The organism is Streptomyces sp. NPDC088197 (assembly GCF_044741185.1).
Lineage (GTDB): Bacteria > Actinomycetota > Actinomycetes > Streptomycetales > Streptomycetaceae > Actinacidiphila.
Genome location: NZ_JBIUSD010000026.1, coordinates 1 through 57,243, shown reverse-complemented (window position 1 = coordinate 57,243; position 57,243 = coordinate 1). Strand labels below are relative to the sequence as shown.

Annotated in this window: 48 protein-coding genes; 22 read left to right on the top strand and 26 right to left on the bottom strand. The window is 72.7% G+C overall.

All coding sequences use genetic code 11. From position 1 onward, the window contains the following. Positions 1–37 precede the first annotated feature (37 nt). Complete coding sequence (locus tag ACIOC1_RS34615) at positions 38–745, bottom strand: helix-turn-helix domain-containing protein (RefSeq protein WP_355348507.1); 708 nt, start codon at positions 743–745, stop codon at positions 38–40. 142 nt (positions 746–887) lie between these two features. On the opposite strand from ACIOC1_RS34615, the gene ACIOC1_RS34610 reads away from it, so the two are divergent. The 3 genes from ACIOC1_RS34610 to ACIOC1_RS34600 all read left to right on the top strand — a co-directional run bounded on the left by ACIOC1_RS34610 (position 888) and on the right by ACIOC1_RS34600 (position 4,984). Then, on the top strand, positions 888–2,153 hold the full coding sequence (locus tag ACIOC1_RS34610; RefSeq protein ID WP_391050014.1) for a saccharopine dehydrogenase C-terminal domain-containing protein: 1,266 nt from the start codon (positions 888–890) through the stop codon (positions 2,151–2,153). Between the two features lie 150 nt (positions 2,154–2,303). Then, on the top strand, positions 2,304–2,975 hold the full coding sequence (locus ACIOC1_RS34605) for a DUF4232 domain-containing protein (protein WP_391050013.1): 672 nt from the start codon (positions 2,304–2,306) through the stop codon (positions 2,973–2,975). Positions 2,976–3,175: 200 nt separating this feature from the next. Continuing rightward, positions 3,176–4,984, top strand: coding sequence for a gamma-glutamyltransferase family protein (locus ACIOC1_RS34600; RefSeq protein ID WP_401858450.1), 1,809 nt, complete (start codon positions 3,176–3,178; stop codon positions 4,982–4,984). A 36-nt stretch (positions 4,985–5,020) separates the two neighbouring features. Here the strand turns inward: ACIOC1_RS34600 and ACIOC1_RS34595 are convergent, their stop codons facing one another. The 3 genes from ACIOC1_RS34595 to ACIOC1_RS34585 all read right to left on the bottom strand — a co-directional run bounded on the left by ACIOC1_RS34595 (position 5,021) and on the right by ACIOC1_RS34585 (position 8,297). Continuing rightward, complete coding sequence (locus ACIOC1_RS34595; RefSeq protein WP_355348495.1) at positions 5,021–5,404, bottom strand: PPOX class F420-dependent oxidoreductase; 384 nt, start codon at positions 5,402–5,404, stop codon at positions 5,021–5,023. 306 nt (positions 5,405–5,710) lie between these two features. Then, a complete protein-coding gene (locus ACIOC1_RS34590) occupies positions 5,711–6,592 on the bottom strand; it encodes an alpha/beta fold hydrolase (protein ID WP_391050008.1) in 882 nt (293 codons plus the stop codon). A 148-nt stretch (positions 6,593–6,740) separates the two neighbouring features. Beyond that, positions 6,741–8,297 carry an alkaline phosphatase family protein gene (locus ACIOC1_RS34585; protein WP_401858445.1) on the bottom strand — a complete coding sequence of 519 codons (1,557 nt, stop codon included), beginning with the start codon at positions 8,295–8,297 and terminating at the stop codon, positions 6,741–6,743. 249 nt (positions 8,298–8,546) lie between these two features. Between ACIOC1_RS34585 and ACIOC1_RS34580 the strand changes: the two genes are divergently transcribed. Further along, positions 8,547–9,722 (top strand): epoxide hydrolase family protein, encoded by a 1,176-nt coding sequence (locus ACIOC1_RS34580; RefSeq protein WP_401858442.1) that lies wholly within the window; start codon positions 8,547–8,549, stop codon positions 9,720–9,722. Between the two features lie 33 nt (positions 9,723–9,755). Here ACIOC1_RS34580 and ACIOC1_RS34575 read toward each other — a convergent pair whose 3' ends face one another. Both ACIOC1_RS34575 and ACIOC1_RS34570 read right to left on the bottom strand, forming a co-directional pair. Continuing rightward, positions 9,756–11,474 (bottom strand): mucoidy inhibitor MuiA family protein, encoded by a 1,719-nt coding sequence (locus ACIOC1_RS34575; protein WP_401858439.1) that lies wholly within the window; start codon positions 11,472–11,474, stop codon positions 9,756–9,758. 3 nt (positions 11,475–11,477) lie between these two features. Beyond that, positions 11,478–13,757: a DUF4139 domain-containing protein gene (locus ACIOC1_RS34570; protein ID WP_401858436.1), complete on the bottom strand. Its 2,280-nt coding sequence runs from the start codon at positions 13,755–13,757 to the stop codon at positions 11,478–11,480. A gap of 422 nt (positions 13,758–14,179) precedes the next feature. Between ACIOC1_RS34570 and ACIOC1_RS34565 the strand changes: the two genes are divergently transcribed. Then, positions 14,180–15,493, top strand: coding sequence for a ricin-type beta-trefoil lectin domain protein (locus tag ACIOC1_RS34565; protein ID WP_401858433.1), 1,314 nt, complete (start codon positions 14,180–14,182; stop codon positions 15,491–15,493). 455 nt (positions 15,494–15,948) lie between these two features. After that, complete coding sequence (locus ACIOC1_RS34560) at positions 15,949–17,103, top strand: cytochrome P450 (RefSeq protein ID WP_401858430.1); 1,155 nt, start codon at positions 15,949–15,951, stop codon at positions 17,101–17,103. Positions 17,104–17,162: 59 nt separating this feature from the next. On the opposite strand, the gene ACIOC1_RS34555 is transcribed toward ACIOC1_RS34560, so the two are convergent. Together ACIOC1_RS34555 and ACIOC1_RS34550 are read right to left on the bottom strand one after the other, a co-directional pair. Further along, the gene (locus ACIOC1_RS34555) at positions 17,163–18,530 is read right to left on the bottom strand and encodes a HAMP domain-containing sensor histidine kinase (protein ID WP_355348472.1); all 1,368 of its coding nucleotides are present in this window, start codon (positions 18,528–18,530) and stop codon (positions 17,163–17,165) included. After that, positions 18,527–19,225 carry a response regulator transcription factor gene (locus ACIOC1_RS34550; RefSeq protein WP_355348469.1) on the bottom strand — a complete coding sequence of 233 codons (699 nt, stop codon included), beginning with the start codon at positions 19,223–19,225 and terminating at the stop codon, positions 18,527–18,529. The genes ACIOC1_RS34555 and ACIOC1_RS34550 overlap by 4 nt, the downstream gene beginning before the upstream one ends. A 35-nt stretch (positions 19,226–19,260) precedes the next feature. Between ACIOC1_RS34550 and ACIOC1_RS34545 the strand changes: the two genes are divergently transcribed. Next, on the top strand, positions 19,261–19,824 hold the full coding sequence (locus ACIOC1_RS34545; RefSeq protein WP_401858425.1) for a hypothetical protein: 564 nt from the start codon (positions 19,261–19,263) through the stop codon (positions 19,822–19,824). A 287-nt stretch (positions 19,825–20,111) separates the two neighbouring features. Then, positions 20,112–20,978 (top strand): CAP domain-containing protein, encoded by an 867-nt coding sequence (locus ACIOC1_RS34540; RefSeq protein ID WP_401858422.1) that lies wholly within the window; start codon positions 20,112–20,114, stop codon positions 20,976–20,978. A 159-nt stretch (positions 20,979–21,137) separates the two neighbouring features. Here ACIOC1_RS34540 and ACIOC1_RS34535 read toward each other — a convergent pair whose 3' ends face one another. The 4 genes from ACIOC1_RS34535 to ACIOC1_RS34520 all read right to left on the bottom strand — a co-directional run bounded on the left by ACIOC1_RS34535 (position 21,138) and on the right by ACIOC1_RS34520 (position 26,103). Further along, the gene (locus ACIOC1_RS34535) at positions 21,138–23,294 is read right to left on the bottom strand and encodes an ATP-binding protein (RefSeq protein ID WP_401858419.1); all 2,157 of its coding nucleotides are present in this window, start codon (positions 23,292–23,294) and stop codon (positions 21,138–21,140) included. A 154-nt stretch (positions 23,295–23,448) separates the two neighbouring features. After that, positions 23,449–24,588, bottom strand: a complete 1,140-nt coding sequence (locus tag ACIOC1_RS34530; RefSeq protein WP_401858416.1) for a glycosyl hydrolase family 18 protein — start codon at positions 24,586–24,588, stop codon at positions 23,449–23,451. A gap of 95 nt (positions 24,589–24,683) precedes the next feature. After that, positions 24,684–25,517, bottom strand: coding sequence for a GntR family transcriptional regulator (locus ACIOC1_RS34525; RefSeq protein ID WP_401858413.1), 834 nt, complete (start codon positions 25,515–25,517; stop codon positions 24,684–24,686). Between the two features lie 193 nt (positions 25,518–25,710). Beyond that, on the bottom strand, positions 25,711–26,103 hold the full coding sequence (locus tag ACIOC1_RS34520; protein ID WP_391161785.1) for a DUF5997 family protein: 393 nt from the start codon (positions 26,101–26,103) through the stop codon (positions 25,711–25,713). 59 nt (positions 26,104–26,162) lie between these two features. On the opposite strand from ACIOC1_RS34520, the gene ACIOC1_RS34515 reads away from it, so the two are divergent. Continuing rightward, entirely contained in the window at positions 26,163–26,969 is an 807-nt protein-coding gene (locus ACIOC1_RS34515) for a LysR substrate-binding domain-containing protein (protein WP_401858410.1), read from the top strand. A gap of 112 nt (positions 26,970–27,081) precedes the next feature. Here the strand turns inward: ACIOC1_RS34515 and ACIOC1_RS34510 are convergent, their stop codons facing one another. Continuing rightward, entirely contained in the window at positions 27,082–27,597 is a 516-nt protein-coding gene (locus ACIOC1_RS34510; RefSeq protein ID WP_401858407.1) for a malectin domain-containing carbohydrate-binding protein, read from the bottom strand. 132 nt (positions 27,598–27,729) lie between these two features. Here ACIOC1_RS34510 and ACIOC1_RS34505 point away from each other — a divergent pair, with 132 nt between their 5' ends. Then, on the top strand, positions 27,730–28,050 hold the full coding sequence (locus ACIOC1_RS34505; RefSeq protein ID WP_401858404.1) for a DUF6191 domain-containing protein: 321 nt from the start codon (positions 27,730–27,732) through the stop codon (positions 28,048–28,050). 28 nt (positions 28,051–28,078) lie between these two features. Here ACIOC1_RS34505 and ACIOC1_RS34500 read toward each other — a convergent pair whose 3' ends face one another. The 10 genes from ACIOC1_RS34500 to ACIOC1_RS34455 all read right to left on the bottom strand — a co-directional run bounded on the left by ACIOC1_RS34500 (position 28,079) and on the right by ACIOC1_RS34455 (position 40,824). Further along, positions 28,079–28,978: an aldo/keto reductase gene (locus ACIOC1_RS34500; protein WP_401858401.1), complete on the bottom strand. Its 900-nt coding sequence runs from the start codon at positions 28,976–28,978 to the stop codon at positions 28,079–28,081. 59 nt (positions 28,979–29,037) lie between these two features. Beyond that, the gene (locus ACIOC1_RS34495; protein ID WP_401858398.1) at positions 29,038–30,252 is read right to left on the bottom strand and encodes an amidohydrolase family protein; all 1,215 of its coding nucleotides are present in this window, start codon (positions 30,250–30,252) and stop codon (positions 29,038–29,040) included. Between the two features lie 60 nt (positions 30,253–30,312). Next, positions 30,313–31,299 carry a M14 family metallopeptidase gene (locus tag ACIOC1_RS34490; protein ID WP_355348433.1) on the bottom strand — a complete coding sequence of 329 codons (987 nt, stop codon included), beginning with the start codon at positions 31,297–31,299 and terminating at the stop codon, positions 30,313–30,315. A 101-nt stretch (positions 31,300–31,400) separates the two neighbouring features. Next, the gene (locus tag ACIOC1_RS34485) at positions 31,401–32,180 is read right to left on the bottom strand and encodes an IclR family transcriptional regulator (RefSeq protein ID WP_355348430.1); all 780 of its coding nucleotides are present in this window, start codon (positions 32,178–32,180) and stop codon (positions 31,401–31,403) included. 62 nt (positions 32,181–32,242) lie between these two features. Continuing rightward, complete coding sequence (locus ACIOC1_RS34480) at positions 32,243–33,892, bottom strand: gamma-glutamyltransferase family protein (protein WP_401858393.1); 1,650 nt, start codon at positions 33,890–33,892, stop codon at positions 32,243–32,245. After that, positions 33,889–35,484, bottom strand: a complete 1,596-nt coding sequence (locus ACIOC1_RS34475) for a DUF885 family protein (protein WP_401858390.1) — start codon at positions 35,482–35,484, stop codon at positions 33,889–33,891. The genes ACIOC1_RS34480 and ACIOC1_RS34475 overlap by 4 nt, the downstream gene beginning before the upstream one ends. Before the next feature lie 88 nt (positions 35,485–35,572). Continuing rightward, entirely contained in the window at positions 35,573–37,366 is a 1,794-nt protein-coding gene (locus ACIOC1_RS34470) for an iron ABC transporter permease (RefSeq protein WP_355348421.1), read from the bottom strand. A 133-nt stretch (positions 37,367–37,499) separates the two neighbouring features. Further along, positions 37,500–38,681, bottom strand: a complete 1,182-nt coding sequence (locus ACIOC1_RS34465; RefSeq protein ID WP_355348418.1) for a substrate-binding domain-containing protein — start codon at positions 38,679–38,681, stop codon at positions 37,500–37,502. 99 nt (positions 38,682–38,780) lie between these two features. Next, entirely contained in the window at positions 38,781–39,857 is a 1,077-nt protein-coding gene (locus ACIOC1_RS34460; RefSeq protein ID WP_355348415.1) for an ABC transporter ATP-binding protein, read from the bottom strand. A 313-nt stretch (positions 39,858–40,170) separates the two neighbouring features. Beyond that, positions 40,171–40,824, bottom strand: coding sequence for an FCD domain-containing protein (locus ACIOC1_RS34455; RefSeq protein WP_391161793.1), 654 nt, complete (start codon positions 40,822–40,824; stop codon positions 40,171–40,173). Positions 40,825–41,265: 441 nt separating this feature from the next. Between ACIOC1_RS34455 and ACIOC1_RS34450 the strand changes: the two genes are divergently transcribed. The 5 genes from ACIOC1_RS34450 (at position 41,266) to ACIOC1_RS34430 (ending at position 46,264) form a co-directional block, all read left to right on the top strand. Then, complete coding sequence (locus tag ACIOC1_RS34450) at positions 41,266–42,174, top strand: dihydrodipicolinate synthase family protein (protein WP_391161794.1); 909 nt, start codon at positions 41,266–41,268, stop codon at positions 42,172–42,174. Then, positions 42,171–43,172 carry a proline racemase family protein gene (locus ACIOC1_RS34445; RefSeq protein WP_391049962.1) on the top strand — a complete coding sequence of 334 codons (1,002 nt, stop codon included), beginning with the start codon at positions 42,171–42,173 and terminating at the stop codon, positions 43,170–43,172. Before ACIOC1_RS34450 ends, ACIOC1_RS34445 begins: the two co-directional genes overlap by 4 nt. 104 nt (positions 43,173–43,276) lie before the next feature. Next, positions 43,277–44,518, top strand: a complete 1,242-nt coding sequence (locus ACIOC1_RS34440) for an NAD(P)/FAD-dependent oxidoreductase (protein ID WP_401858383.1) — start codon at positions 43,277–43,279, stop codon at positions 44,516–44,518. Then, positions 44,502–44,798: a (2Fe-2S)-binding protein gene (locus ACIOC1_RS34435; RefSeq protein WP_401858380.1), complete on the top strand. Its 297-nt coding sequence runs from the start codon at positions 44,502–44,504 to the stop codon at positions 44,796–44,798. Before ACIOC1_RS34440 ends, ACIOC1_RS34435 begins: the two co-directional genes overlap by 17 nt. Continuing rightward, positions 44,795–46,264, top strand: coding sequence for an FAD-dependent oxidoreductase (locus tag ACIOC1_RS34430; protein ID WP_401858377.1), 1,470 nt, complete (start codon positions 44,795–44,797; stop codon positions 46,262–46,264). Before ACIOC1_RS34435 ends, ACIOC1_RS34430 begins: the two co-directional genes overlap by 4 nt. A 95-nt stretch (positions 46,265–46,359) precedes the next feature. Here ACIOC1_RS34430 and ACIOC1_RS34425 read toward each other — a convergent pair whose 3' ends face one another. Then, positions 46,360–47,322, bottom strand: a complete 963-nt coding sequence (locus ACIOC1_RS34425; protein WP_401858374.1) for a helix-turn-helix domain-containing protein — start codon at positions 47,320–47,322, stop codon at positions 46,360–46,362. A 136-nt stretch (positions 47,323–47,458) separates the two neighbouring features. Next, on the bottom strand, positions 47,459–48,970 hold the full coding sequence (locus tag ACIOC1_RS34420) for a glycoside hydrolase family 3 protein (protein WP_355348391.1): 1,512 nt from the start codon (positions 48,968–48,970) through the stop codon (positions 47,459–47,461). 569 nt (positions 48,971–49,539) lie between these two features. Here ACIOC1_RS34420 and ACIOC1_RS34415 point away from each other — a divergent pair. The 6 genes from ACIOC1_RS34415 (at position 49,540) to ACIOC1_RS34390 (ending at position 55,440) form a co-directional block, all read left to right on the top strand. Beyond that, positions 49,540–50,601 (top strand): phytanoyl-CoA dioxygenase family protein, encoded by a 1,062-nt coding sequence (locus ACIOC1_RS34415; RefSeq protein ID WP_401858371.1) that lies wholly within the window; start codon positions 49,540–49,542, stop codon positions 50,599–50,601. Then, a complete protein-coding gene (locus tag ACIOC1_RS34410) occupies positions 50,583–51,902 on the top strand; it encodes a DUF6271 family protein (RefSeq protein WP_401858368.1) in 1,320 nt (439 codons plus the stop codon). Before ACIOC1_RS34415 ends, ACIOC1_RS34410 begins: the two co-directional genes overlap by 19 nt. 8 nt (positions 51,903–51,910) lie before the next feature. Continuing rightward, positions 51,911–53,122, top strand: a complete 1,212-nt coding sequence (locus ACIOC1_RS34405) for a type III PLP-dependent enzyme (RefSeq protein WP_401858365.1) — start codon at positions 51,911–51,913, stop codon at positions 53,120–53,122. Further along, on the top strand, positions 53,119–53,721 hold the full coding sequence (locus ACIOC1_RS34400) for a GNAT family N-acetyltransferase (protein WP_355348379.1): 603 nt from the start codon (positions 53,119–53,121) through the stop codon (positions 53,719–53,721). The genes ACIOC1_RS34405 and ACIOC1_RS34400 overlap by 4 nt, the downstream gene beginning before the upstream one ends. Before the next feature lie 5 nt (positions 53,722–53,726). Further along, complete coding sequence (locus tag ACIOC1_RS34395; RefSeq protein WP_401858362.1) at positions 53,727–54,938, top strand: MFS transporter; 1,212 nt, start codon at positions 53,727–53,729, stop codon at positions 54,936–54,938. A gap of 61 nt (positions 54,939–54,999) precedes the next feature. Beyond that, positions 55,000–55,440, top strand: a complete 441-nt coding sequence (locus ACIOC1_RS34390) for a GNAT family N-acetyltransferase (RefSeq protein ID WP_401716017.1) — start codon at positions 55,000–55,002, stop codon at positions 55,438–55,440. Here the strand turns inward: ACIOC1_RS34390 and ACIOC1_RS34385 are convergent. Further along, entirely contained in the window at positions 55,416–56,012 is a 597-nt protein-coding gene (locus ACIOC1_RS34385; RefSeq protein WP_391049938.1) for a GNAT family N-acetyltransferase, read from the bottom strand. The genes ACIOC1_RS34390 and ACIOC1_RS34385 overlap by 25 nt on opposite strands. 161 nt (positions 56,013–56,173) lie before the next feature. On the opposite strand from ACIOC1_RS34385, the gene ACIOC1_RS34380 reads away from it, so the two are divergent. After that, positions 56,174–57,076, top strand: a complete 903-nt coding sequence (locus ACIOC1_RS34380; protein WP_401858357.1) for an oxygenase MpaB family protein — start codon at positions 56,174–56,176, stop codon at positions 57,074–57,076. The last annotated feature ends 167 nt before the right edge of the window (positions 57,077–57,243 follow it).

Genomic DNA, 57,243 nt, shown 5'->3' with positions numbered 1-57,243 from the left:
GGTAAGGGACCGGATCCGGGGAAGGACGCCGGGTCGGTCAGCGCGTGGCCGGGGGCAGTTCGCGGGCGGCCTGCGCGATGAGCATGTCCAGGGCGTCGGGATAGGCGCTGCGGGTCATCCGGGCGGCGAGCAGGGGCGCGGTCGCGGCGATGTGCGGGTGGGTGCGGGGCGACAGGGCCGCGTACGTGTCCTGCCAGATCTCCTCGTCGGCCGCGCGGGCGGCGGCGGGCAGCGCCAGCGAGGCCGCGTCCAGGGCGGCGAAGGCCAGGCAGCCGTCGATGAAGACGTGGTAGACGCGTACGAGGCCGGGGCCGGTGAATCCGGCGCGGTGCAGGATGCCCAGGATGGCCTCGTCCGCGGCCAGTTCGCGCTTCCCCCCGCTCACCCGGCTGGCGGTCAGCACCGCCGCCTGCGGGTGGGCGAGATACGCGCGGTGGATCCGCAGGCCCAGGTCGCGCAGATCGCGCCGCCACTGGCCGGTCGGCGTCCAGCCCGCCAGGGCCCGGCCCATCAGTTCGTCGGCGATGGCCAGGACGAGGGCGTCCATGCCCCGGAAGTAGCGGTAGAGGGAGCTGGGGTCGGCGCCGAGTGCAAGGCCGAGCCGCCGCGCGGTCAGCCCCTGCGCGCCGTGTTCCGCCAGCATGCGCAGGGCGGTCTCCACGATCAGTTCGTGGCTGAGCACCTCGCCCTGCCGCGTCGGCCGACGTCGTTGCCGCGCGGCTCCGTCCACCACCTTCTTGGCCACGGCCGGGAGCTTACGCCAACGGCATTGACCTTACGGCGCCGCCGGCGGTTCCATCACTCCACGGCGCGAGCACCCCGCGTGCGAGGGCCCCGGCCGCACCGCTCACCCGCTCATCCACTCGACCAGCGGAAGGAACCCCGCCATGCGCGTACTGCTCATCGGAGCCGGAGGCGTCGGAAGCGCCATCACCCGGATCGCCGCCCGACGCGGTTTCTTCGAGCACATGGTCGTCGCCGACTACGACCCGGGCCGGGCCGAGGCGGCCGTCGCGGCACTGGGCGAGGCGGCGGACCGGTTCAGCACGGCCAGGATCGACGCCTCCGACCAGCTCTCCGTGGAGGATCTGCTGCGGGAGCGGCGGTGCGACGTGCTGCTCAACGCGACCGACCCGCGTTTCGTCATGCCGTTGTTCCAGGCCGCGCACCGGGCCGGGGCGACGTATATGGACATGGCGATGTCGCTGTCGGTGCCGCACGCGCGGCGGCCCCACGAGGAGTGCGGCACGAAGCTCGGCGACGACCAGTTCGCGCAGGCGAAGGCGTGGGAGGAGGACGGGCTGCTGGCTCTGGTCGGCATGGGCGTGGAGCCGGGCATGTCCGATGTCTTCGCCCGCTACGCCGCCGACCACCTCTTCGACGGCATCGACGAGATCGGGGTGCGCGACGGCGCGAATCTCACGGTGGACGGCTACGACTTCGCGCCGTCGTTCAGTATCTGGACCACCATCGAGGAGTGCCTGAACCCGCCGGTGGTGTGGGAGAAGGACCGCGGCTGGTACACCACGGCGCCGTTCAGCCAGCCCGAGATCTTCGACTTCCCCGAGGGCATCGGACCGGTGGAGTGCGTGAACGTCGAGCACGAGGAGGTGCTGCTGATCCCGCGCTGGGTCGACGCCCGCCGGGTGACGTTCAAGTACGGTCTCGGCCAGGACTTCATCGACAAGCTCCAGACCCTCCACGACCTGGGCCTGGACCGTACGGACCCGGTCACGGTCGCCACCGACCGGGGTCCGGCCCGGGTCTCCCCCAGGGACGTCGTCGCCGCCGTGCTGCCGGACCCGGCCGCGCTCGGCGACCGGATGCACGGCAAGACCTGCGCGGGCACCTGGGTGAAGGGCACCAAGGACGGCCGCCCGCGCGAGGTCTACCTCTACCACGTGGTCGACAACCAGTGGTCGATGCGGGAGTACGGTTCCCAGGCCGTCGTCTGGCAGACGGCGATCAATCCGGTGATCGCCCTCGAACTCCTCGCCGACGGCACCTGGAGCGGCAGTGGTGTCCTCGGCCCCGAGGCGTTCGACGCGCGGCCCTTCCTCGACCTGCTCGTCGCGTACGGGTCCCCGTGGGCGATGCGCGAACAGGCCGGGAACGCGCAGGATCGGGACGCGGCCCCGGCGCCGAACGCGTAGCCACCGCCGCCCTCGGGGCGGATGCCCCGAGGTGCCCCCGGACCTGGGGCGCCTGTGTAGCCAGGGAGGACAGGGGCAGGCGTGGCATCACACGGTGATTGAGTACGACGGGGTCGGTCTTCCGGCCCCAGGACGCACGGAGGTCCCACGATGCGCAGCCTGTCCGTACGCGTGATGGTGCCCGCCGCGGCTCTGGCCACGGCGGCCCTGACCTTGACGGCTTGTTCGGACGACGGCGGGTCCGCCGCTCCGGCGGGCTCGTCCGTCTCGGTCAGCGCGGCGCCGTCCGACTCCCCGTCCGCCGGTGCGCCGTCCACGACGGACGACGGTACGCAGAGCGCGCCGGGCGGTACGCCCACGTCGTCGGCGGACGGCTCCGGCGGCGCGTCGGCCGAGGCGGCGGGGCCGAGCGCGTGCGCCAGCGACCACCTCAGCGTGGCGCTGAAGGACGCCGAGGTCGGCGCCGGGCAGTACCACGCGAAGGTCGTCTTCACCAACACCGGCAGCACGGCGTGCACGCTGACGGGCTATCCGGGCGTCTCGTACGTCAAAACGGCCGGGGCGCAGGCCGGTCCCGCGGCCGACCGTGACGGCGGTTCGCACGGCACCGTCTCGCTGGCGCCGAAGGCGACCGCGTACGCGGAGCTGCACGACAGCAACGGTCAGGGCGGCTACAGCGCCGACCAGTGCAAGCTGACGAAGGTCGAGGGGCTGCGGATCTATCCGCCGAACCAGAAGGCGGCGCTGTTCCTCGCCGACAAGACCGAGCACTGCGCCGGTACGGGCATCCACCCGCTGACCATAGGCGCCGTGCGGCGCTGACGGCCGGTCGCCTGACGCACCGTCAAGGGCCCGCGCGGGCCCGGATGGTGGACCGCCGCGGACCCGCCGCTTCCCGGTCGCTAGCCTGCGTGCAAGGACGCGGCACCGTGATGTGCCAGGTCATGGCGGCGGACGGCCCTCTAAGCGGGCAACGGGACGCGCCTTGACGGGAGTTGCCCGACCCGAGAGAGGCGCAGCGCATGTTCACGACCAGGCCGACCCTCCAAGGCACCTTCGGCATGGTGGCCTCCACCCACTGGCTCGCCTCCCAGAGCGCGATGGCCGTACTGGAGGGCGGCGGCAACGCGTACGACGCCGCCGTGGCCGGTGCTTTCGTGCTGCACGTCGTGGAGCCGCACCTCAACGGTCCCGGCGGCGAGGTGCCGATCATCGTCGGGCCCGCCGAGGGGGAGGTACGGGTGCTGTGCGGGCAGGGGGTGGCGCCCGCGGGCGCGACCGTCGCCCACTACCGCTCGCTCGGCCTGGACCTGGTGCCCGGTACCGGGCCGCTGGCCGCCGCCGTGCCCGGCGCGTTCGACGCCTGGATGACGTTGCTGCGCGACTACGGCACCGCGTCCCTCGCCGAGGTGCTGCGTTACGCGATCGGGTACGCGGCGGACGGTCATCCGCCGGTCGAGCGCGTCACGGCGACCGTCGAGACGGTGCGTGAGCTGTTCGAGACGGAGTGGACGACGTCCGCGGAGCTGTATCTGCCGGGCGGCGAGGCGCCGCGTCCCGGCGAGCTGTGGCGCAATCCGGCGCTCGCCGCGACCTGGCGGCGGCTGATCGCCGAGGCGGAGGCGGACGGCGGCGGGGACCGGGTCGCGCAGATCGAGGCCGCGCGCCGGATCTGGCGGGAGGGCTTCGTCGCCGAGGCGATCGTCGCCCAGGCCGCCCGTCCGACCATGGACACCAGCGGCGAGCGGCACACCGGGACGCTCACGGCCGCCGATCTGGCGGGCTGGTCCGCGTCGTACGAGGAGCCCGCCACGTATGAGTGGGACGGCTGGACGGTCTGCAAGGCGGGTCCGTGGAGTCAGGGCCCGGCCTTCCTCCAGCAGCTCGCCCTGCTGCCGTCGCGCGCCGCCGACCTGCCCGCGTACGGGTCCGCCGCGTATGTCCACCGGCTGGTCGAGGGCACGAAGCTCGCCATGGCCGACCGCGAGGCGTGGTACGGCGACGTGTCGGACGTCCCGCTCGACGCGCTGCTGTCCACCGCGTACAACACCGGCCGCCGCCAACTCATCGGTGACCGGGCCTCGTACGAACTGCGGCCCGGCGGCCCCGAGGGTCGGACGCCGAAGCTGAGCGCGTACGCGACCGCCGCGGGGCAGGGCGCGGGTGCGCGGGTGGCGCCGACCGGGGCCGGGGCGGGCGAGCCGACGGTCGCGGTGGACGGCGGCACGCGCGGCGACACCTGTCATATCGATGTCGTGGACCGCTGGGGCAACATGATCTCGGCGACGCCCAGCGGGGGGTGGCTCCAGTCGAATCCGGTGATACCGGAGCTGGGCTTCCCGCTCGGCACGCGGCTCCAGATGACCTGGGTCGAGGAGGGTCTGCCCAACTCCCTGTCCCCCGGCCGCAGGCCGCGCACGACGCTCAGTCCGTCGCTGGCGCTGCGCGACGGGGTGCCCGTCCTCGCCTTCGGCACCCCCGGCGGCGACCAGCAGGACCAGTGGCAGGTGCACTTCTTCCTCGCCGTGGCGCTCCGCGACCGGGTGCGCGGCGGCTACGACCTGCAAGGCGCCGTCGACGCGCCGAACTGGCACACCGACAGCTTCACCGGCTCCTTCTACCCGCGGGCCATGGCGCCGGGCAGCCTCACCGTCGAGGAGCGGACGGGTCCCGATGTCGTGGCCGAACTGCGCCGCCGGGGGCACGCGGTGAGCGTCGGCGGCGCCTGGTCGGAGGGGCGGATCTCCGCCGTCGCGCGCGATCCGGAGACGGGCGTGCTGTCGGCCGCCGCGAATCCGCGCGGCATGCAGGGCTACGCCGTGGGACGTTGACGCGTCCGGACGGCGGCGCGCGGCCCTGCGGAATCCTCAGCCCATGCCCACGCTCTGGTGCTCGGGCTCGATGAGCGCGACGACGAGCTCGTTGTCGCGCGAGTAGGGGCCGCCGGTGTACTTCGTCGCCATCCGGTCGATGATCTCCCAGACGGCGTCGCCCTCCAGCCATTCGACGACCTTGCCGCGGATGACGACCGGCTGGAAGGGGTTGTCGGCCGGGGTGAGGGAGAGCGCCACGCGCGGGTCGCGGCGCAGATTGCGGGCTTTGCGGGACCGCGGGCCGGTGAAGATCGTGACGCGGTCGCCGTGGGTGCCGATCCAGACGGGGACGGTGTGCGGGGCGCCGTCGGGCAGGACGGTCGCGATGTGGGCGAGTGAGGTGCCGTCGAGGACGCGGCGGACGTCGGGGTCGAGCATCGTGGTCAGCTCCTGATGGCTGGTGCGGGTGCGCCGGTGAACGGGTCGGCGGCTCTGGTGATGTACGCGGACGGCCGCCCAGGGCCGCGTCCGGGGACGTATCCGTGGACCGACACGCGTGCACACTGAGAACCCTGCCAGGTCCTCGCGACCTCGGCATCCCGCGCGAGGCGCCGGCCGAGCGGCTGAACCGCCTCGTCGACGAGGGCGTCCTGGAGCGGCGCCCGTACGGCCGCCGGGGGCGAGGCCGGTCCGCCGGGGCTCCGCGACCTGACGGACGCTGCGCGACCGCGGCGCGGTCATCGCTCAGGCGGTGTGCTCCGCCACGAGGCCGATGATCTCGGGCCACAGCTCACGGGGGCGGTCGTGGCCCATATCGGGGATCAGGACGAGTTCGGCCCCTGGCACCAACTCCGCGGTGCGCTCCCCGCCGCTGGGGCCGATCAGGGTGTCGTCCAGGCCGTGGATGACGAGGGTCGGCACCTCGAGCTTCCGGAGTGCGTCCGCGCGTGAGCCGCCGAGGATCATCGCGCCGAGCTGCCGACCGACGCCGGAGGGGTGATAGGCGCGGTCATAGCTGCGGGCGGCCAGGTCGCGCAGGGCGTCGGCGTCGCCGTAGCGCCGGGAGGCCCACACCAACTCCCTGTCCGCCGCGGCGACGTAGCCTTCGCGGTCGGCCGGTTTCGGGGCGAAGAGCACCGCCTGCGCCTCGGGGGTCGGCCGGCCGTATTCGGACTCGCCGGTCGAGGACATCATCGAGGTCAGGGTCAGCACCCGCGACGGCCGGTGGATGGCCATCGTCTGGGCGATCATGCCGCCCATCGAGGAGCCGAAGACGTGGGCCCGGTCGATGCCGAGCGCGGTGAGCAGGCCGAGGCCGTCGTCGGCCATGTCCTGGAGCGTGTAGGGGACCATGGCCAGGGCGGAGGCGATGTCCCCCGAGCCGACCGCGGCGATGAACCGGCCCATGTCGACGGGGTGGGCGTCGAAGGAGGTGGACAGCCCGCAGTCGCGGTTGTCGTACCGGATGACGTGGCGGCCACGGTCCGCGAGCGCGCGGCAGAAGTCCTCGTGCCAGGAGATCATCTGGGCGCCGAAGCCCATCACGAGCAGGACGGCGGGATCGGCGGGGTCGCCGAAGGTCTCGTAGGCGAGGGACACTCCGGGCGCGACGTCTGCATGGGGCATGTGCGGAGTCTGCCATTCGGCCGATCGCCTCGCATCCGGCTTTCGGCCAGGGCTGACCTGCGTCTTCTCCCGCACTTTCAGGTGCCGGGTCGGGCGGGCAGGGGGCGCGGATGCCGGTGGCGGCGCCCCCTGCCCGGACATCGGGCGGCTAGGCGGTGATCTTGACCGCGTCGATCACCCAGTACCAGTTGTTGGAACCGGTGTAGTGGAAGCGGAAGCTGACGCTGGAGGCGCCCGCGGGCGCGGTCAGGGTGAGGGACTCCACCTTGGCGACCGTGTCGGTGGTGTAGGTCTTGACGACCGTCGGGGTGCCGCCGTTCCAGGAGGCGAGGATCTCGGCCTTCTGGCTGCCTTCCTGGAGGTAGTGCGTGACGTAGTCGAGGGTCACCTTGGAGCCCGCGGTGACCGCGTGGGCGGGGGTGACGAGCGTCGAGTCGAACGTGCCGGAGAAGGACTTGTCGGCCCACTCGTCGGAGTCGGCGACCGCGAAGACCCCGCGCGAGCGGACGTTGAGTTCACGCGACTGGTCGGCCTGGGCGCGGGACCAGAACTCGTCGGTGGCGAAGGACCAGCCGCGCCACTCGGTGACACCGCCGGTGCCCATCGCGGAGTTGATGATCGACCAGCCGCTGGGCGTGGTGTGCGTGTAGCCCAGAACCCCGGCGGGGATGCCGGTCTCGTCGGTGCGCGGTGAGAGCGTCAACGCGTCGAAGGGATCGGTCGAGCGCTCCTGAATGGGCTTGCCGTCCAGGCCCCAGGAGGCGGCGGGAACGATGCCGAGCTGCTTGAAGACCGTGGCGGCCACGTCGACCAGGCGGGTGTCGATGGGCCGCAGGCCCGCCGCGATGCCGGGCCCCTGGGCCAGCACGAAGGTGCGCCGCTCCTCGATGGTGGAGCCGCCGTGGCCGCCCGCGTCCAGGTGTCCGTGGTCGGTGGCGACGATGACCGTCCAGCGCTCGCTCGCGTAGGTGGGACGGGCCTTGACCGCGGCGAGCAGGCGGCCGAGGTAGCCGTCCTGGGTGGCGATGGCCTTGAGGTACGCCTGGCTGGCGGCGCCCGAGGCGTGTCCGACCTCGTCGGTGTTGCCGAAGTAGACGAAGGCGACATCCGGGTTCTGATCGCGCAGGACGGATTCGGAGTCGGCGACGATCTGGGCGTCGGTGACGGTGTAGTCGGCTGTGTCGCCGTCGTAGACGACCTTGCCGTCCGCGCCGTCGGTGAAGGTGCCCTGCGCGTCGAGCGGCTTCCAGTCGACGGCCACGTAGGTGGACAGGGCCGGTTTCACGGACGCGATGCGCTTGATGAAGCCCGGGTAGGCGCCGTAGTTCTTGCCCGCGAAGGTGTTGTCCTTCACGCCGTGCTTGTCGGGCCACACGCCGGTGGCGATGGTCGACCAGCCGGCGCCGGAGACGGTGGCCGCCATCGGGTTCGCGTAGAGCAGGCTGGTGCCGTAGGTGCCGTTCGCCATCAGGGACTTGAGGTGAGGGGCGGTGGCCGCGTCGATCCTGTCGTGGCGCAGGCCGTCCATGCCCACGACGAGGACCTTATCCTTGCTGGTGCCGTTCGGCAGCGTGGGGGCCGCGGCGGCGGCCGGGGTCGCGGCGGCGGCCGGGGTCGCGGCGGTGACGCCGCTGACGGCGACGGTCGCGCCGACGGCGGCGGTGGCCGCGAGGACGCTGCGGCGGGAGATCCCGTGGTCGGACATCTGTTGCTCCGTTCGACATGGCGGAGGTGGCGGAGACGGGCGGTGCGGGAGAGCACCAGTGGGACCGAACACCCCGGAACATCGAGGCTGTTCGGTCCATACCTGTTATCTTTCCGTGACGCATGGGCGGAGGCCAGACCCCTGCGGGAGACGACCTGTTGAACGGTCGGCTACCAGTGGCCGACGTCCGGATTCGCCACGCTCCCCCGTTCCGGGGCCGCCGGGGTACGCGGCGTTAGCATGCGTCCCATGCCCGATGCCCCGTCCCGCCCCGAACCCTTCGCCCCGCGGGCCGACGCCGCCGCGCTCGACGACCTGCGGACCCGGCTGCGCGCGACGCGCTGGCCGGACGCGCCCGAGGACGCGGGATGGTCGCTCGGAACCGACCTGGACTACCTCCGCGAACTGGTCGCCTACTGGGCGGACGGCTTCGACTGGCGGGCGCAGGAGGCGGCGCTGGCCCGGCTCCCCCGGTTCCGGGCCCCGATCGGCGGGCTCGGCATCCACTTCGTCCACGCCCGCGCCGTCGCGCCCACGGGGCCCGTCCTGCCGCTGGTCCTCAGCCACGGCTGGCCGGACTCCTTCTGGCGGTACGCGAAGGTCGTCCCGCTCCTCACCGATCCGGCCGCGCACGGCGCCGACCCGGCCGACGCCTTCGACGTGGTCGTGCCCGACATGCCGGGCTACGGGTACTCCGACCGCCCCGCCGCGGGACGGCCGCTCGACTCCGTCGCCGTCAGCGGCCTGTGGGCGGAGCTGATGGACGTCCTCGGCTACGCGCGGTTCGGCGCGGCGGGCGGGGACATCGGCAGCCATGTGAGCCGCTACCTCGGGCTCGACCACCCCGACCGGGTGGTGGCCGTCCACCGCACCGACGGCGGCCTGCCCGTCTTCGCGGGCGATCCGGCGGAGCTCACACCCGAGGAGAGCGCCTGGTTCCAGCAGACCGCCGCCTGGGGCGCGGCCGAGGGCGGATACGCCGCCATGCACCGTACGAAGCCGCAGACCGCGGCCGTCGGGCTCCAGGACTCGCCCGCGGGGCTGGCCGCGTGGATCGTGGAGAAGCTGCGGGCGTGGAGCGACTGCGGCGGCGACATCGAGCGGAGCTTCACCAAGGACGAGATCCTCACCAACGTGACGATCTACTGGCTCACCGGGACGATCGCCTCGTCGATGCGGATGTACCACGCGAATTCCGCGATCCCGTCGGCCCAGCTCACCCGCCGCGTCGAAGTGCCCTCCGGCTTCTCGCTCTTCCCCGGCGACATCGCCCGCCCGCCGCGGGCCTGGCTCGAGCGGACGGCCAACGCCGTACGCGTCACCGAGCCCGCGCGCGGCGGCCACTTCGCGGCGTTCGAGGAACCCGAGCTGTACGCGCGGGAGTTGCGCGAATTCTTCCGCCCCTACCGGGCGGCAGCGGGCTGAACGGCGGTCCTGCGTAAGGGCGTCAGGGTCGCGTCACAGACCGGTCACCGCGCTCGACGCGCTGACCTCGTAGACGAGGGTGATCTCGCGGCGCTCGCCGGGAGCCAGGCGCTGGACGTAGCGGACGATGCCGTCGTCGTCGGTCTCGTCGGGCGCCGGGCGGCAGCGGTCGGGCAGGGTGCGGACCTCGACGGCCGAGACCTCGGAGACGGGGACGCGTTCGCGGATCACGACCTCGCGGGTGAGGTCGGCGCCCGGCCGGTCGGCGTCGCCGGGGTGCTCGGCGCTCGGCTGGTCCAAGCGGGAGACGAAGAGCCGCACCTGACGGGTGATCACGGTGCGCTGGTTGATCCCGGCGAGACCGGTGGTGTCGCGCTGCTCCTCGGTGTGGCGGACGACCCGGAAGGTGTCCTGGCTGCCGAAGGACAGGCGTACGTCCTCGCCCGTACCGGCGAAGGGCATCGTGGCCCGGCCGGTGTAGCCGCTGTCGCGCACCAGGTCGACGGGGCCGGCCAGCAGGACGTGGCCCGCGGCGTTGGGGAACCGCGCGGTGGTCACGACCAGCGGCGACAGTTCGGGGGCGCAGGTGTCCTCGGTGCGGCAGGCGGCGGTGAAGGCCGACAGGTGGACGCGGTGCGGGCGCCGGTCGGAGGGGACGGTGACGGGGCGGGGCGCGTGCAGGACGCGGACCGCGCCGCCGTCGTGCAGGCCGGGCAGCGGTCCCGCGCCGTCCGCGGTGTCGGCGGCCGAGTCGCCGCCCACGGTCGTGACGTCCTCCTCGCGCAGGTCCACCTCGACGGTCCGGCGCTCCTCGACGGTGCGTTCCCTGAGGGTCAGGACGTCCTCGGTCAGCTCCGGCGGGGCCGCGGCGAGCGTCGGGCGCGCGGTGGACAGGGACAGCCGTACGCCGTTCCAGTCCTCGCCGGTGTCCTGCCACACGAAGGCGTCGGTCTCCAGGGTGACGCTGTCGCGGTCGGCGGCGAGCGTCGCGCGGTAGGCGGGGCGCCACAGCGCGCACGGGACGAGGCTCACGACGCGGATCCGCGCGGAACCGGCCTCGGGCGCCTCCACGACGAGTTCCACGAAGGCCGTGAGCACCGGGGGTTCGGTCTCGGTGGCCGCCAACGCCGTACGCGCCGTGCGCAGTTCCTCGTTCAGGTCGTGCTCGCGGCGGCGCAGCCGGTGGAGTTCGCCGATCCGGGTCTCGGCGTCCTCGTCCACGCGCTCCAGGCGGTCGGCCCAGCGCTCGGGGTCGGCGGCGCCCGCTCCCGCGCCCTGCACGATGTCGCGGTGCAGATCGGCCTTGGCCTGGTGGGCCACGGCCAGCGCGCTCTCCAGGCGCTGCCGCAGCTGTCCGACCTCGCGCATCTCCCGTTCCAGGGAGTCGACTTCGCGGCGCAGCTCGGACGCGTCGGGGCCCGGCCCGCCGGGAGGCGCGGGGGTGTAGGTGCGGATGACGCGGGCGTCGAACACGCGCGGACCGTCCGCGCCGAGGTCCGTGTCGTCGTCCCCCTCGGTGTGCGCGGAGATCTCGGCGCGCAGGGAGCGGTCGACGGTCAGCGGGGTGACCGGGCCGATCCGCAGGCGCTGGACGCCCGCGGTGAGCCGCGCGGTGCCGGTGCGTTCGACCTGGGCGCGGTCCTCCAGGCAGGTCACGGTGGTGACCGGGAGGAAGAGCGCGTCCGGCTCGGCGGGCGTGTCATCGGCGCCGGGCGCGCCGGTCCCGTCGGTCAGGGTCTCCGGGGTGGTCACGGTTCACTTCCTCCGGTTTCCGCCGACGACCGACTTGCCCGCGGGGAGGCGGACCTCGAACCCTCCGGTGAGCGTCGTGGTCCGGCCGGGTGCCAACTCCACGCGCCACACGCGCGCTCCGCGGACGTACGAGCCGTCCTGGCCCGTGAGCGGTTCCTCGGGTTCCGTCCAGGCCGGTCGCGCCCGGTGCTCCTCGATACGGACGTCCTTGTCGGTCGACACCGGTACGCGCTCGCGGACCTCGACGACGACGGGGTACGGCAGGCGGTTGGCGACCTCGATCTCCACGGTGTGGTCGAGGACGGTCGTGCCGCCGCGCAGTCCCGCGGTGGACTCGCGCATGTGGGTGCGGCGGGCCACCTGGACGCTCTCGGCCACGCCGACGCCGACCGCCTGCCGCTGTCCGGGGGCGAGGGTCGGCAGGGCCGCGGTGAGGACGAAGTCGCCGTCCACCATGACGTCGGCCGGACCGGCGAGCAGCGCGTGCGGGGAGGTGTTGGTGACCAGGACGGTGCCGAAGACGGCCGTGTCCACCGCGGGGACGCACACGTGCAGCGACTCCGTGACGACCGGCACCTCGCTGACCGGCACGATGTGCCACGCGCCGTCGGACACCACGTCCGCGGGCGCGGCGGTGTCGAAGCGGTAGTCGAAGGAGCCGGCCGAGGTCCGTACGTCGACCGCGTGCGCGGGCCGCGGGAGGCGGCCGACGGTCTCGGCCCTGCGCCGGTACTCGGTGACCACGGTGGCGATCGGGGCGGCTTCCGGTCGCAGCGTGCCGCGCTCGGCGCCCGCGTCGGGCCCCGCGACGGTCAGGCGGCCGTAGTCGAGCATGTCCACGGACGGCGCGGTGGACGGCGGCGGCACGGGCGGCGCGACTTTGCACCGGGCGCTGCGGGCGACGGGCGCCGACCTGCCGCGTGGGCGGTCCGTCGCGGGCTCGGCGTGCGCCTGGGACATGGGCGCCGCGGCGGCAAGCGGAGCCGGGGGCGGCGCCGCTCCCGGTGCGGGCACCGGGCCGCCGAACGAACCGCCGTAGCCGACGGCCTCGGCCGCACCGCCGGGCTCCGCGGGTCCGTACGCGCCGCCCGCCGCCAGGTCCGGCGAGAGGTCGGCCTCTTCCAGGTCGTCCTCGACGCCGCCGAGCCACGCGTTCATGGACCTGGGGGCGCCCGGGCCCGACTGCCGGGCCGGACCGCGCGACGCGGCGGGGTGGGCCGCGGCGGCGCCGTCGTAGCCGGTGAACAACTCGGCGAGCCCTGGCGGCGGTTCGCGCCATCCGGGGGTCTGCGGTTCCTGCTGGGCGCGGCCGATCCGCAGCGACCGCAGTTCGGGCAGGTCGGAGCGGCGCAGCAGGTCCGCGGTGGACAGCGCGAGACGTACGCCCGACCAGTCCTCGCCGGTGCGCTGGGCGACGCAGGCGCGCAGGACGAGCGTGCCCGCGCCGCTGGTACCGTCCAGGCGGAGTTGGTAGGTGGGGACCCAGGTGGCGCCGGGGACGTGGTACTCGACCTCGACGTCGATCTCGGCCGGGGCGTCGGCGGGTGTCCCGGCCTCGCCGGTCGGGGAGGTGTCCTCGCGGGTTTCGGGCGCGTCCGGTTCGTCGGCCGACGCGTCCGGTACGTCGGTCGCGTCGGTCACCTCGGAGGCCAGCGTCACGACCGCGCCGACGGCCGGGTCGGTGCGCTCGGCGCTCAGGGCGGTGGACGACTGGTGCAGTCGCGCCCGCAGGACGTCCACGTCGTGGTCGGCGCGCGCCAGTTGGTCCTCGGTGGCCCGCAACCGCTCGTGCAGGACGCCGAGTCGGGTGTCGACGAATCCGGCCAGGGCGAGGAAGGACTCGACGGGCGCCCAGCGGGGCGGGTCGCCCCTGCGCGGCTGCGGCGGCTCGGCGCGCAGCGCCGCCACCTCCTCGATCTCGCTCTCCAGCCGGTACTTGCGGTCCTGGAGCCGGGACTGCTGGTCCTCGGCGTCCTCCAGGTCCAGCCGCAGCGAGGGCAGTTGCTCGCCCCGGTGCACGGTGGCGCCGACGTCCAGCCGTACGTCGGTCACACGCAGCCCGTGCGGGCCGTTCACCACCCGGCCGCGCAGCGACTGTTCGTAGAGCGTGGGCGGCAGGCCCTCGACGCGGACGGTGGTCTCGGCGGTTCCGGTCGGCACCGTGACGCGCGCGCGGCGGGTGACGACCGCTCCGGAGGCGTGCACGACGACCGAGGTCACCTCGGACTCAGCGGCGGACGGCTCGTTCGGCTCATCCGTGCCGCTCGGAACGGCTGCGCCCACCTTGTCTCCCCCACGCTCGGCCCGCGGCCGGTCTGCCCGAAACGTCTCGGGGCCCGGACTCGTCCGTACCCTAGCCGAGTCCTCCTGGGCACGCCGAGGGTCGGTGCCGGTCCGGCGGCGCGGGAGGTCCGGCCGGTGACGGACGATCACGAACGCCGTGTCTTAAGGGCCGGTTAAGAGCGGCTTATCAGCGCCTCGGGCCGATCGGCGTCCTCGCAGTTCGGGCACGTCACGGGCGTGCGGGCGGCTGTCCGGGCGGGTTGGCGGGCAGGGTGACCGTGCGTAGCATCGGGGCCGTCGGCGGCGGTCGTCGCTCCCGTGAGAGCGCTCCCCCGGCCACGGCCCCCGCCTCCCCCGACGCCGTACGCCCGGCCACCGCCGACGCGAACCCTGATCTCCCCCACAGACAAGGTACGTAACCCATGGCTGCACACCGCGCACGCAGATGGTCGCTCGGCGGACTGGTCGTCCTGGTCGCCGCCGCTCTGGTGGCCGCCGTCCTGGTGGCGACGACCGGTCCCGGCACGTCGAGGGCGGACGCCGCCGAGGGCCGGCAGACCTGGTCCGACGAGTTCGACGGCCCCGCGGGCAGCGCGCCCGACCCCGCCAAGTGGACGCATGAGAAGGGTGGTTCGGGCAACGGCAACAACGAGTTGCAGTACTACACCGACAGCACCTCCAACGCCGCTCTCGACGGCGACGGGCACCTGGTGATCACCGCACGGCCCAACTCCGACACCGGACTGTCCTGTTGGTACGGACCCTGCAAGTACACCTCGGCGCGGCTGAACACGGCCTCGACCTTCACGCAGGCGTACGGTCACTTCGAGGCCCGCATCAAGATCCCGCGCGGCCAGGGCATCTGGCCGGCGTTCTGGATGCTGGGCAGCGACATCGGCAGCGTCGGCTGGCCCCACAGCGGTGAGCTGGACATCATGGAGAACATCGGACGGGAGCCCGGCACCGTCCACGGCACGATCCACGGCCCCGGCTACTCGGGCGCGGCCGGTATCGGGTCCCCGTACACGCTGCCCGGCGGCGCGGCCTTCGCGGACGACTTCCACACCTTCGGTGTGGACTGGAGCCCGAGCGCGATCACCTGGACGGTGGACGGCACGGTCTACCAGACGCGTACGCCGTCGGACGCGGGCGGCAACACGTGGGTGTTCGACCACCCGTTCTTCCTGATCCTCAACCTGGCGGTCGGCGGTGACTGGCCGGGCTCGCCCGACGGTTCGACGTCCTTCCCGCAGACGATGACGGTCGACTACGTACGGGCGTCGCAGTGGGACAGCGGCTCCGGCACGACGGCGGGCGGCGGCACCGGCGGGTCCGGCGGGTCTGGCGGCTCCGACCGGGTCGGCTCGATCAAGGGCATCGGCGGCATGTGCGTGGACGTGGCGGGCGGCTCGTCGGCCGACCGTACGCCGGTCCAGCTCCACGACTGCACCGGCAATGTGGCCCAGCAGTGGACGCTCGGCGCCGACGGGACGGTACGGGCGCTGGGCAAGTGCCTCGACGTGGACGGCGGTTCGACGGCGGACGGCGCGGCCGTGCAGCTCTACACGTGCAACGGCACCCAGGCGCAGCAGTGGAAGTACACCGACGCCCACGACCTGACGAACACGGGCGCGGACAAGTGCCTTGACGCGAAGGACAATGCGTCGGCGGACGGGACGCGGTTGCAGACCTGGACGTGCGGCGGGGCCGCCAACCAGAAGTGGATCTTCGGCTGACCCCTGGTCCGACGGCGTGGGGCGTGCCCGGTGGACCGGGCACGCCCCGCGCCGTCTTTGGCCGGTTTCGGCGGTTCGCCCGGTTCGCTCGTGGGAGTACCGTCACCTTCCGGGAGCACCGACCGACAAGGAGTACGCCATGTCATGGGTGACCAGCGGCCTTCGGGCGCTCAGCGGCGAGATGCGCGCACGGTGGCACGGGTACTTCGTCGGCTACGGGCAGCAGGACTGACGCCCGCAGCAGGACCGGGCACCACTCGGACCGACAAGGAGGACGGCCACGATGTCATGGATCGTCAGGAGCCTTCGCGCGCTCAGCGGTGAGGCACGTGCGCGGCGCAACCAGTACGGCGACAGGTACGGGCACAACGCCTGACGTCTTCTCCGCGCGGGGACGGGACGGGCGGCCGTACGCGGCGCGCGTTCCGTCCCGTATCCGACAAGGCGGGCGACCCGTGTTCCTCGACAGGAAGAGTCTGTGGCCGGACCTGCGGCGGTGGGAGGAGCAGGCGGCGGGCCGTGACGGGCCGTTCCGGCTGCGCTTCGGCACCCTGTTCGTGGCCGACGCCGACGCGGCCCGTGACGTGCTGGTCGAGCAGGCGGGCGACTATCTGTCCCAGTCCGGGTTCTTCCGTCTCGGGCCGGAGTCCCTGCCCCCGGCGGTCAGGGGCGAAGCCTCGCGTGAACTGCTCAGGGTCCTGGCCCGGCACGATCCCGCGTCGTCCTTCGACCTCGGCGCGGCTCTCGGCGAGGTGTGTGACGGTCGCGGCCGTCTGCGGCACCAGCGCTGGGGCGTCGAGGTGGTCCGGCGGTACTTCGCCCCCGTCATCGCGGACCGGAGCCACACCGCGATCAACGCGCTCGTCGACACGTATGTGACGTCGAGTGTGGTCGCCGACGACGTCGTCGGCCATGTGCTGAGACGCTCGCACCGTACGGTGCCCGCCGTCCGGGCCGGGCTCGCCGAACAGCTCGGGCGGCTGTCCGCTCAGGAGGACGGAGCGCGGGATCTGGTCGACCTCGTGCTGGGGCTGCCCGGCGAGCTGTCGACGGCCGATCGCGCGCAGGTGCTGCAACGCCTCGTGCTGTCCACGGTCGGCTTCACCGGCGTGACGCTCGAATGGGTGGTGCTGCTCGGGGTCCGGCACGGCTACGACACCCCGACGGTGCGGCGGGAGCAGGTCCACCGCCTGGTCAGGGAAGCGCTGCGCCTGTATCCGACCGCCTGGCGGCTGATGAGAGTGGCCGCCGCCGACCACGAGATCGCCGGGGCCGAGGTCCGCGAGGGCGAGCACGTCCTCATCGGCACGCACGCGATCCACCGGTCGGCGGCCGTCTGGGAGGCGCCGCTGGACTTCCGCCCCTCGCGCTGGGAGCGGCCGACCGACGAACAGCGGCGGTCCTACCTGCCGTTCGGCAAGGGCGAGGGCATGTGTCCGGCGAGCGGCTTCGCCGTCAGGGCGCTCGAACACCTCGGCCACCTCATCCTGAGCGGCTACCGGGGCGAGGTGCGGCTGCGCACGCGCAGGCCGCATGTGCGTACGCTTCTGGCGCCGCCCGCCGGCTGGACCCGGCTCACCGCGCGAGCGGTACCGGCTCCCGAGCGCTGAATCGGCCACCGCGGCCCACGCCCTCGGCCGCGGGGCAGGACTCCTTCGTGGCCGCCGCGTCAGACCGGCGACTTGCGCAGGCGGGCCCGCCTGCGGTGCAGCGGTCCGCGCTTGGGCGGCGGTGAGGCGAGGCCGAAGCGGACGGCGACGCGGGTGCCGCCCATCGGGCCGCGGTCGATGTCCAGCGCGCCGCGGGTCGCGGCGGCGGCGCGGCGGGCGATGTCGAGGCCGAGGCCGGTGGACGCGGTGCTGGCGCCGCGGACGAGGGCGTCGTCGGGGTCCGGGATGCCGGGGCCCGCGTCCTCGACGGTGAGGGTGACGGACTGGGCGGCGCGCACCAGGCGCAGCGCGAAGGCGGTGCCGGGCGCGGTGTGCCGGAAGACGTTGCCGACGAGCGCGTCGATGACGGCGGCGAGGTCGTCCTCCGGCAGGTCGATCAGGGCGTCCTCGCCGGTCACTTCCACCAGGCAGGGGCGGCCCTGCTGTTCCGCGAGCGTCGTCCAGAATCCGGCGCGGCGGCGGACGATCACCGTGGCGGCGCACAACACCTGTTCGGGCCGGTCGAGTTGGGGCGCGCCCATGTGTCCGACGGCCAGCGGTGTGCGGGCCGCGGTGATGACGGCGTGCAGTTGTGTTTCGAGCTGGGCGACCGCGGCGGCCACGGGGGCGGCGTCCGGTCCCGTACCCATGCGTTCGGTGGCCAACTGGAGGGCGGTCAGGGGTGTCCTGAGACGGTGGGACAGGTCGGCCACCAATTCCCGCTCGACGGCGAGGAGTTCCAGCATGCGTGCGGCCATGGCGTTGAACGCCTGCCCGGCCTCACGCAGTTCCGGCGGCCCCATGGGGTCGACGCGGGACTCCAGGTCGCCGCGGCCGAGCGCGTTGGCGGCGCAGGAGAGGTTGCGGGAGGACCGTACGACGCGGGAGGCGAGGCGGTCGGCGACCAGGACGGAGCCGACGACCAGGCCGACGGCGAGCAGCGCCATCACGGTCAGCGACGCGTTCACCCCGCGGTTCAGCTCGGCTTCGGGGACGAATTCCTCGACGACGGCGACCCGGCCCTGCGGCAGCACGACCGGCTGGAGGTAGACCCAGCCGCCGCCCGGCAGGTCCTGCGCCAGTGACTCGCCGTCGTGCTGTGCGCGCACCAGCAGGGAGTGGGGTGCGTGGCCCGCGCCGATGGAGCGGCCGTCGGGCTGGTGGACCGCCAGGTTTCCCGACGGGTCGAGGCCCGAGACGGCCTGCCGTACGGCGGCCGGGTCGTCGGTGAGCGTGAGGACCGGCGCCAGGGCGGCGGCGCGCTGCTCGGCGGCGGTGATCGCCTGGTTGCGGGCCTCCGAGCGGACCAGCAGGCCCAGCGGGATGAGGAAGGACAGGGCCACCATCGAGGTGACGGCCAGGGCGACCCTGGCCAGGGTCCCTCTCACCGGGGGGTCACCAGTTTGATGCCGACGCCGCGCACCGTACGCAGCAGGCTCGGCGCCGCCGCGCTCTCGCCGAGTTTGCGGCGCAGGGAGGACAGGTGGACGTCGATGGTCTGGTCCTCGACGTAGGGGTCGCGCCAGACCTCGGTGAGGATGTGCCGTTTGGACACGACGGTGTCGGCGTTGGCGGCGAGGAAGGACAGCAGGTCGAACTCGCGGCGGGTCAGCGGGACTTCGTGTCCGTGCAGGTGGACGGTGCGGGGTCCGGGGTCGATGCGCAGCGGTCCGAGGGTGACGGGCTCGCGCAGATTGGGGGCGCCGGTCCTGCCGTCGGGGCCCGCGGAGCGGCGCAGGACGGCGCCGAGGCGGGCGGTGAGCTGTCCGCCGGAGAAGGGTTTGACGAGGTAGTCGTCGGCGCCCGCGTTGAGGAGCCGGATGATCTCGGCCTCGTCGTCCCTGGCGGTGACGATCAGGACCGGTACGCGGGAGATGCCGCGGATCATGCGCAGCGCGTCGCCGCCGTCGAGGTCGGGCAGGCCGAGGTCGAGGATCACCGCGTCCAACGGGGTTCTGGTCGCCTCGCGCAATCCGCTGAATCCGTCGGCGGCGCTGCGGACTTCGTGCCCGTCGCGGGTGAGTATCCCGATCAGTTCGGCACGTATGCCGGGATCGTCTTCTACGACAAGGACGCTCGCCATGCGGCACACCGTAACGGATCGGCCATGATGGCCCGGTGCCCCGGTCCTTGCGCCATTTCCTGATCTGGCTGTCGTGCACGGTCCTCACCGTCACGGCGGTGTCGTTGACCGTGCGCTTCGTGGTGGGTTCGACGGCGCCGCTGCCGCCGTCCGCGCGGGATGTGGCGGCCGGGATCGCCACCAACTCGCCCAGTTCCGTGGTGATCGGCTCGCCGACGGCCACGCCCCGGCAGTCGCCGACGCGGACCCGCAAGCCCACGGTGTCGCCGTCCCCCTCGACCCGTCGCCCGACGGCGACCGCGACCAGCCCGTCCTCCGCGCCGGCCGCGCCGCCGTCGACCGCCTCCCGGCCGCCGGACTGCGAAGGGGGCGCCGGGACGCACAGTTTCGAGTCGACGGGCGGTCAGGCGTCGATACGGTTCGGCGCGGACGCGGTGTGCCTGGTCTCGGCGGTGCCCGCGATCGGCTTCACCACGAGCACCCGGCAGAGCGCGCCGGACACGCTCACCATCACCTTCACCGGGGCGCGCCACCGCTCGGAGCTGACGGCGACGTTGCGTCCGCAGGCGAAGGAGGTCACCAGCGAGGTGTCCTGGTGAGGCGCGGTGTCCGCGGTCCTGCGGACGCCCGGCCGGGGGCGGGGCTCAGTGTTGTCCGCGGTTCTTCGCCCGCCCGGCCGGGGGCGGGGCTCAGCGGTGTCCGCGGTCCTGCGGACGCCCGGCCGGGGGCGGGGCTCAGCGGAATCTGCGGCTTTCCTTAGGGGAACGTGAAGTTGGGCTCGGGTGGCGGATCGGACGGCTCCGGCGGCCTAGGGTCGTGCCCGCCGGACCGTTCCTGTGAGCGGGTCCCCCTCACGACACGTCTCCCCCACCACGAGGTGCCAGCGATGAGTTCGTCCCGCCGTGCCCACTCCCGTAACTCCGCCCACGGCCAGCACAGGGCGAGGCGCAAGCCGCGGATACGCATGGCGGTGACCGGAGCCGCGGCCCTGGCCGTACTCGGTGGCGGCACCGCCTTCGCCTGCCTCGGGGCGCCGCATCAGGGGTCGCCCACCGCCGGGCACAGCGACTCCGGCTCCGGCTCCGGCTCCGGCTCCGGCGACACGAGCGCGTCGGCCGGGCACAGGCCCGGCGGCAAGCCGGCCGGTTTCCGGCCCACCGCCCCCGCCGCGACCATCTCCACCACGCACCGCCCGCGCCCCGGACGGCCGAGCCCCAAGCCGACGGCCACGCCGACCGGCACCCCGGTGACCACCGCGCCCACGACGGCGGCGCCCAGCCCCTCGGCGACGACTCCCGCACCGCCCGCCGCGACGAACCCGCCGAGCGCCGGCGACGCCGTGCGGCAGGTGCTCGACCTGATCAACCGCAATCGCGCCGCCGAGGGCCTCGCCCCGTACACGCTGCTCGAAGGGCTCAACAAGAGTGCCGCCGCGCACAATCAGGTGATGGCGTCCGGCTGCGGCCTGTCCCACCAGTGCCCGGGCGAACCGGCCTTCGGTGACCGCGAGACGGCCGCCGGGGTGCACTGGACGTCGGCGGGCGAGAACATCGGCGAGGGCGGCGGTGTGGGCTCCTCCGCCTCCGCGATCGCCGCGAGCGCCGTCGGTCTGACGCAGATGATGCTCGACGAGAAGGCCCCCGACGACGGCCACCGCCGCAACATCCTCAGCAGCGGCTACACGCACATCGGCATCGACGTCTACCGCGACAGTTCCGGCACGGTCTGGATGACGCAGGACTTCTCCAACTGACCTTCGCCGCCTCCTACTTCCTTCCCGCCCGGTGCCGCGAACCCCACAGCGCGGCACGTTCCCGTCGGCCGGGGCCGACCTCCCCCCGGCCCCGGCCGACGGATGTCCGACCGGCCGCGCCGTTCCCTCGCGGGTCTCCGGCAGGGGTGAACGGGCCGCTCACGCGGTGTGGTTGTCCGGCTGGAGGGCGGCGGCCAAGGCGGTCGGGCCGTGGGCGGTGGACCCTTGGGCGTACGCGGCGGCGTACGCCTGGTCGCCGAGCGCCGCGCGGGCCGTCTCCTCGCAGCGCTCGCGCACCAGTTGGAGTTCCGGCGCGCCGCGCTGCGGGTGGCCGACGCTGCGCCAATAGGCGCCGCCGGTGCCGTAGACCGACGCGGCCTGCTCGGCCCGGCCCTCGGCGGCCAGGGCCGCGGCGAGCAGGTCGAGGCCGAGCGCGATGCCGAAGGCGTCCCCGATGAGGCGTTTGCTCTCCAGCATGGTGCGGGCGTAGCCGATGGCCTCGGTGGGGGCGCCGGAGAAGAGGGCGACGACGGAGAGCTGGTAGTCCAGGTAGGAGCGGGTCCAGACCTCGCCGGTGCGTACGCAGTGCTCGCGCAGTTCGAGGGCCCGCTCGCGGCCTTCGGCGAAGTCCCCGAGGGCGGTGAGGGAGAGCACTTCGACGAGGTTGCAGCGCAGCCGGTCCGGGGAGTCGAAGGCGAAGCCGGGCGCGCCGCCGAGCGCCGCGCGTACCGCGTCCAGTGCCTTGCGCGGCTGGCCCATGAGCAGGCCCAGCAGGCCGGTGAGGCAGGCGGCGGCGATCCGCTCCTCCTGGTCGCCGCCCGCTTCGGCCGCGGCCTCCACCTCGGCGCTGATCTCGGTGGCCAGGGCGTAGTCCCCTTGGAGGGTGACGGTGGCTCCGAGGCCGGTGAGCGCGCGGGCGCGGGCCCGGTCCTGCGCGGTGTGCAGTTCCAGGGCGCGCTCCAGATAGGAGCGGGCTTCCTTGAGGTGGCCGCAGCAGGTCCAGAAGTAGACCAGCAGCCCGGCCAGTTCGGCGGCCTGCGCCGGGTCGTGGACGAGCCAGTGGTCGAGGGCGGAGCGCAGGTCGGGGTGGGTGTCCTCGATCACCCGGTAGCCGAGGAGCTGGTCGGGGCTCGACCAGCTCCCGTCCGCCCAGCGGGCGAGGCCGGTGAAGTAGTCGGCGTGACGGCGGGCGGTCGCGGCGGACTCGCCCAGCTCGCGCAGCCACTCACCGCCGTACTCGCGGATCGTGTCGAGCATGCGGTAGCGCTCGCGGTGTCCTGCGCCGCTCGACGCGTCGTCGGCGGGGGCCGTCCTGATGATCACCGACTGGGTGACCAGCCGTTCCAGGGTCGGCGCGACGTCAGCGGCGCGCAGCGGGCCGCCGGTGGCGACCGCTTCCGCGGCGGCCAGGTCGAAGGCGCCGCGAAAGACGCTGAGCCGGGCCCAGAGCAGCCGTTCCTGCGGGGTGCACAGCTCGTGGCTCCAGCCGATCGCGGTGCGCAGCGTCTGGTGGCGCCGGGGCCAGACGAAGCCGGTGCGGGACAGGACGTCGAAGCGTGAGCCGAGGCGGTCGGCGACGTCGGCGACGGTGGCGGGGCCGACCTGGGCCGCGGCCAGTTCGATGGCCAGCGGTATCCCTTCGAGGCGGCGGCAGATGGTCGCGGCGGCCTCCGCCGCGCCGGGTTCCGCGAGCGGGGTGTGGCCGAGGCGGCCGGTGACGCGCTGGTTGAAGAGGGCGAGCGCGTCCTGTCCTTCTGCCGACAGCGGTGCGACGTCGATCAGTTCCTCCACGGCGGAGGCCAACGGGCGGCGGCTGGTGGCCAGTACGGTCAGGCCGGGCGCGGCCGTCAGCAGTTCTCCGACGAGGTGGGCGCACGCCTCGATCAGGTGCTCGCAGGAGTCGAGCACGAGTAACAGGCGCTTGTCGGCGAGCCATTCGCACAGTGCCTCGACGGGCATCCGCGGTGAGTGGTCGGCGAGGTCGACGGCGTCGCTGACGGTGGCGAGCAGCAGGTGCGGGCTGTCGAGGGTGGCGAGGTCGGCCCACCAGGTGCCGTCGGGGAAGCGGGAGGAGTCGGTGTCTTCCGCAGAACCGATTCGCCGGTCCGCGCCCGGCTCCTGTTCCGCGGCGACTTCCACGGCGACGCGGCCGACCGACGCGCGCGCCGCCGCCCGCAGCGCGAGCCGTGTCTTGCCGACTCCGCCGGGCCCGGTGAGGGTGATCAGCCGGCGGTGTGCCAACGCCATGTCCAGCCGCGCGAGTTCCGCCGTACGGCCGACGAAACTCGTTGTCTCCTGCGGAATGTGCCCCTTCATGGCCACAGCCTGACACCGACCGACCGCGGAGGGAAACGGGCCGTCGTGGTGAAGCTCGGCGCGAGTGCCCTATGAGGGCGCGTCAGGCGGCGTACGCGGAACCGGACTCGGGCCGGTCCCGCGGGTCGCGCGCTTCACCCGCACTGACGGAGAGTCACCCGGTGAACCAGGGGTTCCCGCCGCCGAGGGACCAGACGGAGACTTTGGTGACGCCCAGTGAGGTCAGCACCGCCAGCTTGGAGTTGAGCGCGGTGCTGTCCACGTAGTCGTAGAGCTTTCCTCCGGAGACCCAGCGGATCTCTCCGGAAGAGGCGTCGCGACGGGCGGCGATCGTGCTCGGGTCGGCCGAGAAGCCGGGGCTGTGCTTCATGTCGCTGAACTGGATGTTGCCGGTGACCGCGTCCAGGTCGCACGGGTCGGGCGCGCTGATGCCGTACGAGGGCAGGGCGATGACCAGCCGCGACGGGTCCGGGATCTTGCTCTGCGCGTACCGCGTGACCTGCTTGAGCCAGGCGAGCGGGGTGATCGGCAGGCAGCGGCTGCCGGGCGCGGTGTCGAACTCCTCGTCGTACGCCATGATGTCCAGTTCGTCGACGCCCTTGGCGCTGACGGCGGCGTAGTCGTAGAAGGCGGCGTCCTCGGTCATCGCGGGCGCGTCGACCACGAGTTTCTTGCCCTGCGCGTGCAGGGAGGTCGCGAGCTGGCCGAGGAAGGTCTTGTAGTTGGTGAAGTCGGCGGCGCTCCAGGACCAGTAGTCCTCCATGTCGACGTCCACGCCGGTGAGTTGGTTGGTGACCACGAAGGAGGTGAGCTGCGAGACGGCGTCGCTCCGGTTGGCACTGCTGCTGACCAGGGCGTGGACGTCGGCGGTGGTCATGCCGGAGACGGTCGGGTACTGGTAGGCGGAGTGCGCCTTGAGGTCGGCGACGTTGGAGGCGCTGTAGGTGTTGCAGAGCCCGGCGGCCGTGGTCTCCAGGCTGACCTTGCCCTTGCCGGTGACGCTCCAGTACTCGGGTTTGAGCGCGCCGTTCTTGACCCGGTTGTCGGCGTATTCGCTCGGCGCGGTACAGGTGGAGTCGCCTGCGGAGCCGGGGTAGAGCCAGGTCTGTAGCTGTACGGCGGAGGCGGCGGTACGGGCGGCGGGCGGCCGGTGGGCGGCGCCGCTCGACGCGGCGGCCGACGTACCGGGTCCGGACGTACCGCTGTCGGTCGTCATGGCGCCCGCGGCCATGGCACCGGCGAGGGCGGCCGAACAGGCGGCGGCCGTGGCGAGGATGAGCCTGCGACGAAGCATGATCCGTCCCTTCGGGGCGTGGGGGTGCGCCGCGTCGGCCGGGGGCGGCGGCGCGGGGTGGGGGGTGACGGAGGAGTCGTGGGTGGGCGCGGGGGCTACCCGTTGTCGTTCCAGTAGGGGTCGAGGACCAGGGTGTCGGCGCCCGGTACGCGCGAGGCCGCCGACCAGGAGCCGCCCAGGACGCGTCCGCTGTCGGGCTCGGGGGCGAGCGACAGTTCGGTGAGGATGCGGTACCGGTCGCCCCGGTAGACGGAGCGGGTGAACTCCACGACGCGCCCGTCCGCGTCCCTGGCGGCGCGTTCGAAGAGCAGGGCCGGGGTGTGGACGGGCACGCCGAGCAGTTCGGCCTCGGCCTCGTCCACCACGGTCGGTTCGATGAGCTGTGAGGCGCGGGTGAGCAGGATGCCGTACCGGCTGCCGAGCAGGCGGTAGAAGGAGTCGGTCTCCAGGTCGTGGGCGGTGAGGCCGGGGACCAGCGCCGTCGGTACGTGCAGCGTCTCGACGCACATCGGGTCGCCGTCGACCAGCCGCAGCCGGGCGATCCGCAGGATCCGGTCGGCCGGGGCGGCGCCGAGGCGGCGGCCGATCCTGGGTCCGGCGGCCATGGCGGTGAACTCCACGGTGCGGCTGGTCCACGCGCCGTCCACACCGCCGACGCCCAGGCTCGGTCCCGGCCCCGCGGCCGGCCCCAGGCGCTGGGCGACCTTGTCCTCGGCGACGAAGACGCCGCGCCCGTGGGCCCGGATCAGCAGTCCGTCGCGCACCAGGTCGTCCATCACCGAGCGCAGCGTCGGGCGGGAGACCTCCAGGGTCTCGCAGAGCTGGCGCTCACCGGGCAGCGGTCGTCCGGTCGCGGTCTCCTCGACGAGGTCGAGGAGGTGCGTACGGATCCGCTGCCGCTTCTCCCAGCGGCTCTCGCTGCTGACCATGGGCCCACCAGTCTTGTCCGCGCGGGGCGGGTGCCGGTGTCTCGGCGTCCGGACGCCGAGGTGTTCGGCGACGCACCGATGATGGACCCCGTTCTTACCACTGGTCAATATGTGGTCAACGAATCCGCGCCGGAGTCAGCGGACAAAGGTCGGGGGACAAAGGTCAGCGGGTACGGGTCAGCGGGAAAAAAGATCAGCGGGTACGGGCGGCGCGCTCCGCGTTCTTCTCCTTGATCCGCACCGCTTCCTTGCGGACCTCCGCCTGCACGGCACGCTCCTCGACCAGCCACTGCGGCTGGTCCCGCTTCAGCGCCTCGATCTCCTCGGTGGTGAGCGCCTCGGTCACGCCGCCGCGCGCGAGACCCGCGATGGACACGCCGAGTTTGGACGCGACGACAGGGCGGGGGTGCGGTCCGTTGTGCCGCAGTTCCACCAGCCACTCGGGGGGATCGGCCTGGAGCGCGTTGAGCTCGGTGCGCGAGACGACACCCTCCTGGAACTCGGCGGGTGTGGCCTGGAGGTACACACCCAGCTTCTTCGCCGCTGTCGCGGGCTTCATGGTCTGGGCGGTCTGCTGCGACGTCATGCCGTCAAGGGTAACGAGCGCGTGCGCCACCTCCGACCACCAGCGGATAACCTGCTGGGGTGACAGGTTCGGAAGTACCTCCTTCGTTCCGGCTCGCATACGTTCCGGGCGTGATGCCGACCAAGTGGGTGCGGATCTGGAACGAGCGACTGCCGGAGGTCCCGCTCACCCTGGTCCCGGTGCCCGCCGCCGAGGCGTTCGGCGCGCTGCGGGACGGCGGCGGGTCCGGCGCGGACGCCGGATTCGTACGGCTGCCGGTCGACGGCGCGGACCTCAGCGCGATCCCGCTCTACACGGAGACGACGGTGGTCGTCGTCCCCAAGGACCACGCGGTCGCGGCGGTCGACGAGGTGTCGCTGGCCGACCTCGCGGACGACATCGTGCTGCGTCCCCTGGACGACACCCTCACCTGGCAGACGCCGCCGGGGCGGCCCGCGAAGGAGCGGCCCGCCACCACGGCGGACGCCGTGGAACTGGTCGCGGCGGGTGTGGGCCTGCTGATCGTCCCCCAGTCGCTCGCGCGGCTGCACCACCGCAGGGACCTCACCTACCGGCCGGTCCCGGACGCGCCCGAGTCCCGCGTCGCCCTGTCCTGGCCGCAGGAGGAGACCACGGATCTGGTGGAACACCTCATCGGCATCGTGCGCGGTCGCACCGTCAACAGCACGCGCGGCCGGCCGCTCCCGGAGCGGTCCGCACCGGGGGCGAAGGCCGCGAAGGCCAAGGACAAGGCGAAGGACAAACGCCCGGACAAGGTGTCGCAGGCGCGCCGCAAGCCCGCGCCGGGCCGGGGTGCCGGAGGCAAGGGCGGCAAGAGCGGCGGTACGGGCGGCGCGAAGCGCGGCAAGCCCCGCCGCCGCCCGTAGCCGGACCGGGGTCCCGGTCCCCCGTACGGCAGCGCGGTCGGGCCGGACCCGCCATCGAGGCACCACCCGGCCGACCGCGATCACGTGGACGATGCGTGCCGGAGGCGGGTCGTCAGCTCGCGGGCGTCACGACGATGGCGTTGACCTGGGCCTGGTTGGCGGAGCCGCGGGTGAAGTCGAGGGAGAGGATGCCGGAGGCGTCCACGGTGACGGGGAAGTCCTTCTCGACGCCGAAGGCTTCCTGGCCGTCCGCGCCCGCCGCCACGGCCGCGCCGATGATGTCGAAGTCGGTCAGGACCTTGGCGCCGTCGATCGTGACGTCGAACTCACGCTGACCGGAGTGGGTGTAGTACCAGTCCATGAAGTAGAGACGGACCTGGTAGTCGGCGCCCGGCGTGAGACCGGGGACGCTGTAGGAGGAGTCCCCGACGCGTGAGGTGTTCCAGATGTCGGCGGGGATCGGGTGGGCCACGGTCCGTCCCCAGTTCGGGAAGCTGGAAGCGCCCGCGGGAATGGTGTCGGGCCTGCCGCCGGTGCCGGTGTCCGCGATGAAGTCGCCGCCGCCCGCGCCGCCGAGGTCGATCGACACCCCTGGTGCCACATCGGCGTGAGCGGTCCCCGCGGTCACGAGACCGCCCAGCACCATGCTCAGAGGGAGCCTCCCGCCGGACCCCTCGCGCGGCCGACGAGGTGGCGCGCGGGCCGGACCGGCCCCTGCCGGCCCATGGATCACCGGCGCCCGGACGGCGATACTGGGGGCATGACGTTCGTCGTTTTCATGACCCTGCCCGGTCTGGTCATCCTGCTGACCCTGGTGGCCTTCGCCGATCAGATACTCATGCGGGCCGGGCGGGCCGGAATCCTGCCGTGGCGCGGCCCTGGCCGCCAGGGGCAGATCTCGTCCACCGGCTTCGAGATGCTGCACGCGAGCTTCTCGCCGGGCAAGCAGAACGAGTTGAAGGAGCGGCAGTCGGCCCTCGTGCTGCGGGACGACGAGGAGGACGGCGCGCCCGCGAACCGTACGACCGTCGATCTCCAGCGCGGGACCGCGGTCGTACGGATGGCGCGGCCCCACTCCTGAGGCGCGGCCTTTTCGGAACACCTCTTCCCTAGGACGGCACGCGGCTCGCGACCGCCGCGTCCAGTCGGCTCACTTCGTCCTCCCCCAGGTGCAGTTCGGCGGCGCGGGCGGAGTCGAGGATCGTGTCCGGGCGGCGGGCGCCCGGTATGGGGATGAGCGCCGGGCTGGTGGACAACAGCCAGGACAGCGCGGTGCGTTGCGGGCTGGCGTCGTGGGCGCGGCCGATCTCGGTGAAGGCGGCGGTGAGTTCGTCGTCCTTCGTGCCGATGGTGCCCAACGGCCGCCAGGCCAGGAACGCCAGACCGAGTTCCTCCGCGCGGCGCAGTACCGCGCGGTGCTGTACGGCGCTGGGTGAGAACTCGTTCTGCACGGCGACGAGGGCGTCACCCAACAGCTCGTGTGCCTGATCGAGTTCGGCGACGGTGACGTTGGAGACACCGACCGAGGTGACGGTCCCGTCGGCGACCAGCCGGAGCAGCGCCGTCAGCGAGTCGGCGATCGGCACCACCGGGTCGGGGGCGTGCAGGAAGAACAGCTCGATACGGTCCAGGCGGAGCCGGTCGCGGGACGCGGCGGCCGAGCGGACGAGGTGGTCGGGGCTGCTGTCGGTGAGCCACCGCCCGTCGCCCGGTCTGACCCGGCCCGCCTTCGTCACCACCGTGACTCCGGAGGCGTCGCCGTCCCAGCTCTCCAGCGCGTCGGCGATCAGCGTCTCGTTGTGCCCTACTTCGTCGGCACCTGTGTGGTAGGCGGAGGCGGAGTCGATGAGGGTCACTCCGGCGTCGAGCGCGGTGTGGATCGTCGCCGTGGCGCGGGCGCGGTCCGGGCGCCCCTCGATGGACAGCAGCATGCCGCCAAGGCCGACCGGGAAGACCTTCGAACTCCCGCACGCGCGGGTCGGGTTGGTGAGGTGCGGTGGGTGGTGCATACGGCTCCCTGTCTCGTGTGATGGTGCTGCCGCGTGCGGCGCCGGGGCCCTGGCGGCGCCTAGCGGCGTACCGCGAGGCGGCCCCGTGAGAAGACGGCGGCGACCTCGGCCTCCGGGTCCGCCAGCCGCTCGACGTGGACAGCGGGGTTGTGGCGGGTCAGGACGATGTCGGCGCGGGCGCCGGGCGCGAGCACACCGAGTTCACCGGCCGCGCCGAGCAGCCGGGCGCCGGTGGTGGTGGCGCTGCGCAGCACCGCCCAGCCCGGCTGCACCCTGGCCCGCAGCGCGAACTCCCGCGACTGGTGGACGTGCATCGCGCCGAGCAGGTCGGTGCCGAAGGCGATCGGGGCGTCGGCGGCGTGGGCGTGGGCCAGCGCGGTGAGGCCGCTGTCCCGGACGGCCGCGACCTTGGCGGTGCTCGCGGGCGGAAGCCCGTGGAGCGGACCCTCCTGCGCCAGCACCGTGTACGTCACCAGCGTCGGCACGTAGTACGCGTCGTGCTCGGCGAACAGCCGGGCCTCGTCCGGGCCGATCAGATTGCCGTGCTCGATGGTGCGTACGCCCAGGCGCAGCGCGCGGGCCACCGCCTGCGGGGTGTAGGCGTGCCCGGCGCAGTAGACGCCCGCCCGCGCGGCCTCGTCGACCGCCGCGCGGATCTCTTCCTCGCTGTACTGCGGGGTGTCGATCCGGTCGGTGGGGCTGGAGATCCCGCCGGAGAGCATGAGTTTCACGAACGACGCCCCGGACCGTACGCCTTCGCGTACGGCGGTGCGCAGTGCGTCGGGTCCGTCGACGATCCGGCCGATGCCGGGCACGGCCGGATGGTCGTCGGCGTGGTAACGGCCACGGGGGCGCAGGTCGCCGTGGCCCCCGGTCTGCGACAGCGCCTTGCCGCACACGTACAGCCGGGGTCCTGGCGCCAGCCCCTCGTCCAGGGCGTCGGCCAGCCCGGCGTCGGCGCCGCCCGCGTCCCGGACGGTGGTGAAGCCGCGTTCGAGCATCGCGCGCAGTTCCCGTAGCGCGTGGGCGGTGACGTAGCTGGGCGCCATCCCGGTGTCGGCCCACTCGTCGGCGGTCACCGAGGTGACGTGCACGTGGCAGTCGATGAAGCCGGGGACCGCGTACAGGTCGGTGCCGTCCACGTCGCCGGGCGCGAGTGGGTCGGGGGTGTCGGCCGTGACGGCGGTGATCCGGTCTCCTTCCAGGGTGATCCGCCGGTCCCTGAGGATCTGTTCGCTCTCGGGGTCCACCACGTGGACGTGTCTGATGTCCATGCCGGTACGCCGCTCCTCGTCTCCGCTACACCCGTCGCCCGCTGGCTCGCGCCCCCGCGCTCAGGCGCCGAACAGCTCGTCGACGGTGGTCGTGGTGCCGGCGTTGCCGACCATGAAGCCGTAGTCGCCCGGCGCGGTGCGGGAGTAGCCCTCGCGGCTGAGCACCAGGATGTTGGAGTCGTACGGCGCGACGAGCTGTTCCAGCGTCTCGAAGGTGTACGGGTCCACGACCTCGCCCAGCACCGTGCCGCCCTTGATGACCTCGCCGAGCCGGTCAGGGGTGAAGTGGGAGATCATCGTGCCGCCCTTGGTCGGGCGCAGCGTGACGAGTTCGGTCATCACCGTCTGCTGCTCGACGATCGCCTCGGGGGCGCCTTCCAGCATGCCGATGCCCTTGAGCATGTTGCGGCCCTGGCGTACGGCCTTGTCGAGGAAGGCGTCGGTGAGCTGCCCGCCGCCGCCCAGTTCGCAGACGGTCGAGGAGATGCCGTTCTTGATCGCCCACGCGTTGGAGGTGCCCTCGTAGGGCTCGTGGTGGTAGAGCAGCGCGGCGCCGAAGGACGTGGCCATCTCCCGGCCGTCGTCCATGATGTAGGAGTACTCGACCGTGGAGTACAGGCCGCTGGAGTGGAAGTCCACGAAGTAGTCGGCCTGGAGCATGATCTCGGCGAGTACGGCGGCCAGTTGCTCGGTGACCGAGCCGTTGCGGTCGCCGGGGAAAATGCGGTTGAGGTTGAGGCCGTCCTGCGGGGTGAAGCGGGACATCGCCGCGTACGCGTACGGGTTGGCCACCGGTACGGCGACGATCGTGCCCGCCAGTTCCGCGGGGTCGACCGACGAGACGAACCTGCGGATCTCCTCGGGTCCCATGGCCTCGTCGCCGTGGACGCCGCCGAAGGCGACCAGGGTGGGCCCCGGCCGGGCGCCGGTCAGGCGGTGGACGGTGAGCGCGAGGTCGTGCCCGTTGTCCACGCGGGTGACGGGGACGGTCTCGACGGTGTGGCCGGGCTGCGCGGCCGGAGTACCGGTGGCTGTGGTGTCGCTCATCCGCTGTGTCTCCTTGCTGATACGGGTACTGATACGGGGATCGGTGCTCGGGTTCTTGTCGTCGCCGGGGCCGGGGACGGTGTCCCCGGCCCCGGCGGGGGTCACCGCATGTCGCCGATCGCGGACGCCTCCTGGCGCAGCGCGGGAACGGCTCCTTCGGCGAGGTCGAGGGTGAAGCGGGCGGCGGGTCCGCTGATGGAGAGTCCGGCGACCGCGACGCCGTCGGGGCCGACGACGGCGGCGGCCCGGCAGCGCAGGCCCACGCTGTAGGTCTCCTCGTCCACGGCGTAGCCGCGCCGCCTGGCCTCCTCCAGCTCCGGCTGCATCTTCTCCAGCGTGGCCTCGGGGTCCGCCACGTCGGCGCCGCGCAGCAGCGCGAGCTGCCGGGCCCGGGGCAGCCGGGACATGATGGCCTTGCCGAGCGCGGAGTTGTCGGGCGGTATGAACTCGCCGATGCGGTTCACCGCGCGCAGCGGCTGCTCGGACTCGGTGCGGGCGATGATGAACATGCTGTTCCCGACGATGCGTCCGGCGGTCGTGCTCTCGCCGGTGACGCCGGTGAGCAGCCGGGTGGCCTGCTGGAGGCGGTCGTTGCTGTAGAGGTGTTCGCTGACGGCCGCGGCCATGGCGGCGAGCCGTCGGCCGGGCACGAAGCGGTGCGAGGTGGTCTCGTTGAGGAAGCCCCAGGTGACGAGCTGGGCCGTCAGCCGGGACACGGTGGACAGCGGCGCGTCGGCCGCCGCCGCCAGTTCGGTGAGGGTCAGCGGTGCGCCCTCGGCGACCACGGACTGCTCCAGCAAGTTGAGGATGCGCCCCATGTAGCTGGGTGACTTGGTGTTCTCGCTGGGGGCCGGTACGGGGACTTCGGTGTCCTCTGCCATGGGTACGTGCGTCTCCTGTCGTCCCAAGTCGGTTGCTTTGGGCGGCTGTTCGGGCAGGTCGGTCACCATCCCGTGGCCCGTCCCGGGCGCCGCGGGTCGCAGTATCCGTGGCGGTGGCCGTCCGCGTCGACTTCCACCGCGTGGACGGATCCGAAGTGCCAGAAGTAGGGGGTGGTCAGTCGTACGTCGGCGCCGTAGCGGGTGGCGAGCGCGTCGAGCACCCGCGGGTCGACCCGTGCCTCGACGGTGAACGGCTGGTCGGTCTGGACGCCCTGGAAGCGCGGCGCGTCGATCGACTCGGCCAGGTCGAGGCCGTATCCGAGGTGGTTGGCCAGGACGATCGCGGTGGCGCGCGCGGACAGGCCCGGTGACCCGAGGGCCAGGTGCGGGGTTCCGGCGCGGGCGACCATGGTGGGCGGGAAGGGCGACAGGACGCGCCGCCCGTCGCCGTCGCCGGTGCCGGGGAAGCTGTTGCCGCTGTTGACGTGGACGCCGTCCACGACCAGGCCGGTGCCGAAGGTGGTGCCGTAGACGCTGTGGGTGAGCGACGCCATGTTGCCCGCGCCGTCCACCGCCACGACGTGGTCGGTGTTGTGGGTGTGCGGCGCGCCGGGCGGCCAGACCGTACCGCCGCTCGCGGGCGCCGGGTCGCGTCGGGTGCTGCCGCGGATCAGCGCGGCCAGCGACGCCGTGAAGTCGGGCGAGAGGAGTTCGTCCACCGGGACGTCGAAGGAGAGCGGGTCCTTCACGAAGCGCTCGGTGAAGAATTCGGCGAACGCCATGGCGCGTCGGAGCACTTCGAGGGCTTCGGCGTCGCGGGTGTAGTGGCCCAGGGCGGGCAGGTCGAAGTGTTCCAGGATGCCGAGCACGAGGCCGATGAGGACGCCCGCGGACGACGGGGGCGGGGCGCCGACGATCTCGTGGTCCCGGTAGGCGCGCCGCACCGGGCGGCTCGCGCGGGCGGTGTAGTCGTCGAGGTCGCGGGCGGTCACGGTGCCGCCGGTCTCGCGGACCGCGGCCACGAAGCGCGACGCCCACGCGCCGCGGTAGACGTGGTCGGGGCCGTCGGCGGCGATCCGCCGCATCGTCTCGGCCAGTGCCGGGCGGACCAGCCGCTCCCCGACGGGCGGTACGTGGCCGTCGGGCAGGAATTCGGCGCGGCCCGACGGGTGCGCCGCCAACCGGCCCGCAGCGGCCTCGAATGCCTCGCCGTACAGGAAGGAGTACATCGGGAAGCCGGCGGCGGCGACCTCGACGGCGGGTGCGAAGTAGTCGGCCCAGGGGATGCTGCCGTGGCGTTCCATGGCCAGGTGCATGCCCGCGACCGCGCCGGGGACCGCGACGCGGCGGCCGGAGGAGGCGCCGAGGGCGCCGTCCACCGTCACGTAGTGGTCCCAGGTGGCGGAGACCGGCGGGCTGTCGCGGGTGTGGTCGAGTTCGCCGTCGATGTAGTCGTAAGCGCGCCGGGCGGCGTCGTAGTAGAGCACGGACATGCCACCGGCCAGGGTGGTCATCTGCGGTTCGACCACGCCTTGCAGGGGGACGGCCGTGAGCACCGCGTCCATGGCGTTGCCGCCGCGCCGCAGGACGTCGAGCATCGCGTCGGCGACGGCCGGGTGCATGGCGGAGACCATGGCGGTGCCGCCGTGGGCGGAGTCCTTCCGCCCCTGTTCGAGTGCCCGGTCCACGACCGGCCGCTGGCCCGCCGTCATGCCGGTCCGCTCCCCTGGTCCGCCGGTGCGCCAGGACCCGGCTGCGGGAGCGGCGCCGGGCCGATGCCCATCGCGGAGGCCACCAGGCCGACCGGCGGGGAGCCGAAGGCCATCAGCTCACGGTGGAAACGCGGCAGCGTGAAGCCGCTGCCCCACGCGGACTTCGCCTGGTCGCGCAGCCGCCGCATGAGGACCTTGCCCCAGGTGTAGCGGATGTACGTCGGCTCCCACACACCGCGCAGCGCCTCGGCCCGCGCGGCCGGTCCCGCCAGGAACGCCTTGCGTTCGAAGAGGGCGATGGCGTCGTCGAGGGTGAGGGCGCCGGTGTGGATGCCGAGCGCGGCCTGGACGCGGACGACCCGCATCATGGCTTCCTGCGCCATGCCGAACTGGTAGAGGGGGCTGTCGTCCTGGTAGCCCTCCTCCCACATCATCTCCTCGGCGTAGTGCGCCCAGCCCTCGAAGAACAGCTCGGACCAGAGCGTCTTGCGGATCGGCCGGTCGACTTTGCCCATCATCAGGGCGTGGCTACAGTGGCCGGGGCCGATCTCGTGGACGGCCATCACGGCCATCGCGGGCCGGTTGAACCGGGACAGCCAGGCGCGGTGGTCGTCGAGCGACCAGTGCGGCGAGGGTCCGGTCACGTGGAAGAGCGAGTGGCCGCGCGTCTCCCACGGCGCGGTCCAGCTCACCCGGCCCGCGGCCCAACTCCGCGCGGGCGGGCTGGGTTCGATGACGCACGCCTCGTCGACGACGGGCACCAGTTCGCGCTCGCGCACGAAGCGCGCGGCCAGCGCGACCTGGGCCTGGGTGTCGGCGAGGATGCGCGGGAAGTCGCCGTGGTCGGCGCGCACCCGGGCGCTGAGCCGCCGGGTCCTGGCGGCCGGGTCGTCGGCGCCCGCGGGGTCGAGCCGGGCCGCGGCGTCGTCCAGGATGTCGCTCATCCGCGCGTACTCGCTGTCGGCCATGGCGGCCAGTTCGTCCAGGTCCACCGGGACGCGGTCCTCGCAGCCGAGGAGCGCGGTGAGGTCGGCCCTGCCGAGTCCCGCTGCCGGAGCGGCCTCGCGCGCCGCGCGTTCGAGGTGGGCGGTCAGCCGTTCCAGCGCGGCCAGGGCGCGTACGCCGTCCTCGCCGTCGTCGGCGCGGACCTCGGCGGCCATTCCGCGCGCCGCGGGCAGGAACATCCCGGCGACGGAGGACGACAGTTCGTCCAGCGCCTCGATCGCGTTGTCCACGGCGTCCGGCCAGAGCCGCAGGTGGCGGCGCCTGGCCCGCACGCGTACCGCCTCGTCGTCGTAGGGCCGGTCGTACGGCGACAGGTCCAGCGCCTCGATGTGGACCCAGGGGTCCCAGCGGTGCTGACGGATACGGCCGAACCGGGTCCGCATCGCGTTCTCGGTGGCGGCGAGCTGTGCTTCGTCGTGCGCGTCGTCCAGCGCGGGACCGCCCAGCGCGGCCAGCGCCGAGGCCACCCCGGCAGGCGACAGGTCGACGATCGTGCCGTCGTACTCGTCGTGCAGTCCTGAGTATTCGCGCAGGTAGGCGGCGTCCAGGTCGCAGACGTGGCGCAGCCGTGGGAACAGCTCAGCCATCGGGGGTCTCCTTGGTCGTACGAAGGCGGGTGGTGTGCGGGTACGCGGACGCGGGTGCGGCGTGGCCCGATGCGGTGGTGGCGGTCGGTCACAGCTCCAGTCGTCGGCCGCGCTGGACGACACGCAGGAGCAGGGCGCCGAGTCCGACGACGAGCACCGACAGCGCGGTCATGATCGTGGACAGGGCCGCGGGGGTCGGGTCCTGGTAGTTGTTGAGGTAGCCGTACATCCACACCGGCAGGGTCTGCTGGTCGGAGGTGAGCAGGAAGATCGACAGGTCGATCTCGTTGAAGCTGACGAGGAAGGCGAAGACGCCGCTGATGAGCAGGGCGGGCGCGATCTGCGGCAGCGTCGTGCGCAGGAAGGCGCGCAGCGGCGAGGCGCCGAGGTCGATCGCCGCGTAGTCCAGGGTGCGGTCGGCCCGGGTCAGGGCGGCGGACAGCAGCACGATCACAAATGGCACGGTCGCCACGGTGTGGGCGAGGACCACCGCCCACCGCCCGGAGGGCAGACCAGCCCGGGCGAGCAGCATGAACACGGCGAAGCCGAAAGCGATCTTGGGCACCACGACGGGTGAGAAGAGCGCCGACTGCACCACCCCGCTGCCCCGGAAGCGGTAGCGGACCAGGGCGACCGCGCCGGCGGAGCCGAGCAGGACGGCGAGCACCGCGACCAGCGCCCCGATCCACAGGCTGCCGACGAAGGCGTCCATGACGCCGTCCTGGTGGTAGAGGTTGGTGTACCAGCGGGTGGAGAAGCCGGGCGGCGGCCATACCCCGTAGGAGACCGACGACAGCGAGCTGATCACGACGATCGCGGCGGGCACGAGCTGGAAGGCGTACAGCACGGCCATCCATACGCCGAGCCCGCGGATGCCGCGGGGCGGCGAGGGGCTGATGGTGACTCCGCCCTGGTCGGCCTCGGCGAACCGGCGCTGGAGGAGGACGAACGCTCCGGTGGAGACCAGCGCGAGGATCAGCAGCACCAGGGCGCAGACGGAGGCGCCCGGATAGTCCGTGGTGCCGACCAGGGAGTAGATGCTGGTGGACAGGGTCGCGACCCGCCCGCCTCCCAGGAGGCTGGGGGCGGTGAAGCTGGAGATGGTCAGGGCGAAGGTGAGCTGGCATCCGGCGATCAGGCCCGGCGCGCTCAGCGGCAGGGTGATCGAGCGGAAGGTGCGCCAGCGGGAGGCGCCGAAGTCGTCGGCCGCGTCGGCGAGGGTGCCGTCGATCTGCCGGAAGGTGCTGCTGATCGGCAGGACCATCAGCGGCAGCAGGGTGTGCACGAGGGCGATGACGACGGCGCTGCGCTCGTAGAGCAGGTGGACGGGGCCGATGCCGAACAGGCCGAGCGCGGAGTTGAGGAAACCCTCCTGGCCGAGCAGCAGTTGCCAGGCGTAGACGCTGGCGATGCCGGAGAAGACCAGCGAGGAGAAGACCACCGCGTATCCGGCGTTGCGCCAGCCGGTCCGCTTGGTGTGGTGCAGTGCCAGGGCGGTGAGGTAGCCGACGACCGCGGTGATCGCGGTGACCAGCAGACCGACGAGTACGGTCTGCCAGATCACCGACCAGTAGTAGGAGCTGGTGAGGACTTTCGTCCATGTGGCCAGGGTGTTGGTGGTGTTGACGCCACCGGGTTGGTACTTCTGCAGGGAGTACTCGACGAGCGACTCCATGGCGAAGGCGAACACCGCGAGCAGCAGCACGATGCTGGGCGCGAGCAGGAGGAGTGCGGTGCGCCGGTCGCGGCCCTTGCCGGTGAAGGCTTTGGGCTGCGCTCGGCGGGGTCCCGGCTTCTCCGGGGCCGGGCGCTCCGCCGTGGCCGTCGCCGCCCCGCTCACCGGGGCGGCTTCTCGTATGCCGCCTGGAGGGTTGTCCGCCATCGTGCAGGTCCTTCCGGTCGTGGGGTGGACGTCGTCGGGGCTGAGCCGTGAGAACTGGGCTGTCGGAACCGGTCCGTGAGCGCTGAGCCGTAAGAACTGGAAGCGTCGGAACTGAGTCGTACGAACGGGGCCGTCAGATCTTGGAGACGACTTCCTCGTTCCACCGCGCGGTCCAGGCGGCCATGTTCTTGCCGACGGTGTCCCAGTCGACGTCCACGAACTTCTGGTCGGCGCCGGCGGCGATGGCCGGGATGGCCTGGAGCTTCGGGGTCAGCTTCGAGGTGCTGGAGGCGGGGATCTCGACCGAGGTGTCCACCCAGCGCTGGTTCCACTTGGGCTGGAGCATCTCGTTGACGATGTCGTAGCAGACCTCGAGCTGGTCGTCGGAGGAACCGGAGTTGATGTTGACGCCGACCGGGTCGAAGAAGGCGCCCTCGGTGGGGCGGCTGAAGCCCAGCGGCGCGCCCTGGGCGTGCCAGGCCGTCGAGGTGCCCAGGTAGTGCGAGGTCAGCGGGGCCTCGCTGGTGGAGAGCACGTTGAGGAACTGGGGGTTGGCCGTCACGATCGTGCGGATGTTCTTGGCGTGCTCGATCCACAGCTTGAAGCCGGGGTCCATGTTGTCCCAGCCGCCGCCGTTGAGCTTGGCGGCCATGCCGATGGCCCACCAGGGGATGGTGAAGAAACAGAGCTTTCCGCGCTGGTCGGGCGACCACAGGTCGGTCCAGGACGCGAAGCCCTTGGGGTAGGTCTTGGTGTTGTAGACCAGCCCCATCTGGTCGGCGCCGAACACCACACCGCAGTGGTCGCGCTCGACGAACTGGGCGTGCAGTTGCGAGGTGTTGGGGATCTTGCTGTAGTCCAGCTTGAGGTACATACCGGTGGCCTTGCCGGTGGCCGTCGCGCCGCCGTTGGAGAAAACCAGGTTGTTCAGCGGCTTGTGCGGGTTCGCCTGGTAGGCGGCGGTCTGCTTGGCGAGGTTGAGCGTGTCGTCGATCTTGATCTGCACGTTGGGGTGCTTGTCCTGGTACTCCTTGGCGAACTCCCTGGGCATGAGGCCGAGATCGGCGCCCGCGAAGGGGGTCATGGTGATGGTGAGCTTCTTGCCCGCGCCCTTGCCCGCGCCCGAACTCGCCGACGTGCCGGGCTGCTTGTTCGAGGCGCAGGCGGCCAGGAACAGTCCGGCCGCCACCGCGCCGCCGCCGGTCAGCAGCGAGCGCCGCGACACCGGGGTACGGCCGGTGCCTTCCCCTGCGGGCGACGCGGCTCCGGCCGCCGCCGCCTTGTCCCCGTTCGATCTGCCCGTGTTGCTGTGCATGGTCTCTCCCTGGGTGGTCACAGCACTTCTGGTGGTGGGCCCGCGCTCGGCCGGGACTGTCGCGCGGACAGGCCCGGTGGCCCGTCGCGCGGACGAGTCCTAGGAGTCGGCGCCGAGCATGACGGCGGCGTCGGACGGCCAGCCGATCTCGACCTCGTCCCCCGTGGCGATCCCCCGTGCGTCCTTGGCGGGGAGTTGTACGACCAGTTCCTGCCTGGAGTCGGCGACGGCCACCTGGAAGCGGATGCTGGCTCCCTGGAAGGTCAGGTCCGTGACGCGGGCGGTGAAGCGGTTGTCGAAGTCGCTGGTCAGCCGGGGCCGCATGGCGATGGCCTCGGGCCGGACCGACAGCGCCGTGCCGGGCCCCGGCGTGCGGCAGGTGAAGCCGTCCGCGCGCAGCACCCGGTCGGCGACGGCGCCGCGGATGATGTTGGTGTCGCCGAGGAACGTGGCGACGAATTCGGTGGCGGGGCGGTCGTAGAGCTCGTCGGGCCGCCCGACCTGCTCGACACGGCCCTGGTTCATCAGGGCGATCCGGTCGGAGATGGTGAACGCCTCGGTCTGGTCGTGGGTGACGAAGACGAAGGTGGTCCCTGACTCCTGCTGGATCTGCTTCAGGGCGCGCTGCATCTGCACCCGCAGCCGCAGGTCCAGCGCGCCCAGGGGTTCGTCGAGCAGCAGTACGGCGGGCTTGTTGGCCAGGGCGCGGGCGATCGCCACCCGCTGCTGCTGGCCGCCGGACAACTGGGCGGGCTTGCGGTTGGCGTAACCCGCGAGGTCGACCAGGTCCAGCATGTCGGTGACGGTCGACCGGATCTCCGCCCGTGACTGGCGGCGTATCTTCGGACCGAAAGCGATGTTTTCGGCCACGGTGAGGTGCGGGAAGAGCGCCAGTCTCTGGAAGATCAGGTTGGTCGGCCGCTTGTTGGGCGGCACTCCGGTCATGTCCTTGCCCGCGATGGCGACGGTGCCTTCCGTGGGCTGTTCGAGACCGGCGAGTATCCGCAGTGTGGTGGACTTGCCGCATCCCGACGGTCCCAGGAGCGAGAAGAACTCGCCTCGCCTGACACCGAGGTTCATGCTGGTCACCGCGGTCTCGCCGCCGGGGTAGGTCTTGCTGACATTGGTCAATCGGGCGTCGAGGGCCGACGGATCGTCCGGGTTCACAGCGTTCACCTGAACTTCCATTCATTGGAACTTGGCTTCCACTGGGGTGAGCAGGACGCTAAGTGAGCGACAAGGGTGCGGTCAACGGTCGATCACGAAGTTCTTGAATCGGCGACGACGCACAGGGCACCGTTCAAGCCATCCGACCGGGCTCGCGAGCGGGTCGGGAAATCGTCGTCCGGGCGCTCAACGCCCGCCCGCCACCTGCGAGTTGACTCCCCCGGGCCGCACGGGGCCGAGCCCGCGCGGAGCGCCGCCGGGCGGGGAGAAAATTTCGTCCGATCCGCCCGGTAAAACCTGTGTTACGCGGACGGAAGGGACGTCAGCGCGCCGCCCAGAGCCCCCGGACATGCCCGATGTGCCGGTGCATCATCAGCTCGGCGCCCACCGCGTCGCCGTACTCCACGAAGTCCGTGAGCTGGTGGTGCTCCATCGCCGACTCGACGAGGCTGCCGTCGGCGAGCAGCGGCGCGAGGCCCAGCAGCCGGGTCCGCGCGCGCAGACCCGCGACGACGTTCACCAGGTGCCGGTTGCCGGTGTAGCCCAGCAGCGTGAGGTGGAAGATCCGGTCGGCCTCGACGTATCCGACCAGGTCACCGGCGCGCGCGGCGACGACGATGTGCTCGGCGAGCGTGCGCAGCAGGGGCAGGTCGGCGGCGGGGACCAGCGGGACGACGGCGCGTACGGCGGGCGGTTCGATCAGCAGGCGGACGGCGGTGATCTGGTCCAGGTCCTGGTCGGAGACCTCGGTGATCCGGAAGCCCTTGTTGGGCTGGGCCACCGCGAGCCCTTCCTTGACCAGGTCGAGCATGGCCTCCCGCACCGGGGTGGAGGACACGCCGAAGCGCGCCGCCAGGCTGGGAGCGGAGTAGACCGCGCCCGGGATCAGGTCCCCGGAGACCACGGCGGCGCGCAGTTCGTTGCGCACCCGGTCCCGCTGGGTCTCCCGGCCGTCGACGCTCTGCCCACCGCTCACGTGCCCCGCCCTTCGGCTCTCCCGCGCCCCGCCGCTCGGCCGGCGCATCGCCTGTCCGAGGTCAGGATGACAGCCGGGCGGGGTACGGCGGCGACAGGGCGGAGGGTCAATGAGGTTTCATTGTGCGGCGCAATGATATCCACGGACGCGCGAGCCGGGAACGAAAGGGGCAAAGGCGCACGTCCTCGCGCTGTTCGCTCGAAGATCCGTCGGGGTCTGGCGTCAGTGCCATTGCACAGCTACTGTGACAGCGCAGCGCCCACGGTCCCGGCGGCCGGTCCGTAGCCCGTTGCGCACCACCGATCCGGGCTCCCGTCGCGGCGCCCCCGTCAGCGTCCAGGCGCCCAACGCGCGGCCCGCGAGCGCTCGTTCGCCCGCCCGGCCCCCGTCGTCCTCGCACCGCCGAGGCGGCGCGTCCGCCCTTCCCGTGAGGAGAACCGCATGCCCGACACCCAGGCGCAGCCCTGGCACGGGGTCTACGTCGCCACCGCGCTCCCGTTCCGCCACGACGGTTCGGTCGACCTCGACGCGTACGGCGAGCACGTCCGGTTCCTGGCCGACGGCGGCTGCCACGGCGTGTGCCCCAACGGTTCGCTCGGCGAGTACCAGACCCTCAGTATCGACGAGCGGACCCGCGTGATGCGGACCGCGATCGAGGCGGCCCCCGAGGGGTTCGGGGTGATGCCCGGCGTGGCCGCGTACGGGTCGCGGGAGGTCTGCGGGTGGATCGAGCGGGCGGCGGAGGCCGACGCCGCCTCCGTCCTGCTGCTGCCGCCCAACTCCTACCGGGCCTCGCGCTCCGACGTCGTCGCCCACTACCGCGAGGCCGCGCGGGTCGGGCTGCCCGTGGTCGCGTACAACAACCCCATCGACACCAAGGTCGACCTCACCCCCGACCTGCTCGCCGAACTGCACGCCGAGAATCTGATCGTGGCGGTCAAGGAGTTCAGTGGCGATCCGCGCCGCGCCTATCTGCTGGCCGAGTCGGCGCCGGGCCTGGACCTGATCGTCGGCGCCGACGACATGGTACTGGAGCTGGGGCTCGCGGGCGCGGTCGGCTGGATCGCGGGCTACACCAACGCCTTCCCGGCCACCACCGTCGAGATGTTCCGCCTGATCACGTCGGACGACCCCGCCGACGTACCGGCCGGAATCGCCCTCTACCGCTCGCTGCACGCGCTGCTGCGCTGGGACTCCAAGACGGAATTCGTCCAGGCCATCAAGCTGTCCATGGATATGGCCGGACGGTACGGCGGCCCCTGCCGTCCGCCGCGCGGCCCGCTGCCCGACGACGTCGCCGCGCGGATCACCGAGCTGACGAAGGCCGCGGTCGCGGAGGGCTGCCGATGAGGGCGCGGCGCGTCTTCCACGCCGTCGACTCCCACACCGAGGGCATGCCGACCCGTGTGATCACCGGCGGCGTGGGCGTCCTGCCGGGCGGCACCATGGCCGAGCGACGTACGTGGTTCATGGCCAACAAGGACGATCTGCGCACCCTGCTGATGTACGAGCCGCGCGGGCACGCCGCGATGAGCGGTGCGATCCTCCAGCCCCCGACCCGGCCCGACGCCGACTGGGGCGTGCTGTTCATCGAGGTGTCCGGGGTGCTGCCCATGTGCGGCCACGGCACCATCGGGGTGGCGACCGTGCTGGTCGAGACCGGCATGGTGGAGGTCCGCGAGCCGGTCACCGTGATCCGGCTGGACACCCCGGCGGGGCTGGTCACCGTGGAGGTGGCGGTCGAGGACGGCGCCGCCCGGTCGGTGACGCTGCGCAATGTCGCCTCCTACGCGCACGCGCTGGACCGGACCGTCACCGTGCCCGGCCTCGGCGAGGTGGGCTACGACCTCGCCTTCGGCGGCAACTTCTACGCCGTCGTCGACCTGGAGCGGATCGGCCTGCCCTTCGACCGGCGGGAGGGCGGACGGCTGCTGGAGGCGGGCCTGGCCGTCATGGCGGCGATCAACGAGGCCGACGAACCGGTCCATCCGGAGCGCCCTGACATCCGCGGCTGCCACCACGTCTATCTCACCGCGCCCGGCTCCACCGCCCGCCACTCCCGGCACGCCATGGCCATCCACCCCGGCTGGTTCGACCGCTCCCCGTGCGGTACGGGGACCAGCGCGCGGATGGCGCAGTTGCACGCCCGCGGGGAGCTCGCGCTGGACACCGACTTCGTGAACGAGTCGTTCATCGGCACCCGCTTCGTCGGCCGTCTGGTGGAGGAGACCGAGGTCGGCGGCGTCCCCGCGGTGGTACCGACCGTCACCGGGCGGGCATGGATCACCGGTACCGCCCAGTACATGCTCGACCCCGACGACCCCTTTCCCGCGGGATTCCTCCTGTAGTGCCCTGCCGGTGGACCCCCGCCCGCACCCGCCGGTGGACCCCGCGTCCGCACCCGCCCGTGAACCCCACGCCCCGCCCCTGACCTGCGACCGGGAAGGCCGCCATGCGCACACCGCACCCGCCCGCGTCGCGAACGGCGCCGCGCCCGGCCACGGCGTCCGACACCGCGGACCTCGTCGTCATCGGCGCGGGCGTGATCGGGGCCGCCACCGCGTACTTCGCGGCGCGCGCCGGTCTCGACGTCACGGTCCTGGACCGCGGTCCGCTGGCGGGCGGCACTTCCAGCGCGGGCGAGGGCAATCTGCTGGTCTCCGACAAGGAGCCGGGCCCCGAGCTCGATCTGGCCCTGCTCTCGCTGCGCGTGTGGCGTGACGACCTCGCGGAACACGCCGGCCTGTGGGAGTACGAGCCCAAGGGCGGTCTCGTCGTGGCCGCCACCGCGCAGGGTTCGGGGACGCTGGCCACGCTCGTACGGCATCAGCGCACCCTCGGCGTCGAAGCGGTCGAGGTGTCCGGCGACGAACTGCCCGGCTACGAACCGCTGCTGTCGCGGGAGCTGGTCTCCGGCGCGTTCTACCCGCAGGACGCCCAGGTGCAGCCCGTGCTCGTCGTCGCGCACCTGCTGCGCCTGGCCCGTGAGGCGGGCGCGCGGGTCAGGACCGGCACGGAGGTGACCGGTTTCCGCACGTCCGGGGAACGGATCACCGGCGTCGACACCCACCGCGGTCCGGTGCACGCCCCGGCCGTGCTCAACGCGGCGGGGCCGTGGGCGGGCGACGTGGCGGCGCTGGCCGGAGTACGGGTGCCGGTGCTCCCCCGGCGCGGCGCCGTCCTGGTCACCCGACCGCTCCCCCTGGTCATCCGGCACAAGGTCTACGCCGCCGAGTACGTCGCCGATGTGGCCAGCGGTGACGCCGCACTCCAGACGTCGCCCGTGGTGGAGGGCACCCGCGCGGGCACCGTCCTGATCGGCTCCTCGCGCGAACGCGTCGGCTTCGACCGGCGGCTGTCCCCCGCCGTCCCCGCGGCGCTGGCCCGCAAGGCCATCGCGCTCTTCCCGTTCCTGGCCTCGGTCCCGGCGCTGCGCTCCTACGTCGGCTTCCGCCCCTACTGCCCCGACCACCTGCCGGTGATCGGCCCCGACCCGCGGGCGCCGGGGCTGTGGCACGCCTGCGGGCACGAGGGCGCCGGGATCGGTCTGTCGGCGGGCACGGCCAGCCTGCTCGTCGGTGCGCTGACCGGCCAGGCCGTACCGCTGGACCTCGCGCCCTTCGCCCCCGAGCGCTTCGACACCAGCCCGCCCACCGAGGAACCGCAGGAGGAACCCCGTGCCCCCTCACGCTGACGACCTCGCGGCGCCCTGCACCGTGTTCCTCGACGGCCGGCCCGTCCCTGCCCGCGAGGGCCAAAGCGTCGGCTCCGCCCTGATGGCGGCGGGCATCGTCGCCTGGCGGTCGACCCGCGTCGAGGGCCGACCGCGCGGCCTGTTCTGCGGGATCGGCGTCTGCTTCGACTGCTTGATCACCGTGGACGGCCACCGCGACCAGCGCGCCTGCCAGGTGCCGGCGGCCGACGGCATGCGGCTGGAGACGGCGCCCGCCACGTACGAAGGCACCGACCGATGACGGGCGCCGCCACGACGGCGGAGGCCGAGGTCGCGCGGGCCGAGGTCGCGGTGGTCGGCGCGGGTCCCGCGGGGCTGGCCGCGGCGGCGACCGCCGCCGAGGCAGGGTTGAGCGTCGTCCTGGTCGACGCGGCGGCGCGCCCCGGCGGCCAGTTCTGGCGGCACGGACCGGGGGGACCGCGCGCCGACGAGGGACACCACCACCTGGGCACGTACGCGGACTTGACGGGGCGGCTGTCCCGAGCCGGGGTACGGACGCTGTACGGCCGGCAGGTCTGGCGGGCCGAGCGCGGGGCCGACGGCTTCATTCTCAGGACCCGGCCCGCGCACGACACGGCCCGCGCACCGGCCGTGACGGTGGCCGCGCGCGCCCTGGTGCTCTGTCCGGGCGGATACGACCGCCAACTGCCCATTCCCGGCTGGGACTTGCCCGGTGTCATGGCGGCGGGCGGCGTGCAGGCGCTGCTCAAGGCGGACGGCACCCTGGCCGGGCGGCGGGCGGTGGTGGCCGGGACCGGCCCCTTCCTGCTCCCGGTGGCGACGGGCCTCGCCGCGGCCGGGGCGGACGTACCCCTGGTCTGCGAGGCGAACGCGCTGCGCGGCTGGCTGCGCGAGGCCGGCGGCGCGGCGCGGGAACCGGCCAAGGCGGTGGAGGCGGCGCGGTACGCGGCGCTGCTTGCGCGCCACCGTATCCCGTACCGGACGAGGACCGTCGTCACCCACATCCTCGGCGGGACGCGCGTCCGCGCGGTCCGGGTGGCGCCGCTGGGCCGCGACGGCCGCCCCGTCACCGCGCGCGCCACCGAGGTCGCGGCGGATCTGGTGGCGCTCGGCTGGGGTTTCACCCCCGCTCTCGAACTGCCGCTGGCGCTGGGCGCGGGGACGCGGGTGGACGTGGACGGCTCGCTGGTAGCGGTGGTGGACGCGTGGCAGCGCGCGAGCGTGCCCGGCGTCTACCTCGCCGGGGAGTGCACCGGGGTCGGAGGCGCCGCGCTCGCCCTGCGCGAGGGCCGGTTGAGCGGGCTCGCCGTGGCCGCCGACCTGGGCCGGTCCTACGACCGCGGCGCCGTACGCCGTCTGCGGTCGGGCATCGGGCGGGGTCGCCGCTTCGCCGCGGCGATGCACACCGCCCATCCGGTCCCGGCGCACTGGACGGCGTGGCTCACGCCCGACACGGTCGTCTGCCGCTGCGAGGAGGTCACCTTCGCGGCGCTCGACGAGGCCCACCGCACGCTGGGCGCGGACGACCCGCGCACCCTCAAGCAGCTCGCCCGCCCCGGTATGGGCATGTGCCAGGGCCGTGTGTGCGGCTTCGCGACCACCGCGATCAGCGCCGCCCTCACCGGCCGCCCCGCCACCGCCGCCGACCACCGCGGCCTGGCCACCCGCCCGCTGGCCTTCCCCGTGCCGCTGGGCGAGATCGCCGCGGCGGACGGGGACGGGGACGGGGGCGGTCCTGACGCGTAGGAGGCGCGCTCAGCCACGGCGTCCTCAGCCATGGCGACCTCAGGCATGGCGACCTCAGGCATGCGGCACGACATGGTGCCGCTGAGCCCAGCCGTTTACGGTTCGCTGCTCCCCGTCGCGTGGCGGTAGTCGCGGGGCGAGAGGTGGTAGGCGGTGCGGAAGGAACGGGTGAAGGTGGAGTGGTCCTTGAATCCCCAGCGGGCGGCTATGCGGTGAATGGGGATGTCCCGGAGGGCGGGGTCGCGCAGGTCCCGGCGGGCGCGCTCCAGGCGGAGGCGGCGGATCCAGGCGGCGAGGGTGGTCTCGCGCGTGGTGAAGAGCCGGTGGAGGTAGCCGACGGAGACGTGCAGGGCGTCGGCGATGTGGGTCGGCGAGAGGTCGGGGTCGTGCAGATGCTGCTGGACGAAGGCTTCGACGCTCAGCAGGAGTGTGCGTCGGCGTGAGTCCTCACGGACGGCGGCTTCCGCGTCGAGGTGGTGGGCGACGACGGCGGTGAGCAGGTCCTCGGAGATACGGGCCAGCCGCCCGAGATCGTCGGGGCGGTAGGCCGCCTGCGTGGTCAGGCCGGTGAGGAAGTGCACGAGCATGCCCGCGAATCCGGCCTGTCCCGGTAAGGGCCGGGCCAGCAGACGTTCGATCCGGTCGGCGGGCTGTCCGAGCTGTGCGCGCGGGATGTGGACGCGTACGAGTGTGGTGGGCTCGCCGCCCGCGCCGAGTTGGAGTCCGAAGGGGCGCGAGCTGTCGTAGAGGGCGATGTCCGTCGCCTCCAGGACCGCCTCGCGGCCGAGCTGGCTCATGACGAGCTTGCCCGAGGGCGCCATGGCCAGGCAGAGGAGTTCCGGATCCGCCTGGCGGACCATCTTCGGCGTGCGGACGACCTGCGAGGGCGAGACCCTCAGCTCGACCACGTTCACCGCCGCGAGGTCGACGGTCCTGGCCGACGCCCTGAAGTCCTCCGCCTCCCGGCTGGACAGGCTCATCGGGTGCTCGCTGGTGACGAACAGCTCGTTGAGGGCCGCCAGCCGGTCCGGCGGCGACAGATCGTCACGATCGAACATCGTCCGCATCATGGCTCCCCCTCGGACCGCGGTGGCCGCGTACCGGAGTCTCCGGCCGCGGACCGCCTCGGGCCAAGTATCCCCCGGTGGTCGTCGGACCCGCCCAAGGCGCGGACCCCGCCGGGGCCCGGCCCGACTACCGCGCGCCCACCAGGACTTCCGCCGCGGCGACACCGGAGGCGGCCGTCGCGCCGTGGGTGAAGATCTGCGCGGCGCCCTGGACGGAGTCGCCCGGCAGGCCCATCTCGACGACGATCGCGTCGGGACGTGCCCCGGCGAGTTCGGCGAGCGCGCGGCCCATCCACTTGTTGCGGGAGGCGTCCCTGACGACGACGACCAGCGGGCGCCCGGCGGCGGGCGCGAGCGCGTACGACTCCAGGAGGGCGGCGTCGGCGGCGAGTTCCTGGTGGTGGACGCGGACGAAGGTGGTGCCGGGCAGCCGCTCGCGCAGCGGGGCCGCGACGCCCCAGGGGGTCTCCTTGCCGATGGCCAGGTTGGTGGACGGCACCAGTTCGACCACGTGCGGGGGCGCGGTCAGCGGGAGGACGTCGCTCGCGGAGCCGCCGAGGCGTATGGCGCGGCGGGCGGCGACGTAACCGATGTCGCCGCTGACCGGATTGACCGGAACCGCCCGCGCCAGGCCGGTCGACCACTCGGCGAAGGCGCGGACCCGCTCGGACGCCTCCTCCAGCCTCGCCTGCGTGAGGTCGCCCGACCGTACGGCGTCGGCGAGCGCGTCGGCGAGCAGGTCGACGGTGTCGGCCCCGGAGTTCTCGCCGCCGACACAGACCGCGTCGCAGCCCGCGACGACGGCCTTCACGGTGGCGCCGTCGATGCCGTAGCGGTCGGTGACGGCGCCCATCTCGATGGCGTCGGTGACGATCAGGCCGTCGAAGCCGAGTTCCTTGCGGAGCAGCCCGTCGAGGATGCGGCTGCTGAGGGTGGCCGGAACGTGCGGGTCGTAGGCGGGCACGAGGAGGTGACCGCTCATCACGGCGCGCACGCCCGCCCGGACGGCGGCCTCGAAGGGCGGCAGGGCCTGGGCGGCGATGGTCGCGAGGTCGGCGTCGTAGCTGGGCAGGCCGTGGTGGGAGTCGACGGCGACATCCCCGTGACCGGGGAAGTGCTTGGCGCAGGCGGCGACTCCGGCCGACTGGAGACCCTGGATCCAGGCGCCCGCGTGCCGGGCGACCAGACCGGCGTCGACGCCGAAGGAGCGCACCCCGATGATCGGGTTGTCCGGGTTGGAGTTGACGTCCACGCTGGGCGCGTAGTTGAGGCTGACGCCGGCGGCGTGCAGTTGGCGGCCGAGGTCGCGGGCGACGGACTCGGTGAGGTCGGGGTCGTCCACGGCGCCGAGCGCGAAGTTGCCGGGCCGGGTGGAGCCGGTCGAGGACTCGATACGGGTGACGTCCCCGGCTTCCTCGTCGATCGCGATGATCAACGCGGGGTTCTCGGCGCGCAGTTGCGCGGTCAGCCGGGCCACCTGCTGGGGCGAGGCGATGTTGCGCGAGAAGAGGACGACGGAGGCCAGGCCGTCACCGATGGCCCGCAGCACCCACTCCGGCGCCTCCGTCCCCACGAAGCCGGGCTGGAGAACGGAGAGCGCGAGTCGTCGCAGCTCCTTGTCGGGCGTGCTGGAGGACATCAACTGGGCCTTCCACGTAGAGCCAACGCATTTGTGACACGGCGGACATTGGTACAGACCATCCGGATACTCGCCCAGCGTGATCTGGGGTGTCAAGTGCCTGACGCACGTACACCGGCCACATCGGCCGGGGCGTCCGGGAGACCGCGCCTGACCTGGTCCGTCGCCGCCGGGGAAGCCGCGTCACCCGTGGTAGGGCCCGGATCGCGCACGGCGACGAGCTGGCCGAATCGCCGCCTTCGGGCGGCGCGACACGTCAACTCCACGGTTGACATGGGCGGTTGGTCTAATCCATTTTAGTGGGACGCGAGTTCAGCGAGCGACAAGCGCGGCGTAGTGCCATGAATGATGGGCAAGTTGCGAACGTCCGTTGCCGTACGCACCCACTCGCCCACCGACGGCAACGCACGGTTCCGCCGTGCTTTGACGTAGGCACATGTAGTGGCGGTCGCCCAGAACCACTCTCGGCACCGGACGCGATTGCCTGTCCCCACACGGCCGATCCGTCCCGGCCGAAGGAAAGCCCGGGGGCGATCCGCGTCAGAGAACCGAACCCTGGAGCGACTGCTTTGTCGGCGCCTGATCATTCTTTTCGAGCCTCTTCCGAACGCCCGTACTTCAGCTCGGACGGCGAGACCTACCTCACACCGACTCCGCTGCGGAACCTCCGCAAGACACAGAAACTCCGTGTGCTGTCGGAAGAGGACTTCACCTTCTGGCAGACCTACGGATACGTCGTGGTGCGGCAGGCGATACCCGCCGTCGCGGCCGACGAGCTCCTGGAATTCGCCTGGAATTTCCAGGGACTTGATCCTGCCCGCCCGGACACCTGGTACGAGGAGCGGGAGTTCCGCTCGGATCTCGACAGGGAACTGCACATCTACGGTTTCGTCGAGGCTTACCAGCACCAGCTCATGTGGGACAGCCGCCAGTCGCAGCGCGTCTACGACGCCTTCGTCGACGTATGGGACTGCGAAGAGCTGTGGGTGACGCTGGACCGGCTCAACCTCAACCCGCCCAACATCAAGAACCGGGACCGCGCCCACATCGCGCCGACCGAGCGCGGCTTCGACATCACGCTGCACTGGGACATCGACACCACGCTGGAGGTACTCCCGCAGCGCGTCCAGGGGATCATCGCGCTCAACGACACCAAGCCCGACCAGGGCGGCTTCCAGTGCGCGCCCGACCTCTTCCACCGGTTCGAGGAGTGGAAGGCGCTCCAGCCGGAGGACCGCGACCCGATCCGGCCGAGCGTCGACCGCGCCGAATACCCCGTCATCCAGCCCGATCTCAAGGCCGGTGACCTGCTGATCTGGAACGGGCTGCTCGCGCACGGCGTCGCGCCCAACACCTCGCAGGGCGGCGTCCGCGCCGCCCAGTACCTCTCGATGATGCCCGCCCTGGAGTCGCACCAGGAGCTGCGGGACTCGCGCGTCAACTCCTGGCGGACGCTCAGCACTCCGGAGTGGAACGGCACGCTGGTCGGCGACGCCACCCGGCACGAGTCCCTGCGGTACGGACCCGCGGAGCTGACCGACCTGGGCGCCAAGCTGCTGGGCCGCGACTCCTGGAAGCAGCCGTCCGCGGACCAGGGGACCGGGGAGCGGACATGCGCCGAATCTGCCTGACGCTGCCCACCAACAGGCCCTGCGCGACAACGATATCGGCGGTGCACGAGGAGGCGGCCCACGCCGCCACGCACTTCGACGTCGAGGTGCGTCTGCTGGTCCTGGACTCCTCCGACGCCGGAGCCCGCGAGCAGCACGCTCGGGTCGTGCGCGGTCTGCCGGCCGTACCGGGCGTCGTCGTGCACCACCTCGGCGAGGCGGAGCAGCGCGACTTCCTGCGGCGGGTCATCGAGCGGGCCGCGCCGGACAAGCCCGAGCTGCTGCTCGATCTGATGCTGCCCGCCGGGCTCTCGTACGGCGCCTGCACCAACCGCGCGTTCCTGATCGCCGCGGCGCTGGGCTGCGAGTCCGTGCACCGCAGGGACTCCGACAGCCGCTACCAGTCCGTGGACGGTCTGCCGGTCTTCCCCGTCCACCATGAGCTGTTGTCGCTCGGCAAGCGGGCGGGCGACGCGGCGGCCGGGGTGACCGAGACCGATCTGGCGGACGCGCACACCGGCAAGACCGTCTCCATGGTGGGCAGTTCCTTCATCGGCGAGATGTCCGTCGACATCGAGGAGATGCACCGGCTCGACCGCGACGCCTACTACGACGTGGTCGGGCTGTGGGCGCCGGTCCACTGGTCGTCGCGGAAGAAGCGCGAACTGGTCGACGAGTCCTTCAAGGGCGCGGGCCACGAGCCCTTCGCGGGCGACCACTCGACGCTCACCCTGGTCGACCCGATGCGGGTCGACATGTGCAACATCGCCTTCCACGGGGTCCACGAGCAGGTCCCGCTGATGCCCGCGACGGACACGATCGGCAGTGACTACTTCCTGATCCACCTCGTCCACGACGCGACGCTGCCCGGTGTCCTGCACAACCGGAACATCGTCAATTACCACACCGGTGAGCGGAAGACGGACGCCGGGTTCATGGCGTATCACTTGCGCTTCGCCAAATTCTTCCTGTCGATGCTGTATCTCAACGCCGTGTACGACCGGATGGCCGAGGCCGGTTCCGCGCTGCTGGACGACGACCACCGGATACGGGTGGCCGCGGTCGCCGAATTGCTGCGGGACAGCGCCCTGTTGGACCGTGCGGAGAATGTGGAGCGGCTGGACATCCTCGACCGGTCCTACCGCAAGCTCGGCGGCAGGTACGCCGAATTCGCGGACTCGCTCACGGAGCGGCGCGAGCGGTTGCTGGACGAGGCCCGCGGGGACATCGAGGACTACGCCCTGTTGACGGAAACATGGTCGGCGATGATTCGGGCGAGCAGGGAAACGGGTCTCGACACACTCCAGCGGCTGCCTGGCTGACGCCGCACATGACGCACGAGAACGCCTCACTGTTCGCCGCTCTTTCGGCCAGCGCCGAGGACCGGATCGTCTTCGATCTCAGCGGTATCGAGGAACGCTACGATTCCCTGCTGCGCGAGCTGCCGGGAATCGCGGTGCGCTTCGCCATGAAATCCTGTCCCGTGGACGAAGTGCTCGCCTGTCTTGTCGCGAAAGGCAGCGGATTCGACGCGGCGAGTATCAACGAGATCGAGCAGGCCGTACGCTCCGGCGTCGCGGTCGGGAGAGTTCACTACGGCAACACCGTCAAGTCGGACCGGGACATCGCGGCGGCCTATCGCCTCGGTGTCAGGGACTTCGCCACCGACAGCCTGGAGGACGTCGCCGCCGTCGCGGCGCACGCCCCCGGCTCGCGGGTGTTCTGCCGGCTGGCGACCGACGGTGACGGAGCGCTCTGGGGTCTGAGCAACAAGTTCGGCTGCTCGGCCGAGGACGCCCTGGCCGTGCTGGAGAAGGCGCGGGAGTCCGGGCTGCGGCCGGCCGGGCTCTCCGTGCACGTCGGTTCGCAGCAGATGACGGCCGAGGCGTGGCAGCGGGCGTTCGAGCAACTGGTCGACACGCTGACCGTGCTCGGCGAGCGCGGTATGCCGCCGCGGTACGTCAATCTGGGCGGCGGCCTGCCCGCGCTCGGCTATCTCGACAAGCGCGGCAGGCCGCTCGACCCGCCGATCGACAAGATCTTCGCCGTCATCCGCGAGGGCATGCAGCGGTGCCGGGAGGCGGCGGGCGACGGCCTGGGCTTCGTGATGGAGCCGGGCCGCCATCTGGTCGCCGACCACGGGGCCGTCCGGGCGCACGTCTCGCGGCTGTCCACCCGGCACACGGCGGACGGCACGGCCCACCGCTGGCTCTACCTGAGCTGCGGGAAGTTCAACGGCCTGTACGAGATGGACGAGTTGCAGTACCGGCTGGTCTTCCCCACCCACCCCGACACCCCGCGCGTCGAGGCCACCGTGGCCGGTCCGACCTGTGACAGCGACGACGCCTATTCGCGCGAGCACAGCCTGGTCCCGGTACCCGAGTCGGTCGTGTCGGGCGACCCGGTGTGGGTGCTGTCCAGCGGTGCCTACGCCGTCAGTTACATGACCCAGGGGTTCAACGGCTTCAGCCCGCTGCCGTACGTGTGCGTACGCGGCGCGGGCGACGGGCCGGGCCGCCCGCGGAAGGAGCACGACAGGTGAGCGACCGCGAGACACCCCGGCGCGCGGTGACGGAGCACGCGCGCGTCCGCCCTGTCGGCGACGGCGACTGGGCGGACCTCGTCGCGCTCGAAGCCGCCGCCTACACCTCGCTCGGCCTGTCCGAGGGGCGGGCCGCGCTGGAGTCGAAGGCGTGGGCGTCGCCGACGACGTGCTTCGTCCTCGACGTCGAACAGCGGCTCGCCGGTTACCTGTTGGCGCTGCCGTACCCGGTCTCGCAGGCGCCCGACCTCGCCCGCGGCGAGGAGGTGGTCTTCCGCTCGCGCAATCTGCATGTGCACGACCTCGTCATCGCCGAGGATCTGCGCGGCCGGGGCCTGGGCAAACGCCTGCTGCACCACCTCACAGGGCGGGCGCTCCGGCAGGGATACGAGCAGATGTCGCTCGTCGCGGTCGGCGGCAGTCACACCTTCTGGGCGGCGAACGGCTTCGCCGCCCAGAAGGAGGTCGTGAACTCCGAGAGCTACGGGGCCGGTTCGGTGTACATGTCCATGGCGCTGCCGACCGCGCCGACCGTCGAGAGTCCGACGCCGACCAGCGGCCTGCTGAGCGGGGCACCAACGCGAAACGAAGTGGGATAACGCCTGTGTTGCACGTTCACGATCCTTTCCGGCGCGGGCAGTTGGCGATCGGGGCGCTCTTCTTCTCGCTGGGTTTCCAGTACGCCACCTGGGCGTCGCGGCTGCCCGCGATCAAGGCGCATCTGGACCTGACCGCCGCGCAGGTGGGGCTGCTGCTGATGGCCACCGGCATCGGCGCCGCCGCCGCTTTCCCGCTGGTGGCGATGCTGATGCGGCGGCTGGGCTCGCGGCTGCTGTCGCTGCTCTCGGCCGTCGGCCTGACGCTGCTGCTCATCCCGCTGTCCGTCATGCCGAACTACCCGGTCGCGCTGCTCGTCATGGGCTGTGACGGGGTGCTCGTGGCCTGCCTGAATGTGGCGATGAACGCGCAGGGTGCGGCGCTGGAGGCCGTCCATCGGCGCAACGCCATGGCCAAGCTGCACGCGACCTTCAGCGGCGGCTCGCTCGGCGCGGCCCTGCTCGCCTCCGGAATGAACACCGTCACCTCGACGATGGCGGTGCACTTCGGCGCCGCCGCCGTCCTGTTGCTCCTGCTGACCGCGTACGCCAGGACCGGGCTGCTGACGCACGAGCAGGTCGCGGCCAAGGACGAGGCGGCCGAGGCGCGGGAGCAGAAGGAGGACGCGGTCGCGGTCGCGGAGGAGCGGGGTGCCAAGAGCCGCGGCAAGTGGACGCTGCCCGCCCGTATGACCCTGTGGATGGGCTGCGCGATGGCCTTCGGCACGGTCACCGAGGGTGCGATGAACGACTGGTCGGCGATCTACATGAAGGACGTCGCCAAGGCCTCGGCCGAACTGGCGCCCATGGGCATCGCCGTCGTCTCGGTCATGATGGTGCTCGCCCGGCTCTTCGCCGACGGCTGGCGCAGCCGCTGGGGTGACGGCCTGATCGTCCGCGCGGGCAGCGCCCTGGCCGCGGCGGGCCTGGCCATCGCGCTGCTCAGCGGCGGCGTGGTCCCGGCGCTGATCGGCTTCGCCGCGGTCGGCCTGGGCATCGCCGCCGTGACGCCGTGCGTATACGTGGCGGCGGCCGGTCAGGGTTCGGACGCGCTGACGCTGGTCGCGACGATGGGTACGACGGGGCTGCTCGCGGGGCCGCCGGTGATCGGCTTCATCGCCAACGCGACCGGTCTGGTCTGGGGCCTGGGCGCCGTGGCCGCCTCGGCGCTGGTCGTGTCCCTGTGCAGCACGCAGATCCGCTGGACGTCGACTGCCTGAGCCGCGGGCCGCGCCCCGAATCACGGTTGACGCCTCGGGGCGCGCCCGCTTCGCTGTGCCGGTGAGCACACTTCGCATCGAACGCGTGCGCCCCGACGCCTTCGTCCAGGACTGGCGCGCCGTCCACAACACGGTCATCCCCACGCATCCGCTGTCCCTGGACGACGTCCGGGAGCGCAGCGGGCGCCACCTCCTGGAGGTCGCCTACCTCGGCGACGTCCTGGTCGGAAACACGACGGTACGGCCGCCGACCGACGACGAGCCGGTGGTCACGGTCATCGCCCGGGTCCTCAGCGCACACCGGGGGCGGGGCTTCGGCCGGGAGCTGTACGCGCGCGGGCTCGCGCACGCGCGGGAGCTGCGGCCGGGCGCCGTCGAGACGGTGGTGCTGGAGTCCAATGAGGACGGGCTGCGCTTCGCGCTCACGCAGGGCTTCGTCGAGGTCGAGCGGTATCTGCTGCCGGGCGACACGATCCGTTACGTGACGCTGCGGCTGCCCTGAGCGGCGTCCTCCGCACCGCCGCCGTGGCGGCCGGGGCGGAGGTCGAGCATGTGGAACACCTTGTCGTAGCGGCGCGGCCCGACCGCCACGAAGTCCGGCAGGCGGCCGTACTCGCGAAAGCCCAGTGATTCGTAGAGGCCGATGGCGCGGGTGTTGTCGCCACGGGCGTCGAGGGTGAGCACTTCGATCCCGGCCCGGCGGGCGTCGGCGACCAGCGCCGCGGTCAGGGCGCGGCCGATGCCGTGGCCGTGGGCGGCGCCGTCCACGGCGAGCCGCTCCAGGTCGGCGTGGGGGCGGTGGGTGGGGCGGGTGTACCGCAGCCAGTAGCCGAAACCGACCAGGTCCTCGCCGAGATACGCGGCGCGCAGCGACCCGTCACCGGCCCGTACCGCGGTCAGGACCCGGTCGAGGAGGGCCGTGACCTCGTCGGGGCCGGGCGGCTCCAGCCAGCCGAGCGGGGCGCCGCCCCGGACCAGCGGGGCCAGCAGCGCGTGCGCCGCTCCGGGGTCCAGCGCTCGCGCCCGCTCGATGCGCAGCCCGTCCCCGAGCGCGCCCGCCTCAGCCGTCGTCATCGCGTTCCGCCTCTCCCGCGCAGGTGCTTCCGTCCGTGGGCCGCCGCGCCCGGGTACCGCCCGGGTCCGGCCGCCCGTTTCCGTCCCACATCATCTCCGGCGGGACCTCGCCGACACCTCCCCGCGCGACCGCGTTCACGCCCGAGTCGTACAGTGGCGACATGGCCGTCAGTATTCTGGACATTCCCGGCGTCGCAGCCGTGCGGCAGCGGTTGCGCGCGGAATTGCTGGCGCGGGTGGCGGGGCCCTCGGGGCCGGAGAACCGGGCGCGGATCCAGGACGCGCGGGGGCCGCGGTGGTTCGGCCCCGAGCGGCCGATCCGCGTGGTGCACGGTGACGCGTCGATGTTCATCGGGGGCTTGCGTGCGCTGCTGTTGCAGTCGCTGCATCCGCTGGCGATGGCCGCGGTCGCCGCGCACTCCGGCTACCGGGGAGATCCGTGGGGCCGTCTCCAGCGCACCAGCACCTTTCTCGCGGTCACGACCTTCGGCACCGCCGAGGACGCGCGGCAGGCCGTCGAGCAGGTACGGGCGGTGCACGCGCGCGTCAGCGGCACGACCGCGGAGGGGGAGCCGTACCGGGCGTCGGATCCGCATCTGCTGGGCTGGGTGCACGTCGCCGAGGTGGACAGTTTCCTGCGCGCTCATCAGCGGTACGGGGCGCGGCCGTTGGACGCCGCGGGCTGCGACGCCTACGTGGCGGACACCGCGCGGGTCGCGGAGGCCCTCGGTGTCCTCGACCCGCCGCGCGACCAGGCGGCGCTGACCGCCCGGCTCGCCGCGTACCGGCCGGAGTTGCGGTCCACGGCCGAGGCGCGGGACGCGGCGCGTTTCCTGCTGCTCGACCCGCCGCTGCCGTGGGCCGCCCGCGGCCCGTACGCGATCTTGGCCGCGGGCGCGGTGGGGCTGCTTCCTTCGTGGGCCCGCAGCCCGCTGCGGCTGCCGTATCTGCCGATCACCGAAGCGACCGGCGTCCGGCTCGCGGGGCACGGTCTGACCAGGACGATCCGCTGGGCGATGGCTCCGGAGGCCGCCGGGCGGTCCGACGGGCCGTCAGAAGGCTGACGGGCGGGGCCGGAAGACGGCACAGAGGCGGGGGGGGCCGGGGGGGGGGCCCCCCCCCCCCCCGGGCCCGGGGGGGCGGCCCCCCCCGCCGGGGGCCCCGCCCGGGGGGGGCGCCCCGGCGGGGCGGCGGGAACCGGCCAGGCCGGGGCCCGGGAGGGACCCGCGCC

Coding starts and splice junctions, on each gene's coding strand:
- ACIOC1_RS34610 (WP_391050014.1), top strand. CDS start 888: ATGCGCGTACTGCTCATCGGAGCCGGAGGCGTCGGAAGCGCCATCACC.
- ACIOC1_RS34605 (WP_391050013.1), top strand. CDS start 2,304: ATGCGCAGCCTGTCCGTACGCGTGATGGTGCCCGCCGCGGCTCTGGCC.
- ACIOC1_RS34600 (WP_401858450.1), top strand. CDS start 3,176: ATGTTCACGACCAGGCCGACCCTCCAAGGCACCTTCGGCATGGTGGCC.
- ACIOC1_RS34595 (WP_355348495.1), bottom strand. CDS start 5,404: ATGCTCGACCCCGACGTCCGCCGCGTCCTCGACGGCACCTCACTCGCC.
- ACIOC1_RS34590 (WP_391050008.1), bottom strand. CDS start 6,592: ATGCCCCATGCAGACGTCGCGCCCGGAGTGTCCCTCGCCTACGAGACC.
- ACIOC1_RS34585 (WP_401858445.1), bottom strand. CDS start 8,297: ATGTCCGACCACGGGATCTCCCGCCGCAGCGTCCTCGCGGCCACCGCC.
- ACIOC1_RS34580 (WP_401858442.1), top strand. CDS start 8,547: ATGCCCGATGCCCCGTCCCGCCCCGAACCCTTCGCCCCGCGGGCCGAC.
- ACIOC1_RS34565 (WP_401858433.1), top strand. CDS start 14,180: ATGGCTGCACACCGCGCACGCAGATGGTCGCTCGGCGGACTGGTCGTC.
- ACIOC1_RS34550 (WP_355348469.1), bottom strand. CDS start 19,225: ATGGCGAGCGTCCTTGTCGTAGAAGACGATCCCGGCATACGTGCCGAA.
- ACIOC1_RS34540 (WP_401858422.1), top strand. CDS start 20,112: ATGAGTTCGTCCCGCCGTGCCCACTCCCGTAACTCCGCCCACGGCCAG.
- ACIOC1_RS34535 (WP_401858419.1), bottom strand. CDS start 23,294: ATGAAGGGGCACATTCCGCAGGAGACAACGAGTTTCGTCGGCCGTACG.
- ACIOC1_RS34530 (WP_401858416.1), bottom strand. CDS start 24,588: ATGCTTCGTCGCAGGCTCATCCTCGCCACGGCCGCCGCCTGTTCGGCC.
- ACIOC1_RS34525 (WP_401858413.1), bottom strand. CDS start 25,517: ATGGTCAGCAGCGAGAGCCGCTGGGAGAAGCGGCAGCGGATCCGTACG.
- ACIOC1_RS34520 (WP_391161785.1), bottom strand. CDS start 26,103: ATGACGTCGCAGCAGACCGCCCAGACCATGAAGCCCGCGACAGCGGCG.
- ACIOC1_RS34505 (WP_401858404.1), top strand. CDS start 27,730: ATGACGTTCGTCGTTTTCATGACCCTGCCCGGTCTGGTCATCCTGCTG.
- ACIOC1_RS34500 (WP_401858401.1), bottom strand. CDS start 28,978: ATGCACCACCCACCGCACCTCACCAACCCGACCCGCGCGTGCGGGAGT.
- ACIOC1_RS34495 (WP_401858398.1), bottom strand. CDS start 30,252: ATGGACATCAGACACGTCCACGTGGTGGACCCCGAGAGCGAACAGATC.
- ACIOC1_RS34490 (WP_355348433.1), bottom strand. CDS start 31,299: ATGAGCGACACCACAGCCACCGGTACTCCGGCCGCGCAGCCCGGCCAC.
- ACIOC1_RS34485 (WP_355348430.1), bottom strand. CDS start 32,180: ATGGCAGAGGACACCGAAGTCCCCGTACCGGCCCCCAGCGAGAACACC.
- ACIOC1_RS34480 (WP_401858393.1), bottom strand. CDS start 33,892: ATGACGGCGGGCCAGCGGCCGGTCGTGGACCGGGCACTCGAACAGGGG.
- ACIOC1_RS34475 (WP_401858390.1), bottom strand. CDS start 35,484: ATGGCTGAGCTGTTCCCACGGCTGCGCCACGTCTGCGACCTGGACGCC.
- ACIOC1_RS34470 (WP_355348421.1), bottom strand. CDS start 37,366: ATGGCGGACAACCCTCCAGGCGGCATACGAGAAGCCGCCCCGGTGAGC.
- ACIOC1_RS34465 (WP_355348418.1), bottom strand. CDS start 38,681: ATGCACAGCAACACGGGCAGATCGAACGGGGACAAGGCGGCGGCGGCC.
- ACIOC1_RS34450 (WP_391161794.1), top strand. CDS start 41,266: ATGCCCGACACCCAGGCGCAGCCCTGGCACGGGGTCTACGTCGCCACC.
- ACIOC1_RS34445 (WP_391049962.1), top strand. CDS start 42,171: ATGAGGGCGCGGCGCGTCTTCCACGCCGTCGACTCCCACACCGAGGGC.
- ACIOC1_RS34440 (WP_401858383.1), top strand. CDS start 43,277: ATGCGCACACCGCACCCGCCCGCGTCGCGAACGGCGCCGCGCCCGGCC.
- ACIOC1_RS34430 (WP_401858377.1), top strand. CDS start 44,795: ATGACGGGCGCCGCCACGACGGCGGAGGCCGAGGTCGCGCGGGCCGAG.
- ACIOC1_RS34425 (WP_401858374.1), bottom strand. CDS start 47,322: ATGTTCGATCGTGACGATCTGTCGCCGCCGGACCGGCTGGCGGCCCTC.
- ACIOC1_RS34420 (WP_355348391.1), bottom strand. CDS start 48,970: ATGTCCTCCAGCACGCCCGACAAGGAGCTGCGACGACTCGCGCTCTCC.
- ACIOC1_RS34410 (WP_401858368.1), top strand. CDS start 50,583: ATGCGCCGAATCTGCCTGACGCTGCCCACCAACAGGCCCTGCGCGACA.
- ACIOC1_RS34405 (WP_401858365.1), top strand. CDS start 51,911: ATGACGCACGAGAACGCCTCACTGTTCGCCGCTCTTTCGGCCAGCGCC.
- ACIOC1_RS34385 (WP_391049938.1), bottom strand. CDS start 56,012: ATGACGACGGCTGAGGCGGGCGCGCTCGGGGACGGGCTGCGCATCGAG.
- ACIOC1_RS34380 (WP_401858357.1), top strand. CDS start 56,174: ATGGCCGTCAGTATTCTGGACATTCCCGGCGTCGCAGCCGTGCGGCAG.